53 protein-coding genes and 1 pseudogene (2 of these 54 only partly in view) are annotated in these 57,671 nt (G+C 39.1%); 6 read left to right on the top strand and 48 right to left on the bottom strand.

What is annotated here, in order from left to right; translation table 11 throughout:
* The 14 genes from JFU24_RS25635 to JFU24_RS25570 form a co-directional block, all read right to left on the bottom strand.
* Positions 1-467, bottom strand: the beginning of a protein-coding gene (locus JFU24_RS25635; protein ID WP_201185735.1) for an aromatic acid exporter family protein. 523 nt of this gene lie to the left of the window's left edge; only the first 467 of its 990 coding nucleotides appear in the window; its start codon is at positions 465-467; its stop codon lies beyond the left edge, outside the window.
* A gap of 188 nt (positions 468-655) precedes the next feature.
* On the bottom strand, positions 656-1,378 hold the full coding sequence (locus tag JFU24_RS25630; RefSeq protein ID WP_201185737.1) for an amino acid ABC transporter ATP-binding protein: 723 nt from the start codon (positions 1,376-1,378) through the stop codon (positions 656-658).
* Positions 1,371-2,030, bottom strand: a complete 660-nt coding sequence (locus JFU24_RS25625) for an amino acid ABC transporter permease (RefSeq protein WP_053346889.1) — start codon at positions 2,028-2,030, stop codon at positions 1,371-1,373. Before JFU24_RS25625 ends, JFU24_RS25630 begins: the two co-directional genes overlap by 8 nt.
* A 127-nt stretch (positions 2,031-2,157) precedes the next feature.
* Positions 2,158-2,961, bottom strand: a complete 804-nt coding sequence (locus JFU24_RS25620) for a transporter substrate-binding domain-containing protein (RefSeq protein ID WP_180320477.1) — start codon at positions 2,959-2,961, stop codon at positions 2,158-2,160.
* A 336-nt stretch (positions 2,962-3,297) separates the two neighbouring features.
* Positions 3,298-3,735 (bottom strand): BrxA/BrxB family bacilliredoxin, encoded by a 438-nt coding sequence (locus JFU24_RS25615; RefSeq protein WP_034308239.1) that lies wholly within the window; start codon positions 3,733-3,735, stop codon positions 3,298-3,300.
* Between the two features lie 212 nt (positions 3,736-3,947).
* On the bottom strand, positions 3,948-5,075 hold the full coding sequence (gene meaB, locus JFU24_RS25610) for a methylmalonyl Co-A mutase-associated GTPase MeaB (protein WP_201185739.1): 1,128 nt from the start codon (positions 5,073-5,075) through the stop codon (positions 3,948-3,950).
* Positions 5,075-7,267, bottom strand: coding sequence for a methylmalonyl-CoA mutase (scpA, locus tag JFU24_RS25605; protein ID WP_053346892.1), 2,193 nt, complete (start codon positions 7,265-7,267; stop codon positions 5,075-5,077). Before scpA ends, meaB begins: the two co-directional genes overlap by 1 nt.
* Position 7,268: 1 nt before the next feature.
* A complete protein-coding gene (locus tag JFU24_RS25600; protein WP_201250683.1) occupies positions 7,269-9,146 on the bottom strand; it encodes a methylmalonyl-CoA mutase family protein in 1,878 nt (625 codons plus the stop codon).
* A 371-nt stretch (positions 9,147-9,517) separates the two neighbouring features.
* Complete coding sequence (locus JFU24_RS25595) at positions 9,518-10,798, bottom strand: dihydrolipoamide acetyltransferase family protein (protein ID WP_201223720.1); 1,281 nt, start codon at positions 10,796-10,798, stop codon at positions 9,518-9,520.
* A 26-nt stretch (positions 10,799-10,824) separates the two neighbouring features.
* Positions 10,825-11,808, bottom strand: coding sequence for an alpha-ketoacid dehydrogenase subunit beta (locus JFU24_RS25590; RefSeq protein ID WP_053346895.1), 984 nt, complete (start codon positions 11,806-11,808; stop codon positions 10,825-10,827).
* A 12-nt stretch (positions 11,809-11,820) separates the two neighbouring features.
* On the bottom strand, positions 11,821-12,816 hold the full coding sequence (locus JFU24_RS25585) for a thiamine pyrophosphate-dependent dehydrogenase E1 component subunit alpha (RefSeq protein ID WP_201185745.1): 996 nt from the start codon (positions 12,814-12,816) through the stop codon (positions 11,821-11,823).
* 24 nt (positions 12,817-12,840) lie between these two features.
* Positions 12,841-14,262 carry a dihydrolipoyl dehydrogenase gene (gene lpdA / locus JFU24_RS25580; RefSeq protein ID WP_201185747.1) on the bottom strand — a complete coding sequence of 474 codons (1,422 nt, stop codon included), beginning with the start codon at positions 14,260-14,262 and terminating at the stop codon, positions 12,841-12,843.
* A 130-nt stretch (positions 14,263-14,392) separates the two neighbouring features.
* Positions 14,393-15,490: a Leu/Phe/Val dehydrogenase gene (bcd, locus tag JFU24_RS25575; protein ID WP_201185749.1), complete on the bottom strand. Its 1,098-nt coding sequence runs from the start codon at positions 15,488-15,490 to the stop codon at positions 14,393-14,395.
* A 358-nt stretch (positions 15,491-15,848) separates the two neighbouring features.
* Positions 15,849-17,906 carry a sigma-54 interaction domain-containing protein gene (locus JFU24_RS25570; protein WP_201250682.1) on the bottom strand — a complete coding sequence of 686 codons (2,058 nt, stop codon included), beginning with the start codon at positions 17,904-17,906 and terminating at the stop codon, positions 15,849-15,851.
* Positions 17,907-18,116: 210 nt separating this feature from the next.
* On the opposite strand from JFU24_RS25570, the gene JFU24_RS25565 reads away from it, so the two are divergent.
* Entirely contained in the window at positions 18,117-18,353 is a 237-nt protein-coding gene (locus tag JFU24_RS25565; protein ID WP_053346899.1) for a DUF2627 domain-containing protein, read from the top strand.
* A 51-nt stretch (positions 18,354-18,404) separates the two neighbouring features.
* Here the strand turns inward: JFU24_RS25565 and JFU24_RS25560 are convergent.
* From JFU24_RS25560 to spoIIIAA, 24 genes and pseudogenes are all read right to left on the bottom strand, one after another.
* Positions 18,405-19,134, bottom strand: a pseudogene (locus tag JFU24_RS25560) (glycerophosphodiester phosphodiesterase).
* Positions 19,135-19,225: 91 nt separating this feature from the next.
* Entirely contained in the window at positions 19,226-20,803 is a 1,578-nt protein-coding gene (locus JFU24_RS25555; RefSeq protein WP_201250681.1) for a DUF342 domain-containing protein, read from the bottom strand.
* A gap of 409 nt (positions 20,804-21,212) precedes the next feature.
* Entirely contained in the window at positions 21,213-22,004 is a 792-nt protein-coding gene (spo0A, locus tag JFU24_RS25550) for a sporulation transcription factor Spo0A (protein ID WP_056525307.1), read from the bottom strand.
* A gap of 350 nt (positions 22,005-22,354) precedes the next feature.
* The gene (gene spoIVB, locus JFU24_RS25545; protein WP_201223669.1) at positions 22,355-23,647 is read right to left on the bottom strand and encodes a SpoIVB peptidase; all 1,293 of its coding nucleotides are present in this window, start codon (positions 23,645-23,647) and stop codon (positions 22,355-22,357) included.
* A 162-nt stretch (positions 23,648-23,809) separates the two neighbouring features.
* Complete coding sequence (gene recN / locus JFU24_RS25540) at positions 23,810-25,525, bottom strand: DNA repair protein RecN (RefSeq protein ID WP_201250680.1); 1,716 nt, start codon at positions 25,523-25,525, stop codon at positions 23,810-23,812.
* 22 nt (positions 25,526-25,547) lie between these two features.
* Complete coding sequence (gene ahrC / locus JFU24_RS25535; RefSeq protein WP_053346905.1) at positions 25,548-25,997, bottom strand: transcriptional regulator AhrC/ArgR; 450 nt, start codon at positions 25,995-25,997, stop codon at positions 25,548-25,550.
* Positions 25,998-26,359: 362 nt separating this feature from the next.
* Positions 26,360-27,187 (bottom strand): TlyA family RNA methyltransferase, encoded by an 828-nt coding sequence (locus tag JFU24_RS25530; RefSeq protein ID WP_053346906.1) that lies wholly within the window; start codon positions 27,185-27,187, stop codon positions 26,360-26,362.
* Between the two features lie 4 nt (positions 27,188-27,191).
* Complete coding sequence (gene dxs, locus JFU24_RS25525) at positions 27,192-29,084, bottom strand: 1-deoxy-D-xylulose-5-phosphate synthase (protein ID WP_053346907.1); 1,893 nt, start codon at positions 29,082-29,084, stop codon at positions 27,192-27,194.
* A 251-nt stretch (positions 29,085-29,335) separates the two neighbouring features.
* On the bottom strand, positions 29,336-30,229 hold the full coding sequence (locus tag JFU24_RS25520; protein WP_201185758.1) for a polyprenyl synthetase family protein: 894 nt from the start codon (positions 30,227-30,229) through the stop codon (positions 29,336-29,338).
* Between the two features lies 1 nt (position 30,230).
* Complete coding sequence (locus JFU24_RS25515; RefSeq protein ID WP_053346909.1) at positions 30,231-30,464, bottom strand: exodeoxyribonuclease VII small subunit; 234 nt, start codon at positions 30,462-30,464, stop codon at positions 30,231-30,233.
* On the bottom strand, positions 30,461-31,813 hold the full coding sequence (gene xseA, locus JFU24_RS25510) for an exodeoxyribonuclease VII large subunit (RefSeq protein ID WP_190271226.1): 1,353 nt from the start codon (positions 31,811-31,813) through the stop codon (positions 30,461-30,463). Before xseA ends, JFU24_RS25515 begins: the two co-directional genes overlap by 4 nt.
* Positions 31,814-31,963: 150 nt before the next feature.
* Positions 31,964-32,839, bottom strand: a complete 876-nt coding sequence (folD, locus tag JFU24_RS25505) for a bifunctional methylenetetrahydrofolate dehydrogenase/methenyltetrahydrofolate cyclohydrolase FolD (protein WP_201185760.1) — start codon at positions 32,837-32,839, stop codon at positions 31,964-31,966.
* A gap of 73 nt (positions 32,840-32,912) precedes the next feature.
* Positions 32,913-33,302, bottom strand: coding sequence for a transcription antitermination factor NusB (nusB, locus tag JFU24_RS25500; protein WP_053346912.1), 390 nt, complete (start codon positions 33,300-33,302; stop codon positions 32,913-32,915).
* Between the two features lie 475 nt (positions 33,303-33,777).
* Entirely contained in the window at positions 33,778-34,182 is a 405-nt protein-coding gene (locus tag JFU24_RS25495) for an Asp23/Gls24 family envelope stress response protein (RefSeq protein ID WP_376106072.1), read from the bottom strand.
* A 36-nt stretch (positions 34,183-34,218) separates the two neighbouring features.
* Positions 34,219-35,571, bottom strand: a complete 1,353-nt coding sequence (accC, locus tag JFU24_RS25490; protein ID WP_201185762.1) for an acetyl-CoA carboxylase biotin carboxylase subunit — start codon at positions 35,569-35,571, stop codon at positions 34,219-34,221.
* 14 nt (positions 35,572-35,585) lie between these two features.
* Entirely contained in the window at positions 35,586-36,083 is a 498-nt protein-coding gene (accB, locus tag JFU24_RS25485) for an acetyl-CoA carboxylase biotin carboxyl carrier protein (RefSeq protein WP_201250679.1), read from the bottom strand.
* A gap of 621 nt (positions 36,084-36,704) precedes the next feature.
* Positions 36,705-37,304 carry a SpoIIIAH-like family protein gene (locus JFU24_RS25480; protein ID WP_201185766.1) on the bottom strand — a complete coding sequence of 200 codons (600 nt, stop codon included), beginning with the start codon at positions 37,302-37,304 and terminating at the stop codon, positions 36,705-36,707.
* A 14-nt stretch (positions 37,305-37,318) separates the two neighbouring features.
* Positions 37,319-37,987 (bottom strand): stage III sporulation protein AG, encoded by a 669-nt coding sequence (gene spoIIIAG / locus JFU24_RS25475; RefSeq protein WP_053346917.1) that lies wholly within the window; start codon positions 37,985-37,987, stop codon positions 37,319-37,321.
* Between the two features lie 7 nt (positions 37,988-37,994).
* Positions 37,995-38,603: a stage III sporulation protein AF gene (spoIIIAF, locus tag JFU24_RS25470; RefSeq protein ID WP_201185768.1), complete on the bottom strand. Its 609-nt coding sequence runs from the start codon at positions 38,601-38,603 to the stop codon at positions 37,995-37,997.
* 16 nt (positions 38,604-38,619) lie between these two features.
* Complete coding sequence (gene spoIIIAE / locus JFU24_RS25465; protein ID WP_201250678.1) at positions 38,620-39,828, bottom strand: stage III sporulation protein AE; 1,209 nt, start codon at positions 39,826-39,828, stop codon at positions 38,620-38,622.
* A gap of 33 nt (positions 39,829-39,861) precedes the next feature.
* Complete coding sequence (spoIIIAD, locus tag JFU24_RS25460) at positions 39,862-40,251, bottom strand: stage III sporulation protein AD (protein ID WP_098176754.1); 390 nt, start codon at positions 40,249-40,251, stop codon at positions 39,862-39,864.
* A 13-nt stretch (positions 40,252-40,264) separates the two neighbouring features.
* Positions 40,265-40,468, bottom strand: coding sequence for a stage III sporulation protein AC (gene spoIIIAC, locus JFU24_RS25455; protein WP_034308319.1), 204 nt, complete (start codon positions 40,466-40,468; stop codon positions 40,265-40,267).
* Positions 40,469-40,489: 21 nt separating this feature from the next.
* Positions 40,490-41,005 (bottom strand): stage III sporulation protein SpoIIIAB, encoded by a 516-nt coding sequence (gene spoIIIAB / locus JFU24_RS25450; protein ID WP_201223664.1) that lies wholly within the window; start codon positions 41,003-41,005, stop codon positions 40,490-40,492.
* Positions 40,998-41,930: a stage III sporulation protein AA gene (gene spoIIIAA, locus JFU24_RS25445; protein ID WP_201185774.1), complete on the bottom strand. Its 933-nt coding sequence runs from the start codon at positions 41,928-41,930 to the stop codon at positions 40,998-41,000. Before spoIIIAA ends, spoIIIAB begins: the two co-directional genes overlap by 8 nt.
* Positions 41,931-42,416: 486 nt before the next feature.
* Between spoIIIAA and JFU24_RS25440 the strand changes: the two genes are divergently transcribed.
* Positions 42,417-43,775 carry an IS1182 family transposase gene (locus JFU24_RS25440; protein ID WP_201250677.1) on the top strand — a complete coding sequence of 453 codons (1,359 nt, stop codon included), beginning with the start codon at positions 42,417-42,419 and terminating at the stop codon, positions 43,773-43,775.
* 140 nt (positions 43,776-43,915) lie between these two features.
* On the opposite strand, the gene efp is transcribed toward JFU24_RS25440, so the two are convergent.
* The 4 genes from efp to JFU24_RS25420 all read right to left on the bottom strand — a co-directional run bounded on the left by efp (position 43,916) and on the right by JFU24_RS25420 (position 46,618).
* A complete protein-coding gene (efp, locus tag JFU24_RS25435) occupies positions 43,916-44,473 on the bottom strand; it encodes an elongation factor P (RefSeq protein WP_034308328.1) in 558 nt (185 codons plus the stop codon).
* A 26-nt stretch (positions 44,474-44,499) separates the two neighbouring features.
* Positions 44,500-45,561 (bottom strand): M24 family metallopeptidase, encoded by a 1,062-nt coding sequence (locus JFU24_RS25430; protein WP_098176752.1) that lies wholly within the window; start codon positions 45,559-45,561, stop codon positions 44,500-44,502.
* 1 nt (position 45,562) lies between these two features.
* Positions 45,563-46,009: a type II 3-dehydroquinate dehydratase gene (gene aroQ, locus JFU24_RS25425; RefSeq protein ID WP_056526000.1), complete on the bottom strand. Its 447-nt coding sequence runs from the start codon at positions 46,007-46,009 to the stop codon at positions 45,563-45,565.
* A gap of 93 nt (positions 46,010-46,102) precedes the next feature.
* On the bottom strand, positions 46,103-46,618 hold the full coding sequence (locus JFU24_RS25420; RefSeq protein WP_201223663.1) for a YqhR family membrane protein: 516 nt from the start codon (positions 46,616-46,618) through the stop codon (positions 46,103-46,105).
* 356 nt (positions 46,619-46,974) lie between these two features.
* Here JFU24_RS25420 and JFU24_RS25415 point away from each other — a divergent pair, with 356 nt between their 5' ends.
* Both JFU24_RS25415 and JFU24_RS25410 read left to right on the top strand, forming a co-directional pair.
* Positions 46,975-47,928: a DUF1385 domain-containing protein gene (locus JFU24_RS25415; RefSeq protein WP_056526006.1), complete on the top strand. Its 954-nt coding sequence runs from the start codon at positions 46,975-46,977 to the stop codon at positions 47,926-47,928.
* A 136-nt stretch (positions 47,929-48,064) separates the two neighbouring features.
* Positions 48,065-48,439, top strand: a complete 375-nt coding sequence (locus tag JFU24_RS25410) for an SA1362 family protein (RefSeq protein ID WP_053346927.1) — start codon at positions 48,065-48,067, stop codon at positions 48,437-48,439.
* Positions 48,440-48,457: 18 nt separating this feature from the next.
* On the opposite strand, the gene JFU24_RS25405 is transcribed toward JFU24_RS25410, so the two are convergent.
* Together JFU24_RS25405 and splB are read right to left on the bottom strand one after the other, a co-directional pair.
* Positions 48,458-49,339 (bottom strand): patatin-like phospholipase family protein, encoded by an 882-nt coding sequence (locus tag JFU24_RS25405; RefSeq protein ID WP_201223662.1) that lies wholly within the window; start codon positions 49,337-49,339, stop codon positions 48,458-48,460.
* An 84-nt stretch (positions 49,340-49,423) separates the two neighbouring features.
* Positions 49,424-50,449 carry a spore photoproduct lyase gene (gene splB / locus JFU24_RS25400; protein ID WP_201187945.1) on the bottom strand — a complete coding sequence of 342 codons (1,026 nt, stop codon included), beginning with the start codon at positions 50,447-50,449 and terminating at the stop codon, positions 49,424-49,426.
* Positions 50,450-50,586: 137 nt separating this feature from the next.
* On the opposite strand from splB, the gene JFU24_RS25395 reads away from it, so the two are divergent.
* Complete coding sequence (locus tag JFU24_RS25395; protein ID WP_201185783.1) at positions 50,587-50,772, top strand: hypothetical protein; 186 nt, start codon at positions 50,587-50,589, stop codon at positions 50,770-50,772.
* 29 nt (positions 50,773-50,801) lie between these two features.
* Here JFU24_RS25395 and JFU24_RS25390 read toward each other — a convergent pair whose 3' ends face one another.
* From JFU24_RS25390 to JFU24_RS25380, 3 genes are all read right to left on the bottom strand, one after another.
* Complete coding sequence (locus JFU24_RS25390; RefSeq protein WP_201185785.1) at positions 50,802-52,052, bottom strand: MFS transporter; 1,251 nt, start codon at positions 52,050-52,052, stop codon at positions 50,802-50,804.
* Between the two features lie 205 nt (positions 52,053-52,257).
* Positions 52,258-54,828 carry a vitamin B12-dependent ribonucleotide reductase gene (locus tag JFU24_RS25385; RefSeq protein WP_201223660.1) on the bottom strand — a complete coding sequence of 857 codons (2,571 nt, stop codon included), beginning with the start codon at positions 54,826-54,828 and terminating at the stop codon, positions 52,258-52,260.
* Between the two features lie 389 nt (positions 54,829-55,217).
* On the bottom strand, positions 55,218-56,054 hold the full coding sequence (locus JFU24_RS25380) for a lipoate--protein ligase family protein (protein ID WP_201250676.1): 837 nt from the start codon (positions 56,052-56,054) through the stop codon (positions 55,218-55,220).
* Between the two features lie 216 nt (positions 56,055-56,270).
* Between JFU24_RS25380 and JFU24_RS25375 the strand changes: the two genes are divergently transcribed.
* The gene (locus JFU24_RS25375; protein ID WP_053346934.1) at positions 56,271-56,654 is read left to right on the top strand and encodes a rhodanese-like domain-containing protein; all 384 of its coding nucleotides are present in this window, start codon (positions 56,271-56,273) and stop codon (positions 56,652-56,654) included.
* 177 nt (positions 56,655-56,831) lie between these two features.
* Here the strand turns inward: JFU24_RS25375 and gcvPB are convergent, their stop codons facing one another.
* Positions 56,832-57,671, bottom strand: the 3' portion of a protein-coding gene (gene gcvPB, locus JFU24_RS25370; RefSeq protein ID WP_201223658.1) for an aminomethyl-transferring glycine dehydrogenase subunit GcvPB. Its footprint extends 618 nt past the window's final position; the window shows 840 of its 1,458 coding nt (coding positions 619-1,458); the start codon falls outside the window, past its right edge; it ends in the stop codon at positions 56,832-56,834.

Genomic DNA, 57,671 nt, shown 5'->3' with positions numbered 1-57,671 from the left:
ATTTTTTCCTGATAGGCAAGCAGTTTCTCATCAAGACTAGGCATGTACAGATTCATGACAAGCGCTACCCCTACTCCTACGGCGATTAATATCGTTTCATTAATCAGAAGAGCAAAAGAAATGTCACCCGACCCATATAGATGCATGATAATGACGCTGCTCGTTACAATCCCTTCATTAATCTTCAAAGCAACTGTAGTTGGAATGAAAATCAAAAGAATCAATCCTATTATCAATGGATGGAAGGCAATAAACTGAAACAATAGGGTGGAATAAACCATTGCGATTATACAAGCCAAAAATCGATGCCAGGAGGCATACACCGATTTCTTTTTTGTAACTTGTATGCATAAAATCGTAATGATTCCCGCTGCCGAAAAATGATCCAGGTTAAGCATTTGTGCAATAATAATTGCCAAGGTTGCCCCCAAAGCAGTTTTAATCGTTCTGTATCCGATTTTAAACATTGTTATGTATCACCTGGCTCTTTCACTATCTATTATAATACTATCAGCAATTCAGATAATTTTACAGTCCTTAGAACGAAAATTTTCAATTTTTAAAAATACATTTTCTCAAAAATACATTATATGGATAAAATAAAAAAGGTAACCAAAAGTTACCTTTTTTTATAATTATATACGAATACTTTGGCTTATAAAACTTTTTCTAAAAAGTCTTTTGCACGCTGACTTTTCGGATTGGAAAAGAACTCTTCAGGAGCACTTTCTTCAACAAGCAGGCCTTCGTCTAAGAAAAGTACACGATCGGCCACTTCTTTAGCAAACCCCATTTCATGCGTTACAATCAGCATAGTCATCCCTGTATGAGCAAGCGACTTCATAACGTCGAGTACTTCTTTTACCATCTCAGGATCAAGTGCTGAAGTAGGCTCATCAAAAAGCATTACTTCCGGGTTCATCGCCAATGCGCGAGCAATAGCGACCCTTTGTTTTTGTCCACCGGATAGACGGTTAGGATAAGACGATTCTTTATCAGCCAACCCGACTTTTTTCAAAAGCTCACGAGCTTGATTTACCGCTTCTGCCTTCGATAATTTTTTCACCTTCATAGGCGCGTATGTCAAATTCTCTAGCACGGTTTTATGAGGGAATAAATGAAAATGCTGAAATACCATCCCTACATTTTCACGGACTTTCATTATGTTGGTCTTTTTTTCAGTAATACTTTGATCCTTAAACCAAATTTGGCCATCAGTTGGTGTCTCAAGCATATTGATACATCGTAAGAAAGTTGATTTTCCTGAACCAGAAGGACCGATAATCGCTAACACTTCACCCTGTCCTATCTCGGTGCTAATCCCCTTTAATACTTCGAGCTTACCATAATTTTTTTTTAGTTTATCAATTTTAATCACTGCGTCTCATTCTCCTTTCAATTACTTTGCCTAAGATGGTAAGAACCATTACCATCACATAATAAATGAGACCGGCAAATAAAATCGGCTCGAAGAATTTATATGTCTCACCGCCGACAATATAAGAACGGCGCATAATATCTCCTAATCCAATAATTGTAACAACTGCAGATTCCTTTGTTAAAGAAATCAATTCGTTCACAAGAGATGGCAAGATATTCTTGATCGCCTGCGGCAGAATAATGTTAAGCATCATGCTAGAATAGGGCACCCCAAGTGCAAGCGCAGCCTCACGCTGACCTTTATCAACCGCTAATATACCTCCCCTGATTATCTCTGAGATATATGCGGCAGAGTTTAAGCCGAAAGCTAAGAATGCTGCTTGAAATGCTTCGATTTGAATTCCTAATATTTGTGGTGAACCAAAATAAATAAGCATCAATTGCAGGACTAATGGTGTACCGCGGAAAATCGATGTATAAAAGTCAGCAATCCAATTTAATGGCTTAATTCTACTGATTTTCAGTATTGATAATAATATCCCCAATATAAAACCGATGACAGCCGCAACCGCTACAACCTTTAAAGTAGTCGGTATTCCCTCCATAATATATGGAAGGGACGGCCTAATCGTCTCAAAATCCAGATTCACTCCATTCATCCTCTCTTATGAAGGCCAGTACCTAGGCCCTTCTTGCTTCATTTTCAAAAACAATAAAGCGCGGAAAAACGTTCAGAAGGCATACTAAATGCTTCTGAACGCTTTTCATCTCTCTGTATTATTCAGTTTCGCTGCCGCCAAACCATTTTAGTATTAATTTTTCCATTTCACCATTTTCTAGCATTTTTTTCAATTCAGTATTAAATTCTTCTGTTAACTTGCTCCCTTTTTGGAAAGCAATTGCTGAACCAGCATCCTCTTCACCAGACTCGATCACATAGCCTACTAAATCTTTATTGTCCTTTAAATAGCCCTTAGCCACAGTATCTTCCATTATTACTGCATCAAAACGTCCTGAAGACATTTCTTGAACAACTTCTGGAATCCTATTTCGTTTTTCAACTTTCATCCCGATATCTTTATTTTTATTCAAGTCAGTTGCCAATGTCTCTTGGATGGACGCAAGCTGTACGCCTACCGTTTTCCCTTTTAAATCTTCAACGGTTTTAATCTTACTGTCTTTTGTCGTAACAATCATGTTTTTAGCTGTATAGTAAATGTCACTAAAATCGACTGATTGCTCACGTTTAGCTGTCGGAGTCATTCCAGAGATAACAAAATCGATTGATTTATTTTCAAGTGCCGGTACAAGGCTATTAAAGTCAATATCCTTCACTTCAACCTCATAACCTAATTTTTTACCGATGGCCTTAGCGATATCAATGTCAAATCCTTTTATTTCATCGCTTTTCGAAGTTTCAACATATTCAAAAGGCGGATAATCCGCAGAGGTTCCCATTACTAGAACTTTTTTGTCTTTATTATCAGCTGTGTTAGTATCTTTTTTCTCTGATGTTCCGCATGCTGCTAAAATACCTACTAATAAAACAGAAGTAAGCAACAATGCTAACTGCTTTTTCAACTTCATTATTATTCCTCCAAAATGATATTTTCAATTCTCTTGGTATTAAATTTAGTTTTTGTTAAATTATTAATTAATTTGATTAACTAATATTCATACACTAATATGTATTTTAACACACTCTAGTAATTATTCAATAACGTTAAAAATAGATTTATTTTTTAGAATATTCTCATAACTAATTTTATTTTTCATACATTTACTTCATTTAAAGCATATCTGTTTGCCTTATCTATCTTTTATCCTAAAAGTTCCTTAATTATGCAGAATAATGAATAAAAAAACCCGCCAAATTGGCGGATTTCATCCTTGTAAGTTAGCTTACAAAAAAGTAACTTACACTTCTTCGCAATATTGATCGAAGTAATCTTGCAATTTTTCGACAACAGACATTGGATGATGCCCTTCGATTTCATGACGTTCTATCATCGTAATGATTTTTCCATCCTTCAGTAGAGCAAATGATGGTGAAGACGGTGGATAACCTTCGAAATAATCACGGGCCTTCTCCGTTGCTTCTTTATCTTGACCAGCAAAAACAGTTACAAGCTGATCAGGGCGCTTATCATTATGAATGGCATGAGCTGCAGCCGGTCTAGCAATCCCTCCTGCACATCCACAAACAGAGTTGACCATAACAAGAGTCGTTCCTTTTTGTGCAAAAACTTCTTCTACTTCCTCAGGGGTAGTCAGTTCTGTATATCCAGCAGTCTTAATCTCATCGCGAGCTTGTTTGACCACGTCGTTCATTAAAAAATTGAAATCCATATTCATAGTATGTGCTCCTTCCAAGTTTTCTCTTCAATCCTATCATAACAATTGCCTCATCTTGATTCAATATATTTACCTTGTAAAACAACAGAAAGCACAGAACTAACATGTTTAAACGAAAAAGAAGCGGGAATCATATAGTTTACAACAAGATAATTTCATCTACAAAAGGATGGGGCATTATGCGTAGCATTTATGCCCCATCCTTTTCTTTTTTAATTTGACTTAAAAGTATCCGTGAAAGATTGAAATGCTTGCTGAACAGCAGTAGTAACGGTTTTATTCCCGGACATTACCTGGTTTTCGAGCACAGGAAGCAGACCTTTAACGGTTTCATTTTTATAGAACATCGTTTTGAGTTGGTGATCAATTAATGAATATAACCATTCTTTAGATTGCATCCTTCTCCGCTCTTGAAAAACACCTGACTCATTCGTTGTATCAGAGAACTCCTGTAGCACATCCCAAAGCTCGGGAATCCCTTTACCAGTTACTGAAGAACAAGTGTATGCTTTTCCTGCCCATCCTTTGGTTGCAGGCTGAAGGAAATGCAAAATTCTACTGTATTCTGACTTTGTTCTAATCGCAAGCGGAATGTTCTCACCATCTGCTTTATTGACCACAATTCCATCTACAAGTTCCATAATCCCTTTTTTCATGCCCTGTAATTCATCCCCTGCACCTGTAAGGACAAGCAACATGAAAAAGTCGACCATGCTCCGGACAATTGCTTCACTCTGACCAACACCTACTGTTTCTATCAATATGACATCAAATCCTGCCGCCTCACAGAGCAACATCGTTTCCCTCGTTTTACGGTGAACCCCGCCCAAGGTTCCTTCCGATGGGGATGGCCTGATGAAGGCACGAGGATTTCGTGCAAGCTCCTCCATCCTCGTCTTGTCCCCAAGTATACTTCCTCCATTGATTGAGGAACTCGGATCGACAGCCAGGACTGCCACCATATAACCCCTATCACATAAATAGTTACCAAACGTCTCGATAAATGTACTCTTTCCGGCACCCGGTACGCCAGATATCCCGATGCGAAGCGAGTTCCCTGTATGAGGCAAAATAGAATGCAATAATTCTTGTGCCAAATCAAAGTGGTGGGGAGCATTACTTTCTACCAGTGTAATCCCTTTAGCAAGCTTTGCTCTTTCGCCTTTTATGATACCTTCTTTAAGTTCAGGGATCGAAATCTTTACATTGTGCTTTTTGACGAATTTGTTTTTCGAAGCTTTATTATGGCTGGCTGCTAATTCCACACCTGGCTTTAATGAAGAAGCAAAACCTTCCTGATTGTTGAGATCGACCCATTCCGGCTTCTTGTCTTCACTCATTACTGCGCCACTTCCTCATATCCGAGGCGATTGTATATTTCCTGAAGCACTTTTTTCGCTGCCTGAGGAATGACTGTACCAGGACCAAAAATGGCAGAAGCACCATTTTGCATTAAATAATCATAATCCTGCGCAGGAATAACACCGCCGACGATGACAATAATATCTTCACGACCTAATTTTTTTAATTCTGACATCAGCTGTGGCAACAATGTTTTATGGCCGGCAGCAAGCGAACTCATACCGACAACATGAACATCATTTTCAACGGCTTGAAGCGCAGTTTCTTCTGGCGTTTGAAATAGCGGTCCTATATCAACATCATAGCCTAAATCAGCAAAACCTGTTCCGACTACTTTCGCTCCACGGTCATGTCCGTCCTGACCCATTTTAGCCATCAGTAACCGTGGTCTTCTTCCTTCATTTTCAAGGAATTCTTCTGTCATTTGGACGACTTCCTCAATCTCTGCTTCTTTTGAATAAGCAGAGCTATATACACCACTGATAGAACGGATTGTTGCTTTGTGACGTCCAGCCACGTCTTCGATAGCATCAGAAATTTCACCAAGCGAAGCCCGTACGCGGGTAGCCTGCACAGCTAATTCAAGCATGTTGCCTTCACCTGTTCTAGCAGCCAGAGTTAGCGCTTGAAGAGCTTCATCGACCATAGCCTGATCACGGTTCGCTTTTAATTCGCTCAAACGCTTTAGCTGACTTTCGCGAACTGCCGTATTATCAATTTCCAGTATTTCAATCGGATCTTCTTTTTTCAGACGATATTTATTGACGCCAACGATTGTTTCATCTTGAGAGTCAATTTTAGCCTGACGTTTCGCTGCCGCTTCTTCGATTCTCATTTTTGGAAGACCAGTTTCAATTGCCTTAGCCATCCCGCCAAGCCCTTCGATTTCTTCGATATGAGCCCAAGCCCGTTCAATTAATTCATTAGTGAGCGACTCAACGTAATATGAACCCGCCCATGGATCAATAACCTTTGTAATTCCTGTTTCCTCCTGCAGATAAAGCTGTGTATTACGAGCAATACGAGCCGAGAAATCAGTTGGCAAGGCAATCGCCTCATCTAATGCGTTCGTATGCAGGGATTGTGTATGACCAAGTGCAGCCGCATGTGCTTCAATCAAAGTCCGTGCGACATTGTTAAACGGATCCTGCTCAGAAAGGCTCCATCCTGAGGTTTGAGAATGGGTTCTCAATGCCATTGCTTTTTTATTTTTCGGTTCAAATTGTTTCATTAGTTTTGACCAAATAAAACGGCCCGCCCTCATTTTCGCTACTTCCATGAAGTAGTTCATTCCTACAGCCCAGAAGAATGAAAGACGTGGTGCAAATTTATCGATATCGATTCCGGCTTTCATTCCTGTACGTGCATACTCAAGTCCATCAGCCAACGTATAGGCGAGCTCGATGTCCGCCGGAGCACCTGCTTCTTGCAAATGATAACCGGAAATGGAGATCGAATTAAATTTAGGCATATATTTGGATGTATACTCAAAAATATCAGCTATAATTTTCATCGACATCTCAGGTGGATAGATATACGTATTCCGAACCATATATTCCTTTAAAATGTCATTTTGAATCGTACCTGAAAGTTTATCCTGTGTAACCCCTTGCTCTTCAGCTGTCACAATATAAAAAGCCAGAATAGGTAATACCGCACCATTCATCGTCATCGATACTGACATTTGATCAAGCGGAATTCCGTCGAACAAGATTTTCATATCAAGAATGGAGTCAATTGCAACTCCCGCTTTTCCAACATCACCGACAACACGCGGATGGTCTGAGTCATAGCCACGGTGAGTAGCTAAATCGAAGGCAACTGAGAGACCCTTTTGCCCCATCGCTAGATTACGTCGGTAAAACGCATTGGATTCCTCAGCTGTCGAAAAGCCTGCATACTGCCGGACGGTCCAAGGGCGATTAACGTACATGGAAGGATATGGCCCTCTTGTAAACGGAGCAATACCTGGCACACTTTCCATATGCTCCAACTTGTGATTATCTTCTTTGACATAAAGCGGTTTAACCCTTATTTGTTCATTCGTTTCAAACAAAAGGTCGTCAATATTTTGTTCAACTGCTATCTCGGCTTCTTTTCTCCATGCTTCAACCGTTCCTTTTATCTCAGCCTTAGCAGGATTTATGGTAGAAAAATTCGGTTTTTTCATCTTAGTTCACCCCTAGCGCTTGTAGTAATTCTATCAAAATTGCTACAGCATTCGTTTTAACATGGATAAATTCTTTAACTCCGGCTTCACTTAGTGAGATTTCCAATTCTTCTGTCTGCTTACCGGCTATATAAAGATTAATTTCAGGGAACTGCTTTTTAATTTCTTTGATTGTCGTTTTTGCTAATTCCGAGTATTCATTATCACTGCCACAAACACAATAGATGGGAAGATTTGTTGATGCTACGTAATCGACTGCATCCTGGATTGATTGACAGCCTGCACTTTCTACTGTTTCAATGCCCCCTGCTGCAACTAGCCCCTTAACAAAATCAGCACGAGGTTTGTAGGATTTAAGTTCTTTTAAATTAATTAATCCGATTTTCGGGGCTTCTCCACTACGTTGTTTAAAAGTTTCACTCCGTAATCTTAACTGTTCGAATTGGACTGAAATGCGCTCCAACGTAATTGGTGTAATCTCCACTGGCTTCTCTACAACCATATATGACACCTGTTTTTCTTGTGTTGGAGTTTTGATCTTATCTGCGGGATTCGGATATACATTCGTTCCGATAATACTTTCTTTTCTTAACGCAGCATTTTGAATTCTTCCTTGGTAAACTTCAACTAAATCTGCCTGTAAGGAGCCGTGCTTAATTGCTTCAAAAATTCCACCAGCTGTATCGATTTCAAGGAACTTCATCCACGCTTTTTCAGCCAGTTCATCCGTCAATTGCTCTACATACCAAGAACCGCCTGCAGGATCGACCACTGTCGTAATATTCGTTTCTTCTTTTAATATCAAGTGTGTATTTCGTGCGATTCTTTCTGAAAAATCATCAGATTCCCCGAATGCATGATTAAATGGATGAATTTGCAAATATTGAATTCCTCCAATCGCAGCAGCAAAAGCTTGATTGGTGGTACGAAGAATGTTGACGTGCTGATCATATAGGGTTTCTGTCAATTCGGACGTTACAGCGTGTATTGCCATTTTAAAATGATGTGGAGCTGTATCAAAGGCTTCAGCAAGACCAGCCCAAAGTCGCCTAGCCGCTCTCAGCTTCGCAATTGACATAAAGTAATTGGAGTCAACTGCAAAAGAAAATACGATTTTTTCTGTAATCTCAGATATAGAAAGCCCTTGTTTTTGACCTTCCAATACATATTGGACAGCTACAGCCAATCCGTAAGCAATCTCTTGAACAGCATTGGCCCCGCCATTATGGAATACAGCAGTATTAACCAGAACTGTCTTTAAATTTGGTCCAACTTTTTGATAATCTTGAACTGTTTTTATCCATTCAGCAAAATATTGGTCTGTATCTTCTGGGAGCTGACCACCAATAAGCCATTCTGCAATTGGATCCTCTGCCAGCACACCTTTCAACTGGGCTTTTTGCAGATCCGCAACAGCTTTGATTTGTGGGAAAAATTCTTTTTGTTTCCCCTTAAGGTCAATGAACACTGGGAGTTCCTTTAACGGGATATTATTAAACAATTTTTCAATTCTTGCCCCCTCAGCAAGTAAACGAGCCGGGTATGCAACGACATTTTGACCGCGCTTAAATGCCGCTTGCATCTTTTCATTTGCCTCATCTGCTGTGATACCGCTTACAGGCTGAACGACAAGCCAAGGTTGTTCATAATAACCTGTCGGAGTAATTCCGCGAGTAAATGGAAAAAATCCCGGTAATTCTGCTGTTTTTGCTGCTGAATCCTCCTTTTCTGTATAGAGTGGATTTAAAGTAATACCCTCATATGTATATGTTTTTAATTTTTCAACACTTTTACCTTTTAAACTGACTTCTGTAGCTTCTTTCCACTCTTCTAACGAAGGTTTAGGAAAGGTTATGTTTTTTACATCTTTCAGTTCCATCTGTAATCGCTTTCTTATCGTTTACTACCCGAATCGCTCTATCCCTTAATAACGGAGACCGAACGCTCAGTCAGTTAATAAGAAAACCGCCCTCCCATCTAATAATCTGAATTATAATAACATTCTACCATATTTTTCTTGAAATTTAAGCTAATAGAAATTAGTACAGTCTGTTGTATAGAAAGTCTATACCATTTCTATTGAAGTACAGTTAGCTGTGTATTAGAACAGCTCTCTATAAAATAATAAGCAAAAATAAAAATTTTGTCGATGTTTTTCTATTTTCCAATAAAAATTTATTAATAAACAAGTAATGAAGCACAGAAAAAAAGGAAGAAACCTTCTAGGCTCTTCCTCCTTCTTCCCTTATTCTAGTAAATAGATGTATTGTCTTCGGTAATCTTTTCGATGATTTCTTTAACTCTTGCAAGGAATCGGCCGCATACCAGTCCGTCCAATACACGATGGTCTAGTGACAAACAAAGGTTTACCATGTCACGGACCGCAATCATGTCGTTAATAATCACCGGCCGTTTTACTATTGTTTCGACTTGTAGAATAGCTGCCTGTGGATAATTAATAATTCCCATGGATTGGACGGAACCGAATGAACCAGTGTTATTTACAGTGAACGTACCTCCTTGCATGTCCTCCGATTTTAATTTACCTGCCTTCACTTTAGATGCAAGTTCTTTTATCTCCCTAGCAATACCTTTAATTGATTTTTCATCTGCATTTTTTATGACAGGTACAAATAAGGCATCTTCTGTGGCAACGGCTATTGAAATATTGATTTCTTTCTTTTGAATGATTTTATCTCCTGCCCACATCGAGTTGATTTCCGGAAATTCCGTAAGAGCTTGAGCAACTGCTTTTACAAAGAATGCAAAGTAAGTTAAGTTGTAGCCTTCTTTTTGTTTAAAATCGGTTTTTAGTGAATCACGTAACTTTACCATGTTGCTTGCGTCAACTTCTACCATCGTCCAAGCATGAGGAATTTCATGCTTACTTTTTAACATATTGGAAGCAATCGCTTTCCTCACCCCGGTAACGGGTATTTCCCTGTCCCCAGTCGCAGTCGGAATTATGATTTCTGTACTAGCTCGCTGAGTGACTGGTGAGATAGTCTCTTCGCGAACGGATTCGGGAATAGCGGAAGGAGCATCAGCTTTAGGAAGAGTACCGGATTCAAGAAGTTTCAGTAAATCTTTACGGGTAATCCGTCCCTCACTTCCTGTACCTTTTACTTTGGAAAGGTCAATTCCATGTTCCTGAGAGAGTTTTAATACAGCTGGTGAAAAGCGGGTTTTCCCTGGTGCTTCACTAGATGTGTGAACATCCCTTGTTTCATTTGAATCATTTTTCTCACTATATGACTCTGCTTGACCTTCCGTTTTTTCTGCTTTTACCGTTTCAACTTCAATCGAGCAAATAACTTCTCCTACTGCCAACGTTTGATTTTCGTCTGCTTTCAATTCCTTAATGATACCGGTAAAGGAAGAAGGAACCTCAGCATTTACTTTGTCTGTCATCACTTCAGCAAGCGGGTCATATTTAGTGACACGATCCCCTGGCTTAACAAGCCATTTACTGATAGTTCCCTCTGTGACACTTTCACCTAGTTGAGGCATTTTCATTAGTTCCGTAGCCATGATTTGTTCCTCCTACTTATCAGTCATTAAAACTCAGCCAGTTCTCTCATCGCTTTTTCCACTTTATCTGGATTCACCATAAAATGTTTTTCCATCGTAGGAGCATATGGCATGGCAGGAATATCAGGACCGGCTAACCGTTTAATCGGAGCATCCAAATCAAATAGGCAATGTTCGGCAATGATGGCTGCGACCTCACTCATAATGCTTCCTTCTTTATTATCCTCTGTAACCAGTAAGACTTTCCCCGTTCTAGAAGCCGCTTCAATGATAGCTTCCTTATCTAATGGGTACACGGTTCGCAAGTCCAGAATATGAGCAGATATACCATCTGCAGCTAATTTTTCTGCTGCCTGGAGTGCAAAATGCACACAAAGACCATAGGATATGACCGTGATGTCTTCCCCTTCTCTTTTCACATCGGCTTTGCCAATGGGAAGTACATAATCTTCAGTTGGTACCTCACCTTTAATCAAGCGGTAAGCGCGTTTATGTTCAAAGAAAAGCACTGGATCTTCATCTCGAATGGCTGCTTTAAGCAACCCTTTTACATCATAGGGAGTGGAGGGCATGACAATTTTCAAGCCCGGTTGATTTGCAAAGAGAGCTTCAACAGATTGCGAATGATATAGGGCTCCATGAATCCCTCCCCCATAAGGTGCACGTATGACGATAGGACAGCTCCAATCATTATTAGAACGGTATCTAATTTTGGCCGCTTCTGAGACAATTTGGTTTACAGCCGGCATGATAAAATCAGCAAATTGCATTTCAGCTATCGGCCGAAGACCATACATAGCGGCTCCAATTCCAACTCCTGCAATTGCTGATTCAGCTAGGGGAGTATCAATAACTCTGGCTTCACCAAATTGGTCGTATAATCCATTAGTAGCTTTGAAGACCCCACCTTTTTTCCCTACATCTTCTCCCAGTACAAACACACGAGAATCTCTTTCCATCTCTTCCCTCATTGCCATTGTAACGGCATCTATATAAGAAATCACTGGCATTCTATTACCCCCTTACTTTTGTGCATACACATGATTCATAGCACTTTCAGCCTTCGGATATGGAGCATTTTCGGCATAGTCAGTTGCTTCGTTGACTATTACCATCACTTCATCATTCATTTGTTTTTCAAGCGCATCATCCATAATTCCTGTTTCCTTTAAATACGCTCCAAAGGTCTTGATGGAATCCTTTGTCTTCGCTTCTGCCACTTCGTCCGCAGTTCGGTAGCTTCTGTCATCATCATCACTTGAATGAGGGGTGAGCCTATACGAAACCGTTTCAATCAAAGTGGGTCCCTCGCCCCTGCGAGCACGGTCTGCCGCTTCTTTAACCGCTTCGTATACTTCTAATGGGTCATTGCCATCCACAGTTATTCCAGGCATACCATAGCCAATCGCCCGATCCGAAACATTTTCACAGGAAAGTTGTTTCGAAATAGGAACAGAAATCGCATATTTATTATTTTCACACATAAAGATGACCGGAAGCTTATGCACACCTGCAAAATTTGCTCCTTCATGAAAATCTCCCTGGTTGGATGAACCCTCTCCAAATGTGACGAATGTAACTAGATCCTTCCCTTCCATCTTCCCGGCAAGGGCAATTCCCACTGCATGGGGAACCTGAGTCGTTACAGGGGAAGACCCAGTGACAATTCGGTTTTTCTTCTGGCCAAAATGACCTGGCATTTGCCGTCCACCAGAATTGGGATCTTCCTCTTTTGCAAATCCTGAAAGCATCAAGTCCTTTGCGGTCATTCCAAATGTCAGAACCACTCCAACATCTCGGTAATAGGGTAATACATAGTCCTTTTGACGATCCAATGCAAACGCAGCCCCAACCTGAGCTGCCTCCTGTCCCTGACAAGAAATTACAAAGGGGATTTTCCCGGAACGGTTCAACAGCCACATCCGCTCATCAATCCTACGGGACAAAAGCATTGTCCGGTACATATCTAAAACTGTTTCCTCATTTAAGCCTAATTGTTCATGACGTTTTTCTACCATCATAAAACCTCCTGACCTTATTCTTTATGAATGAATGGCAAGTCCATCGACTGCTAACGCTGCCTCGCCGATTGCTTCAGAAAGACTTGGATGTGGATGAATCGTTTTTGCTACTTCCCAAGGTGTCGCATCTAGTACTTTTGCAAGACCTGCTTCAGAAATCATATCGGTTACATGTGGTCCAATCATGTGAACGCCTAAGATATCATTCGTTTTTTTGTCTGCAATGATTTTGACAAAACCATCTGCTTCCCCGAAAACGAGGGCCTTACCTACTGCCCTGAACGGAAACTTTCCTGTTTTAAGGTCATAGCCTTCCTTTTTTGCCTGTTCTTCTGTCAAACCAACACTTGCAGCTTCGGGACTTGAATATACACATTTTGAAATAAGCGAATAATCTATACGCTCAGGTTTATTGCCTGTCATATGTTCAACAGCTGTAATACCTTCATGGGAGGCAACGTGTGCCAACTGCAAACCACCGATACAATCACCGATTGCATAGATATGTGTTTCTTTAGTTTGGAAGAACTCATTGGTTTCGATAAAACCTTTTTCTTTCACTATTTCTGTATTTTCAAGGCCGATTCCTTCAACATTTGCCGATCTGCCTACGGAAACCAGCATTTTTTCAGCTGTGAATTCCTCGGTGGTTCCTTTTATTTCAGCAGAAATAGATACCGAATCTTCTATTTTCAGCGTTTCCGATAATACCTTAGCCCCTGTAACAAACTTGACGCCTTTTTTCGTTAGAAGACGAAGCATTTCATTTGAAATCTCATGGTCCTCAGTCGGGATGATTCTATCTGCATATTCCAGAACCGTTACTTCCACACCAAAATCATTCAGCATCGAGGCCCATTCAATACCAATCACACCCCCGCCTACAATAATAATTGATTTTGGCAAGCTCTCTAGCTTTAGTGCTTCATCAGACGTAAGTACATATTCTCCATCAATAGGTAAACCGGGTAATGTCTTCGGGCGTGAACCGGTAGCAATAATGATATTCTGAGGGATAAGCATTTCATTTTCACTGCCATTATTCATTTCTACGGAAATCGTTCCGGGCATCGGTGAAAATATAGATGGACCAAGTATACGCCCTAAGCCTTCATAAACCGTTATCTTCCCTTGTTTCATTAAGTGTTGAACCCCTCTATAAAGTTGATCAACAATTTTATTTTTTCTGTCCTGCACCTTAAGGAAATCTACATTAACATCCCCGGTGACAATACCGAATTCCTCACTTTTCACTGCAGTCTGATACACTTCTGCACTTCTTAAAAGCGCTTTTGAAGGGATACAGCCTTTATGTAGACACGTCCCGCCGAGTTTGCCTTTCTCCACGACAGCCGTTTTCAAACCTAATTGAGCAGCCCTAATTGCTGCCACATACCCGCCTGTTCCTCCGCCTAGGATAACAAGGTCAAATTCTTCAGCCAAAACCACTCCTCCTCACTATTAAACAGTTGTTACCGTTTTTACTTGCCCTATGTTTATTACGTTATCAATGTTGAAAATTCCTGTGTTTATCAAAAAAAAACACAGGAATCTATATCTTTTACAACTTAAATCATCTTCGTCCATTTAAGATATGCTTTTCATTTTGTAGAAATTGACTCCGTGAATTCCGCATACGTTCAATGCGCTCCTCTGCCATCCTATCAGCTGCTTTATAGGTTGGGATATTATCACGTTTTGCAATCTCAATGACTCGTTCAATGGTATCATAAACCGTTTCCACTTTCTTAAGAGCTCTTTCCCGGTTATAACCTAAAAGCTCATCAGCCACATTTATGACTCCACCTGCATTAATTACATAATCAGGAGCATACACAATTCCTTTTTCATGTATTTGGTCACCATGAACAGGTTCTTTTAACTGATTATTAGCTGCACCTGCAATGACCTTAGCTTTGATTTGATTAATCGTTTGATCGTTTATTACAGCACCTAATGCACAAGGTGCATAAATATCACATTGAACACCATAAATTTCATCAGGATTTACGGCAGTTGCACCAAAGGATTCGACTGCTCTGGCTACACTCTCTTTATTAATATCCGTAACAATCAGCTTAGCGCCCTCCTCATGAAGGTGACGGCATAAGTTATAAGCTACATTCCCGACACCTTGGACTGCAATCACCTTGCCTTCTAGAGAATCAGTGCCGAATGCTTCTTTTGCTGCAGCTTTCATACCCCGATATACCCCGTAAGCAGTAACAGGTGAAGGGTTACCTGAAGAACCGAATGCAGGGGAGATACCTGTCACGAAGTCTGTTTCTTCGTGAATGAGATCCATATCTTCAACCGTTGTTCCAACATCTTCAGCTGTTATATAACGACCATTCAATCCTTGGATATATCTGCCGAATGCACGGAACATTTCTTCATTTTTATCCTTGCGTGGATCGCCGATGATGACCGTTTTTCCTCCTCCTAAATTTAAGCCAGCGGCTGCGTTCTTATAAGTCATTCCTTTTGAAAGCCTTAAAGCATCTTCTATGGCTTCTTCTTCTGTAGCATACGTCCACATCCGCGTGCCTCCAAGAGCAGGCCCTAAAGTCGTATCATGAATAGCAATAATCGCTTTTAATCCAGATTGTTTATCCTGACAGAAAAGAAGTTGTTCGTAATCATATTTTTCAAGATATTTAAAAATTTCCATAAAAGAATCCTCCCTAGATGTTTTTATTAAGTGACAGATAAGAGAGGCTGACAATTACTCCTCATTCTTACTGGGTTACTTCGTTCATGCAAATAATATCCGCTAATTTCATGATATTTTTCCCTTTGGAGAATGGTTCCCGGAAGAAACCCATGTACTATTCAATATGCAAATTACATGCCAATAAAAGGTATCTTTTTACTAAAAACGAATATTCCGGTTAATAAGCGGCCAATAATAACCTTTACATATTTTTTAAATATTTCATGTTAGAAGTTGAACCAATTTACATTAGAATATTTTCTAAAATCATACGCAAATTATTTCACATAATGCAATATTTTGCACGCAAATAACTTCACAGTTCTAACTTTTCCATCTTGTAATATAAATTTCTTACTGAAATTCCAAGGGCCCTAGCTGTAAGTGTTTTATTTCCCTTGTGAGTATATATCGCTTGCTGAATAATTTCGGCTTCATACTGATCTATTATTTCCGAGAGCGGTTTCCCCAATACGTAGGTAGAAGGTTTTGTCACGACTTTATCCTGTTTTAATGGAATCGCCTCGATAAAATCCGGAATATGCTGTATATCTATAATTGTCTCATTTAATTTCATGAAGATAATCGCTCGCCCTAAAATATTTTCCAGCTCTCTTACGTTTCCTGGCCAATTATAGATTTGCATTTTATGGATGGCTGCTTCGGTAATCCCTTCAATACTCCGTCCGTATTCTTGATTGATTTTATTAATTAAATGCTCCGCTAATTCTCGCATATCTTCTTTTCGTTTTCGTAACGGGGTAATGAGAATGGGCATGCGATTTAACCGGAAATATAGGTCTTCCCGGAATAATCCATTACCAATGGCTTGTTCAAGATTAATATTAGTAGCAGCTATTACCCGGACATTGATTGGAATAGGCTTTGTTCCACCAACTCTGATGATTTCTTGTTCCTGCAATACTCGAAGTAATTTTGCCTGAATGTTAGCTGGTAATTCACCAATTTCATCCAAAAATATACTTCCTTGATTTGCCTCTTCAAAATAACCGATTTTCCCGCCTCTTATCGCACCGGTAAAGGCCCCTTCCTCATAACCAAACAGTTCACTTTCAAGTAATGATTCAGAAATTGCCGCACAGTTTACACGTACAAACTTATTAAATTTCCTATCGCTCGCATTATGGATAGCATGGGCAAACAACTCCTTGCCTGTCCCTGATTCCCCTCTCAACAAAACAGTGGCCGGGGTTCTTGCAGATAATTTCGCCTGTTCAACCGGAAGCTTCATTTCTTCAGAAGCTCCAATTATATCATCAAAGGAGTATTTGGCCTGCAAAGTCCTAATAATTTGACGTGCTCGATTCAATTCGTGAGTTAAAGCTTGAATTTCTGAAACATCATGTATGACCCCAACACTTCCTTTTAGACGTCCGTCTACAATAATCGGAGCAACATTAACAATTACTTCCTTATGCTTTGGACCGACACGCATATTGACACCACGAACCGGCTTTTTTGTTTGAAGCACCTTCATATGCATACTTTCACCTTCATAAATATCTATAGAAGCCGGCTTTCCAATCACCTGATTCTTTGTTAAACCAGTAAGTCTTGTATATGCTGGATTGATCAAAAGCCCCCTTCCTTGATCATCAACGACAGATATAGCTTCGTCACTTGAGTGAATAATCGCTTCAAGCATCGTCTGAATCTCTTTTAAATCAGTAATCTGTTCAGCTAATTGTACCGCTTCCGTTTTACCCTTAAACATAGAAAATGCCCCTATAATTTCTTCCTCTGCATTCATTAAAGGGATTCTTGTCGTGATGAAATCCATCCCATTCTCGAGGGTGATCCGTCGATTTTCTTCCCTCTGTTTAGTTTCCATTACTCTCAGTAATCCACTTGAAGGGATGATATCTTTAATATGCTTACCAATCACTGATTCACGCTTTGTATTCGATACTCGTTCCGCACTATCGTTAAACATTATGACATATCCATTGTGATCGATGACTATCATTCCGTCACTGGTTGTATTAAGTATTAAGTCCATTTTTGCTGAAGCATTCTCCAATTTATTTATAAGACGATTTTTCTCTTCAAATAGGTTGGTAAGAATATGAGCGACGATTCCTGGAATGAGTATTGTTTGATCATCCATATCTTTTTTTATCTTATTAAAGACAGACGGATTTCCTGTTGTATCAATAATAATGTCTAAGCCTTTATCTAGCGCACTGCTCCAATTTGATACAGTAGAAATCCCTCGTTCTTTTGCAGCAAGTATACCTTCAGCAGCTTCGTTCGTATCTGCCATACAAACAATTGAGAATTCTTCGATTTCCGAAAGGAGCTTCAACACCGTTGTCCCCCCTACTCCTCCTCCTACTATCATGACTTTTTGCATTTTCATTCCCCCTTTTATTTTGCTATTTTTTTCTCAATTTTTATTATCTCTGCAATTTTTTTCATACTATATACCCTCATTTTACCATATTAGTATCGACTATAAATAGTCACCATCTTCCAGGCTTTTTCTAAGTTCCCGAAACTTGACAAATTTCTTATATCCTTTATCATTTTTTAAAGACGGAATTTTTGGAAGGGATTTGACTGCATGAAACGTTTAATCGCTTTTTTAGTTCTTTTTATTCCTGGTGCCTTCGCTGCCTATGGTATAAAAATAATGCGGGACATGGTCTTTGGTATTTTACAGCCCCCCTACCCAGTCCTTTGGCTACAATTTTTAATTGGGCTGCTTATCACAATTGGCGGGATAGCCTTTATAGCAGGATTCGTTCTTCATCGGGATCGGAAACAAAATAAGGTACAAAGCAGGTTTAATAAATTTTAAAACGCAAAAGAAGGTGCCATGAATGAATCATGGACACCTTCTTTCTTACCTCTATTCAAATTCTTCTCTGACTCGCTTCGCTATCTCTGGAAAATCGGTGATGATGGCGCTGCATCTCAAGCTGTATAATCGTTTCATATCTGATTCTTTATTAATGGTATATGGTCGTACAGGAACACCCGCACACATCGACGATTGAATGATGATATCAGGGGCAGCTCTGATATTTGGATGAATAGCGCTTCCTCCTATTGCCTTGGCATAAATCCACGGCATAAACAGACCATCTCGGTAAAGCGGTGCCGTTTCTATTTCAGGTGCCAGTTGATGACAATTAACTAAACTATAATGATTAAAAGAAGAAATGATTATCCTCTCTTCCATTTCGTAGCTACGAATGAGCCTAATGACTTTCTCTTCTAACCCTGGATATAGAAAGAGGGTATTTTTCAATTCAATAATGCATAAAAGCTGATTATTCTTTAGCCATATCAATAATTCTTCAAGCGTAGGAATTCTCTCATTACCCAATTTCCCTTTATAACTATTGGACGCATTAAAAGTTTTTAACTCCATTAAAGTCCGGTCCTTCACAAACCCAGAGGCATTCGTTGTTCGATTAAGCTTTTCATCGTGAATAATGACTACTTCACCATCTTTCGAGAGCTGAACATCCGTTTCAATACCGTCCGCCCCAACTCGGGCAGACTTCTTTGAAAGCCGACATCGTATTTTCCGGATGGGTTCCTGCTGATCCTCGATGAGCAAAGATTAAGGTCATAATGAAATCTGCCCCTCTCCCTAAAATCGCTATTTCCCCAATTTTATGAAAAGAAACAGAAAATTATTTCACTACGGTTATTTAATAGAAACTAATCGAAATGCAGGTAATTATTTTCTGCATAAAAAGTTCCTTTTGTAAGTTCATTTAATTTTTTTTCCAAACTTTTAATTTGTAATCGGGTATCAGGAAAGGCCATTTGAGCAATGGTAATTTCCCCGTCTCCTTTTGAATCGAGTGTATCCATTAATGACTTTCGTTTTTCATCTAATTGAAAAATTTCAGCCGTCAAGCTTTCAAGTTGGCTCCTTGTTTGTTCATATTGATAATTTTGTGCTAAATTCAATTGACCTACAAACATATCATATACTTCCAGCTTTTCCTTTACTAATTCGAGGTTTTGAATTTTGGATTTGTATAGAAGTAATGTTTTATTCAATTCCTCTTTTAAGATTTCGCGGTTAAATCCTTGTACATTAATTATCGTTTTACGTTCCATTCGATTACCAATGACCGCCGCTCTCACTTTTCCATGTGCTTCAATTACCCCGCCGATTAACTTTCCTTTTTTTTCATCTGTGAAGATATTTTTTGCTTTCAGAAAACTTCCCAATGAATAAGAACCAATATGTATATTTTCACCCGCGATTATATGACATTCATTGGCATGCTTTACAAAGATGTTTCTTCCAGCAGAAATTTTCGACACACCCTTACCAAAAATGCCTCCTTTAATGAATACATCACCCACTTTTGACTTGATTTCTTTAACATTACTTACCCCAAGCTCACTTAAAATAGAAATATCCTTGGTTGCTATTACTGAAAAATTATCAATAATCGTTCCTTTTACGGTCACACTTCCATCAAATTCGATATTCCCTGTTTCAATACCTACATCTCCCTCAATGACTAGGTGATCACCAACAGCAATCTTTCCCCCTCTAAATTCCACAACTCCATTAATTAATGCTCTCAGAATAATCTTTCCATTTTCTTCATTAGCAGCAACTGTTGTTCGATCATAAAGTAGTTTCTTATTCTTCCCTTTATTAGCCAATGCAAATTCTCCTGTTATGCTCCTTCCCATCTTTCCAGTTGTTGGCGGGACTTTTTCTCCTAACCAATCACCGCTTTTTACTTCATCGAGAAAACTCATGTCATAATAATCGGCTTTTCCATCTTCTCGAACCGCTGGTTTTCTTTCCGATTGTTTGAAATAGGTAACCACCGCATCCTTTCCGTGGACCGGTTCTATTCCCTTAGCGATAACTATTGAATCTTTGATTCTAAGTCCATTTTGTAATATATGCATTAAAATCCCTTCTGAAATATTCTCCCTTTGAAGCTCCTTTAAAATATTGTTCATAATTACTGAATAATTCTCTTTCAGATACTCTTTTGAACAATTAAGTTTGACACTAGTTGACATTTTATCTTCAGCTATATCCAACTCTATGGTCGGTTTTTGTTTTCCAATTTGAATTTTCGCTCCACTTGCTTGTGCAAGGGCATCCTTTAAGTCATTAAAATTCTCCAGTAGGATTTGTGGAAATTTTATTAAAATAGGATTTAAATGCAGAATGGAAAAACCCTTTTGAAAAACAGTAATATAAATTATTTCATTTTCCAATTCTAATACAAAATACTCATTTTTCTCATATATCATATATTTCCCCTTTGTGAATATAATTATATATACCTAATTATAATCTAAAAATTGAGAGAAAAAATAAAAACATACATATTTGACTAACTAATAATTCAGATAGTAAATGAAGTAGCAAGATGTTACTGTCTCTGATTACTTCCTAAGAGACTATAACGAACCCCAAACAAAAACGCCTTTTATTTATTGGATTCTTCCTGTAAAATCCAATAAATAAAAGGCGCTTAATTTTTGTAATCGGCAGCGTTAAAAATAATGAAGTTGCTGATTAGAAAAAATCACAAAGCAACTTCTTCATGTCTGCTTATCATCTAGACGGAGAATTACTATATATATTTAGCGGCTCTAGCCTTTATATGGTCAATTGTTAAATATTAAATCTCAACAATCGGTTCTCCCCCTACCCCTGTCAAGAAGCTTTATGCTCAAGACGAAGCTTATCAGCAACCATTGCAATGAACTCGGAATTCGTAGGTTTTGCCTTAGTCATGCTAACGGTATAACCAAATAAAGATGAAATTGATTCAATATTCCCCCGGCTCCAAGCCACTTCAATCGCATGTCGGATGGCACGTTCAACACGGCTGGCGGTTGTATTGTATTTTTTTGCAATGTCCGGATATAGAACCTTTGTAATCGATCCTAATAGTTCAATATCGTTATACACCATTGAAATGGCTTCCCTTAAATATAAATAGCCTTTAATATGCGCAGGCACTCCAATTTCGTGAATTATGCTTGTGATGCTAGCATCCAGGTTTTTCGGCTTTGATTCATTTTGAGGACGATAACTAAACTGACTATGATTTTTCAATACAGCCTGTCCTTTGCCGCTCACCTGACGAATATGATTGGCCAGATTCTCCATATCAAATGGCTTTAGAATAAAGTAAGACGCACCCAAATCAACAGCTTTTTTCGTAACATCTTCTTGACCAAATGCAGTAAGCATAATTACATTAGGCATTGCACCCCGTTTTACTTCACGAAGTTTTTCAAGGACACCTAACCCATCTAAATGAGGCATGATAATATCGAGAATCAAAATATCCGGGTCTACGTTTTCTAACATACCCAGGCAATCTTGACCGTTATGTGCAACCCCAATTACTTCCATGTCTTCCTGTGCTGAAATGTATTCTTCCAGAAGGCCAACAAGTTCTCTATTATCGTCTACAACGCACACCTTAATTTTTTTCACGCTTGATTTCCTCCTCAACTACAATTGGTCTTTTTTTCTATATGACTAAATTCTATTGTAATTGAACTTTTCGACAATGGAAACTAAATTCCTTTTATTTTTGAAAAAATATAAGGAATTCAATATTATTCTCCGGATATCTCTTGTTTTCGACTTCGTTTGCTATTCGAATAAACAGATTGTCGAAAAATCTTCATTTTGTTATCATTTTATCACATCAATTCAAAAAAACCTCAATTTTTGAAGAAATCATTTTTAAACCTGATTATTTTCCTTATAAAATGAAGATAGAATGGTCCGACATTGCCCATTAAATTAAAAAGGGGCATCCAAATGGATACCCTGACTCTTTAGCTTGCCTTTTCATAATTATCTTTGTCGTATATATTGATACCGGCTTCGTTTAACATCCATTCGATATGGACACCATACCCACTTGTAGGATCATTAACAAATACATGGGTAACTGCACCGATTAATTTCCCATTTTGTATGATAGGACTACCGCTCATACCCTGAACGATCCCACCCGTTTTTTGAAGCAATTCTTTATCTGTCACTTTTAAAACCATTCCTTTAATTGCAGGGAACTTTTGTGGAATGGAACTGACTATTTCCACATCAAATTCCTCTACTTTAGAACCATCCACTACAGTAAGGATTTTTGCTGGTCCTTCCTTTACTTCGTGAGAAAGAGTTATTGGAAGGGCATTGTCCCTAATTCCATTTTTGAAATCTTGATTTAACTTCCCGAAAATCCCAAAGGGACTATTACGATTAATATTTCCTATTTTTTCTTTGTTAGAAGAAAAACGTGCTAATTTTTCTCCTGGGTCACCATTGCTTCCCTTTTCGATGGACGTAACAGTCGATTGAACAATCTGCCCATCCTTTACAACAATTGGCTTTTTTGTATCCATATCCGAGATGACATGCCCCAGTGCTCCATATTTTTTCGAATCGGGGTGATAAAACGTCATCGTCCCAATTCCAGCCGCTGAATCGCGGATATACAAGCCCAATTTGTAAGTTCCTTCATTCTTATCCTTTAGAGGCAAGAGTATACTGTGAAGCACTTTATTATCACGGTTGATAACAATATTTAACGCTTCTCCCTTTTCACCTGCCTGCTGAACAAAAGGGGTTACATCCCCCATCTTCTTTATCGTCTGACCATTGATTTCTGTTATAATATCACCGATTTCAATTTTCGCTTTTTCTCCTGGTGATTTTTTTCCCTTATCAGTATCAATTAGATGATGACCTACAACGAGAACCCCGAGAGTATTAAGCTTTACTCCAATAGATTGGCCTCCAGGCATAACTTTAAAGTCTTTTAACACCCTAATATCGACCTTTTTAGCAGGCAAGCCTGCTACATCAAGTAATACCTCATTTGTACCTGGTTTCTCAGCACCAAGCGTGATTGAAGCTTGCTCATCATGAAGCGAAATCCCATCACTGGATTCCGAAACTTTTGCAGAAACGGGTAATGATTTGGAAATACTATATTGACTTCCTTCAAATAGTACAAGATGATTTGGAATTAAAAAATATTCACGAGATGGCTGGTATAACCCTAATGTTAATAGCGAAACAAGGAGAATTCCACCGATGATTCTGTTAATCCATACAAATTTCAATCCATTCACTCTCCTCGCTCTCTGACACTTTATGGCTACACCTTTAATTTAGCCTTCATGACAGTCATTTATAACAGAAGCACAAAATAAAAGCTATCCGTTTTTGGATAGCTTTACAATGAATGCTTATGATTAGTTGTAAGTACTCTTATAAAGACCGTATCAAGACGTAATTTTCAACCTTTTGGCTAGCTGAATTAATTCATTGGCATGTTGCTTCGTTAAATCCGTAATCTCGACACCGGAGATCATCCTGCCAATTTCTTTTATTTTTTCACTTTCTATAAGAGGCTTCACCGAAGTATTGGTTCGTCCTGCTCTAACATTTTTTGCAATAAATAAATGGGTATCTGCCATTGCCGCAACCTGTGGTAAATGTGAAATACAAAGTACCTGGGAACCCGTTGCCACTTTATAGATTTTTTCGGCAATAGATTGTGCAACCCTGCCGCTTACACCTGTGTCCACCTCATCGAATATAATGGAAGTAATGCCTTGATGTTTGGAGAAAATACTTTTCAAAGCCAACATAATCCTAGATAACTCTCCGCCAGAAGCAATTTTCGAAAGAGGTTTTAACGGCTCTCCTGGATTGGTGGATATATAAAACTCCATGGAATCCAGACCCGACTGATTAATTCCCCTGTCTGATAACTCATCGAAAGTATAAGCTGTTTGAAGAAAATGCGGTTCGAAAATTGTTTTTTCCATGTATAAATCTTTTAATTCCTGATGTATTTTCTTTGTTAACTGCTGTGCGAATGTTTGCCGAAGTTCAGACAGGTTTTTTGCTTCAACAATTAAATCAGCTTTAATAGATTTTATTTCTTTTTCAAGCTTCGCTATATGGGTTTCCCGATTTTGAAGCTTTTCGACTTCTTCTTCAATCCCAGCACCATACTCCAATATTTCCTCGATGGTCCGTCCGTATTTACGTTTTAATTGATTTATTTCATTAAGGCGACTTTCAATAAATTCGACTCGTTCTGTATCATAATCCAAAGAATCTAACTGATCTCGGATGATCGAGACCGCTTCTTCGAGAAGGAAGTAGCTATTTGAAACAGTTTCCGAGCTATTTTTTAAACCCTCATCGAGACCCGCTGCTTCTTCTAGGTTATTCATGGCCACGGATAGCCAATCAATTGCATGTTGTTCTCCATTTAAAGCATTATAGCTGGTTTGCAACGCTTCATGAATTTTTTCGAAATTATTAATTTTTTTCCGTTCTTCCATCAATTCTTCATCTTCGCGTAGTTTCAAATCCGCTTTCTGAATTTCATCGAATTGAAACTGGATTAAATCGAGACGATGAACCATTTGCTGTTCATTTTGACTTAAACTATTCAGTTGTTTAGAAGCTGTCTCATACCGTTTAAATAACTTTTGATATTCGGCAAGAGCTGAAGCAACTTTTTCGCCGCCGAACTGGTCAAGCAAAGGAAGGTGGAGTCGTTCATCCATTAATTCCTGATGTTCATGCTGACCATGTATATCTATCAAAGTCCGTCCTATCTCACGTAAAATTGCAATCGTTACGAGCTTTCCATTTACCCGGCAGACGCTCTTGCCGCTGAGTGAGATATCTCTTCGGAGGATAGCCATCCCATCATTCATATCCAAGCCAAATTCTTCAGCCTTGGCAAAGACCGGATGTTTGTCATCATCAATTTGAAAGAGCCCTTCTATTTCGGCCTTCGACTCACCATGTCGAATGAACTCTGCCGAACCACGGCCACCAACCAATAAATGAACGGCATCTATGATAATGGATTTCCCTGCCCCTGTTTCGCCGGTCAATACAGTCAGGCCTTTTTCAAATGAAACAGACAAGCTGTCAATGATCGCAAAATTCCTAATCGAAAGTTCTGTTAACAAACTAGGTCACCTCACAAAATTATTAGAGCATGTCCAAGAATTTGCCGGAAATGATCTTCGCATCTTCCTCAGAACGGCAGATAATTAAACATGTGTCATCGCCGCCGATTGTTCCGAGTATTTCTTGCCAATTTAAATTATCAATTAATGCACAGATTGCCTGGGCATTTCCCGGGAGCATTTTCATAACAAGCAAATTATTTGCCGCATCAATGCGAACAAAAGCATCAATCAGCATTCTCTTTAATTTTTGAAGTGGATTGAAGCGTTGGTCGGCTGGTAAGCTGTATTTATACCTTCCGTCTGTTAACGGGACCTTAACAAGGTGGAGCTCTTTAATATCCCTTGATACAGTAGCCTGAGTAACATTGTATCCAGCAATTTTCAGTTCTTCAACTAGCTCATCTTGAGTTTCAATATCGTTATTCGTAATAATTTCCCTGATTTTTATATGTCGTTGTCCCTTATTCATAAGTAGAAGCACCTCTTCTCGACTGTGGCTAATTTAATTTAGTAAATAACCGTTATATAAGCGTTTAAGCAAGCTGCCAAGCAGGCGTTGCTTCCGCATTATAAACAACATCTATCTTGCCTTTAACAACGTCCCTTGCGTACAGATTTGACGCTATAGGATGCTCGCTAATATTAATGTTATCGGATTTTTATGCAATTGTACAACTTTTTCTCAAAAATACATAACATGTCTATATTTTGTTCTTAAATTTCTTAATGTAAACTCCCCCTATAATTCGAGGGCCTTTTGCCTTTCACTTCCTAAAGTGAAAAAGCTCCTTCAGCCAACCATTCAGCTAAAGGAGCCATACATAGTTCTATTTATTCTTTTTTAAACTGGGCATGTGCTTCTCCAACTATGTCATCAACCGTTTTTGAGAGCATTAGGTCTCCATCTACTTTCGACCCTTCCCAATATAAATGAAGCAAAAATTCAATATTTCCATCGCCACCTGTAATCGGAGAAAAGGAGGCATCCTTAATATCGTAGCCTTCTTTTTTTGCAAAAGAAATTATTTTATTTAACACTTCTTTATGGATCTTGGGTTCACGAACAATACCCTTTTTGCCGACTTGATCCTTCCCAGCTTCAAATTGCGGTTTAACTAGGGCTACAACGTCGCTTTTGGGTACAAGCAAGGTCTTTAGAACCGGTAAAATTAACGTGAGCGAGATAAAAGAAACATCAATGCTTGCAAAGTCTGGCATCTTCCCATCGAGATCGGCTGGAGTGACGTACCGGAAATTGGTCCGTTCCATTACTTTAACCCTTTCATCCTGTCTAAGCTTCCAAGCTAGTTGATTATACCCTACATCAAGCGCATAAGACATGACGGCACCATTTTGTAAAGCACAATCAGTAAAGCCTCCAGTAGATGAACCGATATCAAGGAGAACTTTTCCATTCACATGTAAATCGAATTCTTTTAATGCCTTCTCTAGTTTGAGGCCACCTCTTGAAACGTAAGGCATTACTTTCCCTTTAATCGTTAATTCAAGATCAACCGGTACTTTTTCTCCCGGCTTTTCGTATCTCTCTTCATTTGCATAGACAAGACCTGCCATAACCATACGCTTAGCTTTTTCACGCGTTTCAGCTAAGCCTTGTTCTACTAGTAATACATCTAATCTTTCTTTCATTACTTTCATATTGTCAGGCCCTTTTTTCTTTTTTGGGTGTAATCATTTTAATCTTTTTCATAGCTGTCTTAGTCGTTAAACCTATTTCTTCAAGTAGCTCGTCAACACTTCCATGTTCAATGAAATAGTCAGGGATTCCCATTCGGTCAATAATCGCACCATAAAATCCTTGATCATGAGCATATTCAAGAACAGAACTACCAAAGCCACCTTGAAGGACAGCTTCTTCTATTGTTAAGATAGGCATTTTCTCACCCAGAAGGCGACTTAGCATTTTTACATCCAGTGGCTTTATGAACCGAGCATTAATCACTTTTACAGAATAATCCTCTTTCTCCAGAAGTGCTGCAGCTTCAAGTGCCATAGGAATCGTTGTCCCGAACGTTAAAATGGCGGCATCTGTTCCTTCTTTCAGGACTTCCCATGAACCGATAGGAATCTGCTGTAATTCTGTATCCATTACAACTCCCCAACCATTTCCACGCGGGAAGCGCATCGCAATCGGACCATCATTATAGTTTAAAGCTGTATTTACCATATGCTGACCTTCATTTTCGTCTTTTGGCATCATCAAAACCATATTCGGAATATGGCGTAAGAACGCAATATCGAAAACGCCTTGATGTGTTTCACCATCAGAACCGACAAGGCCGGCCCTATCAATTCCAATAAAGACATTCAAATTCTGGCGGCAGATATCATGTACTACCTGGTCATATGCTCTTTGTAAGAAGGTTGAGTAAATCGCCAAAAATGGTTTCATTTTCTGCGTTGCCAATCCAGCAGCAAAAGTTGCTGCATGCTGCTCGGCAATCCCCACATCATAAAAACGTTCCGGAAATTCCTCAGAAAACCCTACCAATTTCGAACCTACAGGCATCGCAGGTGTAATCGCGACAATTCGTTCATCTTCGCGTGCAAGTCTGCTTACAGTATCACTTACAAGTGCACTCCAAGCAGGACCTTTACTAGGGGATTTAACGAAATCACCTGTTTCAATCTTGTATGGACCTGTCCCATGCCAATTCCCTGTTGTATCCAACTCAGCGGGAGAATACCCCTTACCTTTTTTCGTAATGACATGTAACAGGACTGGTCCTTTTGTTTTCTTGGCATACCTTAAATTCTCTAACAGTTCTTCATAATTATGACCATCCACTGGTCCAAGATATGTGAAACCTAGTTCTTCAAAAAAGATCCCTGAGACCAATAAATACTTCATACTGTCCTTCAAGCGTTCAGCAGTAGCTGCAAGTTTCCCGCCAACTGCAGGGATTTTTTTCAAAAGCAGTTCCAACTCGTCTTTTGCCCAATTATATTTACCTGCTGTCCGTAATCTTCCCAATATCGTGTGTAAAGCACCGACATTAGGTGCAATTGACATTTCGTTATCATTTAAGATTACAATCATGTCCTTTTTTTCATCACCGATGTGATTCAAGGCTTCAAGTGCCATTCCCCCTGTAAGCGCTCCATCACCAATTACAGGTAAAATAAAACTTTTCTCTCCCTTAATATCACGAGCAGCTGCCATTCCCATAGCAGCTGAAAGGGAAGTAGAACTGTGTCCGGTTTCCCATACATCATGAGGGCTTTCAATCATTTTAGGAAACCCGCAAAGACCTTTATACTTCTTTAAAGTATCAAACTCTCCAGCTCTTCCAGTCAGGATTTTATGAACATATGATTGATGTCCTACATCCCATAATATTTTATCCTTCGGGCTATCGAATTCTTTATGCAACGCTATTGTCAATTCGACTACGCCTAAATTGGGCCCAATATGCCCACCGGTTACCGATAATTTTTCTACAAGAAACTTACGAATTTCTACACTTAATTCGACAAGCTCTTCATTATTCATATTCTTCAAAAAAGAAGGGTCTTTTATAGATAGAAGATCCAAACTGGACCACTCACTTTCTGTCATTTTCGGTTGTAAGCATAAACAAAGCCTCAAAAAAGAGTGCTATTTAGAAGACTTGACCGAAAAATTCGTTATAAGGTAAAAATGGCCGCCAACACCCAGGTGATTTCGGCGGCTTATTTTTACCTATTTTATCACGTATCTTATCTAAAAAATTCATCTTTATCTTTACATATTTTTGCACAATGAGTATACCATAAAACCTCATTTGATAACAAATTTAGCCACACTCAATGGTCACGGGTCGCAATTAAATTGGTTAGTTCGTTTAATAAACTTGTTTGTAAATTTGTTTTTCCTAAAGCGTTATGGGCAAGTTTAATATGATAATCCAACTTCTCCTTTGCCCCATCAAGCGTAAGTAAAGAAGGATATGTGCTTTTATGATTGCCTTCATCACTGCCAACTGGCTTGCCAATTAACTCTACTGATCCTTCAATATCCAGAATATCATCCCGAATTTGAAAAGCAAGTCCCAGATGGTATGCAAAATCACGTAAATGCTGGTGCTGTTCGTTATTTGCTCCAGCTAATATGGCACCTGAAATGATACTTGCAGTCAATAGCTTCCCCGTTTTATGTTCATGAATATATTCCAATTCTTTAAGGGTCAACTGTTTACTTTCACCTTCCATATCGGCGACTTGACCTCCAACCATCCCTTCAGCGCCAGCAGATTTAGCAATTTCACTTACTAAGTTCAACTTCATTTCCGCAGTCACCTCAGGATCAATCATATCCGTCACCAATTGAAAACTGTATGTTAGCAAGGCATCCCCTGCCAGGACAGCTACCGCTTCACCAAAGACTTTATGATTCGTAGGTTTTCCACGTCGTAGATCATCGTCATCCATCGCTGGAAGGTCATCATGAATCAAGGAATATGTATGAATCATTTCAATGGCCGCCGCTGCTGGGATTCCTGTCTTTAAATTTTTTCCGAAGGCCTCTAAAACCGCAAAAACCAATAAAGGACGAATCCGTTTACCTCCTGCTTCCAATGAATAAGTCATCGCTTCCTTGACAACAGCTGGAGCTTCAAGCTTATTTACATATTCAACGATTTCTCTCTCTATTACAGCTTTATATTCTTTTGAAAACGTTTCAAAGGACGCCGTACTCATATTATTCTTCCTCCTGTACAGCGAAGGTTTCAAGTTCCCCATCTTCGCGTAAAATTTGAGTCAATTGTTCTTCAACAGTCTTCAACTTCGAATGACAAAGTCGGGATAAATCCATCCCTTGTTTATATATGGAAATCGCTTTTTCGAGAGGCACGTCCCCTTCTTCCAACTGCTCTACAATTTTTTCGAGATTCTCCATTGCTTCTTCAAATGTAACTTCTTGTTTCTTTGTCATGGTTCAATTCGCTCCTTTATTTCTTTAATTTCACATTCTAGGGTTCCATCTTTTATTGAAACAGCTATCTTATCCCCTTTGGATACTTGCTGTGTACTTTTTATTAATGTTTCATCCTCAGCAAAAACCAGCCCATAGCCCCGTTCCATAATCTTTAATGGACTGAGGGCAGACAAAGTTGCAGTGATATGAACAAACTGCTGTGACTTTTGACGATAAATGGCTTCCATGGCCCGACGTAATGCTTTTTCTTGCTGATGCAAATCATCTTTTGAATTTTTCACAGCTTGTTCAGGATGTTGCTTTTTCAGAATATCGGTCACCTGATTTAGCTCATCCCTTTTTTTCATGAAATACCGGGTACTTGTCTTCCCTAACCTGTCCAAAGTCTTGTCAAGCTGTTCGAGTTTCTGCTCATACATTTTGTGTGGATAGCGAAAGGCATAAGATCTTTCCATCCTAGTCAAGCGGGTACGTTCGAAATTCACCGTTTCCTGGATGGAACGCGTCAAACGATTCTTACGGTTCATCAGCCGTTCAAGTATTTCATTCAGATGAGGAACCGCAAGCTCCGCTGCCCCTGTAGGAGTCGGTGCCCGCATATCTGCTACAAAATCCGCAATTGTAAAATCTGTTTCGTGTCCAACAGCTGAAATAATTGGAATATCCGAATCATAAATGGATTCAGCTACTATCTCCTCATTAAAGGCCCAGAGCTCCTCAATGGAACCGCCGCCCCTTCCGACAATCAATACATCGCTTTCAGCCCTCGAGTTAGCCATCGTGATCGCCTGGGCAATCGATTTAGCGGCATTATTCCCTTGAACAAGAGCTGGATAAACGATAATTTTAGCAATTGGATAACGGCGCTTAATGGTTGTTAAAATATCCCTCAGTGCAGCACCTGTTGGAGATGTTATGACCCCTACAGATTTAGGGTATAGTGGAATCGTCTTCTTATGTTCTGCTAAAAACAAGCCTGCTGCTTCTAGCTTTTTCTTTAACTGTTCATATGCAAGATACAGGTCTCCAACACCATCAGGAGCCATGCTTTTCACATATAGCTGATACTGTCCACTCGCTTCATATAATGAAATATCGCCCTTCACAAGTACCTTCATCCCATTTTCGGGAAGGAATTTCATCCCTTTGTTATTTGCAGCAAACATAACGGAAAGCAAGCGAGCCTTCTCGTCTTTCAAAGTAAAGTACATATGGCCACTTGTATGTTGTTTGAAATTGGAAATTTCACCTTTTATGTATACATTTTGCAAATGAGGATCGGCATCAAACTTCCTTTTAATGTACTTCGTTAAAGCCGATACACTCAAATATTGTTGGTTGCTCATATAATGTCTCCTTCCGACAAGAATCGGATATAAGAAAGCTCACCTATAGGTTACACTTAAAACTTTCGTAAATCTATAAATAGAAAAAAAGCGGTCTCTCGTTATTATAAAACAAGAGGTCCGCTTCTTTAAAATAATTTAGCGATTTTTTTAACTTTTTAGTGCTTGTTTGTTCAAGTTAAGTGTTTTTTGAGCAGATTTGACTGTATTCTTCATTAGCATTGTGATCGTCATGGGACCAACCCCTTTAGGAACAGGAGTAATGTATGAAGCTTTATTTTTCACTTCTTCAAACGCCACATCGCCGCAAAGCTTCCCTTCATCATTCCTGTTCATTCCGACATCAATGACGACTGCACCTTCTTTAATATGGTCACTAGTAATTGTGTCTCTTTTTCCGACAGCTGCAACAACCACATCAGCCTGCTTCGTATAATAAGCAAGATCCTTTGTTTTTGAATGACAGTAGGTAACTGTTGCATCCGCATTTAAAAACAGTTGTCCGGCCGGTTTGCCAACGATATTACTTCTCCCTACTATGACCACATGCTTACCTTCAAGTTCATAGCCAATATGCTCAAGCATTACCATTACCCCGTAAGGAGTACATGGTAAAAATGCATCCTGCCCTGTCATCATTCGCCCAATATTAATCGGGTGGAATCCATCAACATCCTTTTCAGGGGAAATCGCTTCAATGATCGCTTTTTCCTGAATATGTCCAGGCAATGGTAGCTGCACCAAAATACCATGAATGCTATCATCCTGGTTTAATTCATCAATGTTCTGAATTAATTCCTCCTGAGTTAAATCTGCAGGCTTTTTAATCAATACAGAATGCATTCCTAAGTCCTCACAGGCTTTTTGCTTATTGCGCACATAGGTTTGTGAAGCTTGATTGTCACCGACTAAAATAACTGCCAAACCTGGTACGATATTTTTTTCACTTAATTGTTGAACTTCCTTACTGATTTCCTGTCTAACTGCCTCTGCAATTTCTTTACCATTAATGATTTGAGCTGACATGTGTAATATTTCCTCCCAAGTTAATTTTGCTAAAGAAATTGCTGAGATTACCCTTTTTTAAAGGGCAGCTGCTTTAACCGATTTTCACCTTAACCTTGGATAAAACAGCATTCACAAAGCTGCTCGATTGATCATCACCGAATTTCTTAGCAATTTCAATAGCTTCATTCATAGCAACACTTACAGGAACATCTTCACTGTGAACCATTTCATAAACCGCGATACGCAGTAAATTCCGATCAATGTTCGCTAATCTTTCCAACGTCCAGTTCTCTAAATTGTCCCTGATCATTCCATCAAGTTGTTCACGATTTTCCGTAATCCCAGTAACTAATTTTTTGAAATATTCATCAGTAGGAGCGCCATTCAGAACGCTTTCCATTGCTTCTTCTGCATCTGACTTGGCGATATCTATCTGATATAGTGCTTGAAGGGATTTTTCACGGGCTACTCTTCTTTTCATAATCTTACTCCTTTAACATCTACTATTATATATGAAAATGCTAGAACAAACGAACATTAAATAACTTTTTTCGAAAATATTAAGATTTTTGCTGTATTTTTTCAAGGTTTAGCTAAATTTCACTAATATTAAGGTCGAAATACCCTCACTCACCTATTATTCATAACATTTTTTCCAAGGTGCTTTTAAGTTAAATTGAAAACCTTATATATGTTTAATTCACAACAGAGATGTATACATTTCGAAAGTGTCAAAAAGCTCTTGCCTAGCTTTCATGCTCATATTTCATCTTTTACACTCTAACAGAAATCACCCTTGAATTAAAGGGAAACTTCCAGACACCGCCTTATTATGTTCATTTAACGTAATATTATAAGCAGGCTTTTTATACGAAAGTAATCGATGGGGTAAAAATAAAAAAACAAAAACCCGGCCTATTGCCGGGTTTTTGCAGGTGTAAGTTGAATGATGCTAATTACACTTCTTGTTCGTAATCCGCTTCCTGTTTTGCGTTCTCAAATGCTATACCGACAACATGAATGTTCACTTCGCCCGCGTCGATAGCGGTCATATTTAATAAAGCTTCACGAATGTTGTCTTGTACTTCCTGCGCAACTTTCGGAATAGAAACACCAAATTTCATGACACAATAAAGCTCGACTTTAATTGTTTCTCCAGTTAAGTCTACTTTAACACCTTTACCGTGGTTCTTTTTGCCAAGCTTTTCAACTACGCCAGTAGCAAAATTCCCGCGCATATGTGCGACACCTTCAACTTCCGATGCAGCTATGCCCGCGATTACCTCTATCACCTCAGGCGCAATCTCCACTCTGCCTAGTCCACTATTGTAATCATTCATTTCGAGTAATTGGCCTTCCATTTCACTCATTCAAAGCACCTCCTGTCTTCCTTTACATTATGAGTTCATTACGTCATATATTTCAAGGAATTTGGTATTAAATTCTCCAGAAACAAATTGGTCATGCTGAAGTAACTTAATATGGAAAGGAATTGTAGTATTGATTCCCTCAATGACAAACTCACCTAGAGCACGTTTCATTTTCTCAATTGCCTCTTCCCTTGTCGGTGCATGGACAATTAATTTAGCAATCATAGAATCGTAATATGGCGGTATCGTATACCCAGGATATGCTGCAGAATCAACACGTACTCCGTAGCCACCTGGCGGTAAATACATTTGAATTTTACCGGCAGAAGGCATAAAGTTTTTCTCTGGATTTTCGGCATTGATCCGGCATTCGATTGACCAACCGTTAAATGTAACATCTTCTTGCGAAAGAGAAAGTTTGTCACCTGAAGCAACTTTGATTTGTTCTTTAATCAAATCTACACCTGTGACCATTTCTGTAACTGGATGCTCAACCTGGATACGTGTATTCATTTCCATAAAATAGTATCTTCTATTCACATAGTCATAAATAAATTCAACTGTACCAGCACCAGAGTAGTTAACAGCAAGGGCAGCCGTTACTGCAGCCTGCCCCATTTCCGCACGCATTTCACCGTCAAGTGCAGGAGAAGGAGTTTCTTCAACCAGTTTTTGCAAACGTCGTTGTACCGAACAATCACGCTCTCCTAAATGGATTGCATTCCCATGATTATCAGCCATGACTTGGATTTCAACGTGACGGAAGTCTTCGATGAATTTTTCAATATACACGCCTGGATTTCCAAAAGCTGTAGCAGCTTCTTGTTGCGTAATGCTAATGCCTTTAATAAGATCTTCTTCCGTTCTAGCGACCCGGATACCTTTACCTCCGCCACCGGCTGTAGCTTTAATGATGACAGGGTAGCCCATTTCATTAGCAAGGGCTACACCCTCATCTGTATCTTTAATAATTCCTTTAGAACCAGGAACAATCGGTACACCAGCTTTGCGCATGGTTTCCCTTGCTACGTCCTTTGTCCCCATTTTATTTATTGCTTCGGGACTAGGACCGATGAATATGATATTACATTCACGGCAAAGCTCTGCAAAGTCAGCATTTTCGGCAAGGAATCCATAACCAGGGTGAATAGCATCCGATCCTGTTTTCTTGGCTGTACTGATAATGTTCGTTGTATTTAAATAACTGTCTTTTGATAATTTAGGACCGATGCAATAAGCTTCGTCGGCAATTTGAACATGTAATGCTTCTTTGTCGGCTTCTGAATAGACCGCTACAGTTTCAATACCTAATTCCTTGCATGCCCGGATAATTCGGACTGCAATTTCCCCACGATTGGCAATTAATACCTTTTTGATCATTTAGAAACAGCTCCTCATTCCGGCTTTACTAAAAATAATGGTTGACCATATTCTACAAGTTGGCCTTCTTTTACAAGAACCTCTACAATTTCACCGTCTACTTCGGCCTCAATTTCATTGAAAAGTTTCATAGCTTCTACGATACAAACAATAGAATCTGCTGTAACTTTATCCCCTGCTTTCACGTATGCAGCAGCATCCGGAGATGGAGATTGGTAGAAAGTTCCAACCATTGGAGAAGTGATTTTATGTAAATTTTCTTGCTCAGTGACAGCAACAGTTGGCTTAGCTGGTTCAACAGCTTTTGGCGCTGCAGGGGCAGGCGCTGCTACAGGCTTAACTTCAACAGCTGCATTAGCTTGAACAACTTCTGGAGCAGCCGCTGGGTGTCCTACTAATTCTGTTTCAGGTTTCTTTAGTTTAATTTTTGTTCCTTCATTTTCATAAACGAATTCACTGATGTTAGATTGATCGACTAGCTTAATAATTTCACGAATTTCTTGCACTTTCATTTGTGGCACCCCTTGTCTAATTTGATATTAATTTTTTGAGGCAATATTTTATGTACCTTTTAACTTAGCTTGTCCATACCTTGTCCAATTCTTCACAATGAAGTCGCTTTCTAAACCAGAAAGCGATTGACTGAATAAATACCTCGTCTGTATTATAACAGAAATTTCACTTTCTTAAAATATTGTTATCTTTAGAGGACTGAAAAGTTTATGACCAGCTTCTAACATCATACAATATTAGCTTATAAAAATTCAATGATAGATTAGTTGCAACTCGATATCTATACTCCTATATTACACCTTTATTATAAGATTGTGAATATTTTTTGATTTAAAAATTGTAAGCGTTTTCTAGCTTGTTTTACCAAATTACCTAGGAAAATCAGCTAAAAATTTACATTAATTACTTTTCTAGAATATTACGAAAGGTTCAATATCACTATTTCTATTCGAATTACTGGAATCAATTTACACCAAAAAACCTTTTCCCCCAAAGTTTCCCAGATGTTTTATACTGATAAAAAACCAAAAAAAAAGTCCTTTTTTTCTAAAAAAGAGGACCCTTCTAATTTTTTTTATTTATAAACTGTTGTGTATCAGCTCTTTTTATAGAATATATGATTACTTTTCTGGTTGGAAATCCACAACTACATTTTGAGCATCATCCACTTCTTTACGTACGAGGCGAATAATGTTATTAGCCTCTGTTTTTGTTTGTTTATCAGCTTTGACACTCACTTTTACATCCGTTCCATCGACTCGTACGAGTGCGGCATTATAATCCATGGCCACAATTAGGTTTTCGATGATATTTTCCTTTACTTTTGTCTCGCTTAATTGTTCGATTTTCGCATATGCATCTTCTCTTTCCTCAGCTGATAGTTCTGTATTGCCCATCTTCACAGTCAATTCTTCATTCAACTTTGCCCGTTCATCTTCAATCTGCATCCTTAATGATTCGAACTCGTCGCCTGATGCTATGGTTACAGAAGAACCAGCAGCATTCTTAGAAGAGGTCTCTTTACCACTCTTAGTTTCTCCCTTACTTTCTGTTTTACTTTCTGTTTTGCTTTCCGTTTTACTCTCTGTTTTACTTTCTGTCTGTTCAGTGGCTGTCATATCAGCAGCATTTTCTTCAGGAGCGGTTAAATAATAGACAGACAGTACCACTACCAGACTTAGCATAGTCAATAACCAAACGGTTTGTTTTTTTAATAACATGTAGATTTTCCCCCTTATTTTTTAGGCATAACAGATACCCGGTGACTTGGTACATCAAGTGAGCGAGTGACAGCTTCGATAATCCACTTCTTTATTTGAATATTTTCGGCCCCTTTAGCGACCACTAGGACCCCTCGTACACTAGGTTTTTTTGTTTCTGAAATGATTGGTCCTTCTTTTTCACCGCTTTTGATCAAGACTAGCTGCTCATCAACAGATGTGTCTTCAACCGTTCTTTTACCGCCTTCCTGATCAGTTTCTTCAGTTACTTGTTTTTGAGTGACTTTATTTCTTTCATAAACTTTTTTCTCGGATGCATCCACGTAGATTACGACTTTTACATCATCGACACCCGCGATGGATTCAAGCGCTTCCTTCATTTCATTCTGAAGATATATTTCATAATCTTTTGTCGTCTTGAATTCGGATTTATTCTTCTGGCCGAATGTTTCTACATCTCCATCATCATCCTGTTTATTATTGAATACCGTCTTTACTTCGGATGTTTGTCCAGTCTGGTTGGTGGTTAACAAATTCCCGGCCATCATAATTCCTGCTCCCAAAAGGACAACTATTAGAGCATAGACATACAGGGAAGGTTTTTTTTCTTTAGGCTCTTTTTGGTCAGGGTCTTTATTTACAAGTTTTTGCAGCCAGGATAATGGACCTTTGTCTTTGTTCAATACTCAGTCACTTCCTTTCCCCGGCGATTTCAATGATCTCTTTATCGACAGACCAACTTGTTGCCAGAAACCTTTTGACAGCATCCAGATTGGCATCATTGGATGAAGACGGTCTCTCTGCATTAATATCAACCTTCGCTACTGCCTCTATCTCCGAGTCTTCTTTCCCTTCTGCCTTTTCCAATGATATGGTTATGTTTTGCAAGTCATTAATGCTTGGTTCTTCCTCATTCTTGACTCCTACATCAATTGAACTAATCTTCATGTTATAATCCACCATCAGCTCCTCTTCTACTTCTGCCTGTAACTCAACAGCCATTTGTTTTAAAATATATGCACCCTGGGTAGCTTGTATTTCTTTTTTCTTCATTTCTGTCAAATTTCCTAAATCTTTTTTTTTCTGATCTTCAAATTCACTTGTAGCCGCTGACAGAATTTCGTCGAAATCCTTATTGAATAATCCCAATATAGGAGTGATGATAATCGCAATCAGTAAAAGTCCGATTACCATTTTGGCATATTTCTGTAAAGCTGAATTGGGAAGGAGCATATCGATTACAGTAGCCAGCAATACAAATACGATAATATTGGATACCCAGCCAGCTAAAAAACTCACCAAGCCCTCCTCCTTTCTAACGAACCATCAGTGTAATGTTTCCAGAGGCTATAATTACTGTGATACTTAAAAAGAACATGAGTGAGACAATGGCCAATGCTGCAAAAATATAAATCATGCTTTTACTTATAATGTCGAGACATTTTATTACAGGCCCTCCACCAAGCGGCTGCAAAAGACTCGCCGCTAGTTTATAGACAAAGGAGATCATTAAGATTTTTATAGCTGGGAATGTAGTTATAAGCAGGAGGATAATGACACCTGACAAACCCACTGTATTTTTCAGAAGAACGGAGGCACTAATGACCGTATCGGTTGCATCAGTAAACATGCGCCCTATTACCGGTATAAAGTTGCCTGTCACAAATTTCGCCGTCCTGATTGTCACTCCATCTGCAACAGCAGAGGATGCTCCTTGAACGGATATAACACCAAGAAAAATGGTCATAAAAGCACCCAGAATCCCGATAGCAAAGTTGCGGAGCAATTGGGCCAGCTGAGTCACTTTATAATGTTCGGTCAGCGTGCTGACTATGCTTAAAATCGCTGCGAAGAATAATAATGGTAGGACGATATATTGTATCAAGATGCCACTGGTATTCATTAAAAACATTAAGACAGGATGAAAGAACGCTGCAGATACAAGTCCTCCAGAAGCTGCTATTAAAGCTAATAGCAAAGGGATGAGCGCCATTAAAAAAGAAATCATCAAATCTATCGTATCTTTTGTATATTCAATCGCCACATGAAAGCTGTTCAACGCTAAAATGATTAATACCATATAAACGATTGCATAAGCGACCTTACTCACCGAGCTTTGCTCGAACGCATTCTGCAGAGTTTGCAGGAACATGCTGAACACGGTCAATAAAATGAGTGATCCTAGGAGCTTCCCGTTCACGAGCAGTTCATGAAAAACGAACTTTATAATCCCTTTTATCCATTGATCAAATGAAAATTTCTTATCTCCGCTTACAAAATCCATGAAACTTCCTTTCTGACTTTCAGGTAAAAACCCTCCATACTCCGTGACAATGTCATCCCAATATTTCTTGAGCTCATCAACACCGAGTCTCTCTATTTGAGCTTGTACCAATTCAGACTGCATAATTGGCTCTTGATCAGCTTCTCCACTTTCACCATTTTCGGCAGCTTGTCCAACAGATGTATGCAAAAAAAAGAGTAAAACGAATAGAATGGATAAGTAAGGCATCCGCTGCTTCATACTTTCACCTCATTGACTAGTAGGAATAGCCCATTAACTTGGAAGCATCTGTATAATCGTTTCAATAATGACGGTTAAAATCGGAATTGCCATCGCCAGAATCAAGATTTTCCCGCTCAATTCTATTTTGGAAGCCAGTGATCCCTGCCCTGCATCTTTTGTAATTTGGGAGGCAAATTCAGCGATATAGGCGATTCCGATTATTTTCAAGATAGTCTCCAAATAAACGGTATTTACATTTGCATTTACCGCAATTTTTTCTAACATTAAAATGATTTCGTATATTTTATCTGCTAAAAAAAGAAAAATGGAGCAACCTACAAAAACGACAAGCAGGAAAGCGAAATTAGGTTTTTGCTCCTTGACGATTAGGGCCAAAAAAGTGGCAACTAGGGCAATGCCCACGATTTTTATGATTTCAATCGCGAATCCCCCCTTACTGAAATAGGAATACTGATTTAATTTTTTGGAATAAATCCTCTACAACAGAAGCTACCATGAATAAAATATAAATAAATCCAAAAAGCGTTACCCACTGGGCATATTCTTTCTTTCCAACCTGATCGAGTATCGTGTGAAGAAATGCCACTACCAGCCCAACACCAGCTATTTTAAATATGATGTCCACATCAATGCCCATTTTCATTCCCCCCACTTATTCCTACATCAGCAAAATGATTAGTAATAATCCCGATAAAAAACCAAGGCTTTTCATCATCTTTTCATATTTCCCCTGCCGGTCTAGTGCATCGCTCTCTTCCCGTTCCAAGTGTGCCATCGTTAGCATAATTTGTTTTTGCTGATGATATTTATCACTTTTTCCTAGGGTCTCACCAAACTGTGAAAGAATTTCGAACTCTCCCTGCTTTAAGGCAAGGGACTGCCATATTTTCTTCAAACTTTCATCCCATGCATCTTTTACAGTGGTTTCACCTGATTCAAGTCGATTCGCAAATGTATCAAAAAATAAGGATAAAGGTTTGGGCATCTGCTTGGAAAGTTTCTGGGCCGCTTCTTTCAACGGTGTATGACCATACATTATTTCAGCCTCCAGAGATTGCATGGCGACTTTTAGCTGCCTCAGTTGGCGAGGACGCATACTTAATTTTTTTGCAGCTTCAAAGCCTGCCCATGTTGTGGCTAAGATTATAATTGCCGCTCCTATTAACTTAAACATGTGGATTCACACTTTCACCCAAATATAAAGGGAGGCCCGCTGAGTCGAGAACATTGTAGCTCCGCTTACCAGATTTACTTCTTTGCAATTCTATAAACCGTTCAAAAATGTTTTGCCTTAAGATTTCGGCGAAAAAGGGTCGTTTTTTAATTTCATCCAAAGTATGACCATGTGTAGTTATCACGAGTTTAATACCGGCGTTTACGGCCTCTAGTACTGCTTGTGTATCCTCTGCGCGACCAATTTCATCTACGACTAACACATCCGGAGACATAGAACGGATCATCATCATCATTCCTTCCGCTTTAGGACATCCATCGAGCACATCCACCCTTGTTCCAAATTCGAGCTGTGGTACTCCATGAACACTTCCCGCAATTTCTGATCGCTCGTCCACAATTCCCACCTTTTGAGGGGCAATACCTCTTTTTTCATTTCCACTAGATATCATCCTTGCAATATCACGTAATATCGTCGTTTTTCCTGTTTGTGGAGCACCGATTAACAAAGTATGCTGCCATTCGCCATTATATAAATAAGAAGTGAGCGGTTCCGCTGCACCTATTTTTTCGCGTGCTATCCGAATATTGAAGGAAGAAATATCCCTTATCGCTTTGACCGCCCCATTTTCAAGAATTACCTTTCCTGCAAGACCAACCCGATGTCCACCTGCTATAGTTATATATCCTCGCTTTAATTCTTCCTCAAGCGTATATAACGAAAATTGACCTATTTGATTCAGTAATTGTTCGGCATCCGAATGGGTCACTTTATATGAAAAGAAGAAAGGGTCCCCCCCTACAATGACCTCTAGAGGCCTTCCAATCCGAATTCTCAACTCTTCCATTTTTTCAATCATCATCGGTGTCATACCCCGGAGCTGCTCGTATAATTTTTTCGGTAAAAAAGAAAGAATCGTTTCCATTTTGACAATCCTCCTGTATACACCACTTTCAATAAAATATATGCCGATCATCCTGTAATAATGACAAGCTAATAAAGAAACTGACCTTTTAGTAATCCTTTTGAGAACTTCTTAGCTACTTCAATCCCTAGCTATAGAAAAAGTCATACATAAAAAGGAATGAAAAAAGACAAAAAAAAAGCCCGAGATATAATCTCGGACTCAGACTGTAGACAAACTCGATGAAAATCGAGTTTGTCTACAGTTTTTTTGAGGGGTTGTAAAAATTCGACGTTGATTTCCACTCCAGGCACTCGCTTTCCGCGGGCGGTCAGGGAGCCTCCTCGGCGCCTTTGCGCCTGTGGGGTCTCCCTTGGACACGCATTTCCCGCAGGAGTCTTGCACCTTCCGTTCCAATCAACTTTGTTTTAACAATTAGATATAACCACTTTTGCCTACAGTCCTTTTTGTTTTAATATAGAAGTATTAAAACTTGAGGTGATGACGATGCTTTCGAAACATAATTCTATTCAGCGAGATCAACTTGAAATGATTACTTTGGATCAACTGGTGCCAGCGAACCATTTGGTTCGTAAAATTGAGGGAGCCATTGACTTCACTTTCATTTATGACTTGGTGAAAGATATTTATTCAGAGATAGGGCGCCCAAGTATTGATCCAGTTATTTTAGTTAAATTGACATTCATTCAATATACCTTCGGTATTCGTTCGATGCGTAAAACGATTGAAGAAGTTGAAACGAATATGGCTTACCGTTGGTTTTTAGGTTACGGTTTCCAAGATAAAGTACCTCACTTCTCAACGTTCGGGAAAAATTATGAGCGTCGCTTTAAAGATACAGACCTGTTTGAACGGATTTTTTATCGTATCTTAATGACAGCTTCAGAAAGAAAGTTAATAAGTGCAGAGCACGTATTCGTTGATTCAACACATGTGAAAGCCAGTGCGAATAAGCGAAAATTCGAAAAGAAAATCGTTCGTAAGGAAACACGAGCATATCAAGGACGCCTTCAAGAAGAAATAAATCAAGATCGTGAAAACAATGGAAAGAAGCCTTTTCCACCGGATAAATTTGATAAAGAAGAAACCAAAGAAATTAAAGAAAGTACAACTGACCCTGAGAGTGGCTACTATGTAAAAGATGAACGAACAAAACAGTTTGCCTATTCATTTCATGCGGCTGCGGACCGCAACGGTTTTGTGCTGGGGACGATTGTAACACCGGGAAATACGCATGATAGTCATATCTTAGAGCCTCTTGTTGAACAAGTGATTGAGAAAGTTGGAAAACCTGAAGCTGTTGCCGCAGATGCAGCTTACAAAACACCAGCCATTACAAGCTACCTTTTTGGGAAAGAAATCACACCAGCTTTACCCTATACACGTCCACGAACAAAAGAAGGGTTCTTTCGCAAGCATGACTATGTTTACGATGAACATTTTGATTGTTATCTCTGCCCATCGGGCGAGATTTTAAAGTACTCAACAACAAATAAAGAGGGCTATCGCGAGTACAAATCACCCAAACACACTTGTGCGACATGCTCATTTTTATCAAAGTGTACAGTAAGCAAAGACCATCAAAAAGTGGTGACACGCCATATCTGGCAAAATTATATGGAAGAAGCAGATCATCTGCGTCATCACAAGGATGTAAAACCTATATATGCGAAACGTAAAGAAACAATAGAGCGTGTATTCGCAGATGCAAAAGAAAAGCATGGTATGCGTTGGACTACTTTAAGGGGACTTAAAAAATTGTCGATGCAGGCGATGCTTACTTTCGCTGCCATGAATTTAAAGAAGATAGCCAATTGGACATGGCAAGGTCCAAGAATGGCTTAATAAAGTGGGCTCGTAGAGGCCCAATCTCTTAATCTTGAGCAAAATTCAAAGGGAATTTCAAAAGGGGTCCGGAATTAAAACATTCCGAACCCCTTTTGTCTACAAACTGAGCCCGAGATATAATCTCGGACTTCTTCTAATTATGCGCGTGATACGTATGAACCTTCGTTTGTATTGATCAATAATTTGTCACCTTGATTGATGAAGAATGGCACTTGAACTGAAAGGCCTGTTTCAAGTACAGCTGATTTTGTTCCACCTGAAGATGTATCGCCTTTAATACCAGGCTCTGTTTCTGCAACTTCAAGTTCAACTGTGTTAGGAAGCTCGACACCAAGTGTTTCGGCTTGGAAAGTCATAATATGCACTTCCATATTTTCTTTTAGGAATTTTAATTCGCGTTCAATACTTGAAGCTGGTAGCTCGATTTGGTCGTAAGTTTCGTTATCCATAAAGACATGGCTGTCTCCACTTGCATAAAGGTACTGCATTTTGCGGTTTTCAATATGTGCTTTCGCCACTTTTTCACCCGCACGGAATGTTTTCTCTTGGATGGATCCTGTACGAAGATTACGAAGCTTAGAACGTACAAAGGCAGCGCCTTTACCTGGTTTAACATGTTGGAACTCGATAACCTGCCAAATTCCATTATCTACTTCAATTGTAACACCTGTGCGAAAATCGTTTACAGAAATCATAAAATTGTCCTCCTACATGTACATGTTTACAGAATGATTAACTCTTTTGATGAATGTGTAAGTGCTTCGTTACCTTCTATTGTAACGATTGTATCATCTTCAATCCGTACTCCGCCAACTCCCGGTAAATAAATACCCGGCTCAACGGTAACAGCCATACCTGGTTCTAGAATGATATCAGACCTCAAGGATAATGCTGGACCTTCATGAACTTCAAGACCAATTCCATGTCCTGTTGAATGTCCAAAATACTGTCCAAATCCTTTTTCTTCAATTAAATTACGAGTTAGTGCATCCGCTTCCCTGCCTGTCATCCCAGGTTTTATCCCGGCCATGCCACGCAGTTGCGCTTCTAAAACAATGTCATAAATATTAATAAGTTCTTCACTTGGCTGGCCAACTGCTAATGTCCGAGTTATATCAGACACATACCCGTTATAGTACGCCCCATAATCTAATGTGACAAAATCGCCTTTTTCAATGATTTTATTCGTAGCCACTCCGTGCGGAAGAGCAGATCTTTTCCCAGAAGCAACAATAATATCAAAGGAAGAAGAGGTGGCCCCTTGTTTCCTCATAAAGAATTCAAGCTCATTGGACACATCCAGCTCTGAAATTCCTGGGCGCATAAAATCCAGAATATGTGTAAAGGCAGCATCAGCAATAGCAGCCGCTTCCTTTAATATCTTAATCTCTGATGAGGTCTTTATCAAGCGTAAATTCTCAATTACTCCCGACACCGGCAAAAGTTGTCCTTCAATGACCTTTTCGTATGCTTTATATGTCGCAAAAGTCAGATGATCTTGCTCAAAGCCGAGTATGCTTATATTCATCTCTTTAGCCTGTTTACCGACTTCTTCAATAATTGTCCCCTTGTGTTGAACAATTTCAAAGTCTGCTGCCTGCTTGCCCGCTTGTTCTACGTATCTGAAATCAGTAATGAATTTAGCTTCTTTTTGGGAAATTAAAACAACACCGGCACTTCCAGTAAAATTGGTCATGAATCGGCGGTTATATGTACTGGTAATCAAAAAACCATCAATGCCCACCTTTTCCATTGAGGCTCTTAAACGTTTCAGATTATTCATTTTATTTCTCCCCCTTTGCAATCTTTGTAATCGCCTGCAAAGCCAATTCATATCCGTGTATCCCCAAGCCGACAATCTGTCCCGCCGACACCGGTGCGGTAACTGATTCATGCCGAAAGCTTTCACGGGCATGGATGTTCGAAATATGTACTTCCACAACTGGAACATCAATTCCGGCAATTGCATCGCGAATCGCATAGCTATAATGAGTAAATGCTCCTGGATTAATAATAATCCCGTCTATCCCATGATCTTCTGACCAATGGAGCTTATCGATAATCGCTCCTTCATGGTTAGATTGAAAACAAGTGATTTCCACATTTAACCCTTGAGCCTGCTGTTGTAATAGAGTTTCCACATCCAAAAGCGTCGAAGACCCATAATGCGCAGGCTCACGTTTCCCTAAGCGATTTAAATTCGGACCGTTAATTAATAAGATTTTTGTCATTATCAAACACCTGCTCATAATTAAAAGAATGCTTTCCATGAACATTCTATCATAATTACAAATTGTCTTACTACTTTTTTACAACCCAGGCGTTCAGCTTCTCGACTGATTTTCAGCACCTTTATTATTATGACGAATATATTCCTGATGGTCGTAAGAAATAGAATATCCGACAAAAAGACCGTATAAAATAAAAATACAGATACTGGTTATAATGGACTTTGACGACATTTCCGAAAAGGATGGCAAATCAGAGAACATCGGTTTTAAGACAAATATCAGCAAAGCCCAGCAAACCGCACCAAAAAAAACACCTGAAAGAATACTTTTCATTTTTCTAAAAAGTCCATAGTATATTAAAGCAATCCCCACGGACAGAATTCCGAAGACGAGCATGGTCATCACCGTACCAAGCCAGCGATCGATCCATGTCATATTCGACCAAGAAGTAAGTATAAATTTGGGGCTAAACTCCATAAAATTAAAATAATGTGCTATTATTCCGGCAAAACTGGCAAGGAGCCCTCCAACAAAACCGATAGCTAATACATTGTTGATTAACATGATTCTATTTTCCTGTTGATTTTGTCCTTTTTCATTAGAAGACATATCAAACACCTCCGCTACGTAGTATGCCCTTTGTTAAATAGAACTATTTTATTTTATCCGTAGTGAGGAGATTTACTAGAGGTTTTTGGATTTATTCTGTATGATAAAAACATAAATAATGTGCTTTTTTCAGAGGATTATGTCCATCCTCTGTTGAATTTTATATGTACACAGGATACTTCTTTCCTGCGATTCATCATTCATAAAGTATTTGCAAGGATTAGTCCTCCATTTATTCGTCCCTTGATCTTTGAGAGGGGCGGTTCTATAGGGCCTTATACCTTGTGAATACTTGATAATAAACATGATAGCACCCATGAGAGAGCTACGTGAATAACTATTAGGTTGGTGTAGAAATGTCTGAGGTTCAAAAACCTGTTTATGGAGGGCAGGCTGTAGTGGAAGGCGTCATGTTTGGCGGCAAACACCATACAGTCACTGCTGTCCGCCGCAAAGATTCAACGATTGTGTATTACCATATACCGCGTGAATCCAAGCCTGCTGTCAATCGCTTAAAAAAAATACCGTTTTTACGGGGAATTGTCTCACTGATTCAGTCGAGCGCTACCGGCTCAAAACATCTAAACTTTTCCACAGAGCAGTATGAAGAAGAAGGCGGGGAAAAGATAGAAGAAAAGAAAACAGAAACAAAGGAATCTTCAAAACTAAGTGTATGGCTTGGAGTTGCCGTAATCGGGGTACTTTCCTTCTTATTTGGTAAATTGCTGTTTACACTGATTCCAGTCTTTCTTGCAGCATTAACAAGACCTATTTTTCCTGGTCATATGGCTCAGGTTTTAATGGAAAGCTTGTTTAAGTTGATATTACTGCTCATTTACATTTACCTAGTATCCATGACACCATTAATCAAGCGAGTCTTTCAATATCACGGTGCAGAGCATAAAGTGATTAATTGTTTTGAAAGCGGGAAAGAATTGACTGTCGCCAATGTGCAGGCAAGTTCACGGCTTCATTATCGTTGCGGTAGCAGCTTTATTTTATTTACTGTCATTGTTGGTATGTTTGTCTATATGCTCGTCCCAATCGACCCTTTATGGCTACGTGTCGTGGATCGAGTGTTACTTATTCCCGTCGTGCTTGGCATTTCCTTCGAGGTATTGCAGTTGACAAACAAAGTGAGAGATATTCCAGTTCTGCGTTACCTTGGTTATCCTGGACTTTGGCTTCAATTATTGACTACAAAAGCTCCTTCCGACGATCAGGTCGAAGTCGCATTGGCTTCCTTTCATGAACTGTTAAGGTTGGAAAAAAGGACGGAAAAAGGTTTAGAAACGGATGTTATTGTGTAAAACATCTATCACAATATGATTATGAAAAATCATATACTAAACAAAGAGAATAATCTTCATTTTTTCAAATATTTTACATGAATAATGTTTAAAATAAGCTAAAAATGCTTATGATGCTCTTAAGGAGGTGTCTTTGTTGAAACGTTTCATATCATTCATGATATACGGAATCATCGCCCTCGGAGTCCTCGGACTAATGAGCCGACTGTTTAATGACCCGATTGGCTTTTTTAGAAACATTCTTATAATTGCCATTGTCGCAGGGATTATTTATATGATTTATACCGGATTAACAAAGGGAAAACCAGTAAAAAAAGAGCAACAGGCATTTCGAAAGGCTGCACGCCAATCGAAAAAAAGGCTAAAGAACCGAACTTCGAAAAAGGATAATGTGGCTAGCTTCTCTGCAGCAAAATCGTCTAAAAAAATAAAAGTGCGAAAGAAATCAGATAGTCACTTAACCGTCATCGAAGGGAAAAAGAATAAAAAGAAAAATCGGGCTTCTTTTTAAGAGCCCGATTTTTCTTTTTTAATATGTCCAATGCTTTAAGAATTCTTTAGTAAACTGACGACCACGATTCATTAACTCTCCTTTTTTTTCATCATTCAAGTTGAAATCCATAGCGGAGATCCCCTTCATCGGGATAAATACAATATTCTGAACATGTTTCTTGGAAATATAACGTGCATCATGGGCATCTTTCATCGTCTTGAATAGTGCTGAGAACAATTCAACCGCATTATCCACTTCATGCGGCTTCCATATCTCATCTGCACTAAGACGTAAGCCTATGACTGGTCGTTCCTTTCTTACATGGTCTGAATTAAATAACCACATTGGAAAATTGCTTAACACGCCTCCATCAACAAATAGAAACGTACTTTTCCCAACATTCAGCTTTACTGGTTCAAAGAAATATGGAATGCTACAACTCATTCTTACCGCCTTGGCCACTGGAAAAGTGCTTGGATCGATTCCATAGTTCGGTAACTCATCAGGAAGCACTACCAATTTCCCATGTGTAATATCAGAGGTAATAATACGGAGAGAATTTGGTGGAACATCATTAAAGGTGACTACATTCCTTTCTGCTAGTTTACCCGCAACCCAATTTTCCAAGGCCTCCCCTTTATATAAACCTAATTTCCAATAAACAAGTAGCCACTTGGCAAGTGGGATAGGCAAAAGGCCCCGCCTCTTATCCAACAGGCTACTTAATTCTATATCAAGAAAAACCTCTTCCATTTCTTTTCCTGTATAACCTGCAGCTAAAAAAGCTGCTATAATTGAGCCTGCACTCGTTCCAGCTGTCCTTTTAAATACAAATCCACGTTCCTCCAATTCCTGCAGGGCTCCTACTAAACCATATGCCTTAATCCCGCCTCCGGAAAAAACGCCGTCAATAATCATTGCTGCCCTCCTCTATTCCGGTCTTTACATTTTTAAGCAGGATTAGAGCGATTTATGACTGATTTATATAGAAACAACCTTTCATCAGGTAAAATACTGAATTTCCGATTTTGGGAAAAACTTCGCTATATACCCTCGGATAGTTGATTCAAGTTCTGCTGCTTCTTCAGTTTGATACACATATTTCCCAATGCCATAGCGACCCCATTTATATTTCCGTTTCGTTTCATCAAGTTCCAATTTTGTTTTAGGGTAATTTTTTTGAATCACTTTTTTTGCAGGACCAGTAAACCTATGCTGGATTAACTCAAAAGTTAAATCAGGAATATCCACCCCTTCTAATGCCTCACTTAACCGCTCGAATAGTTCAAAGTAGCCTTCCTTCCATGCTTCATGACGATATATCGGTGCAACGATAAAACCTAATGGGTATCCTGCACCTGCTACCTTGCGTGCCGCTTCCATTCTTTCCTCAAAGCTCGAAGTTCCAGGCTCAAAATTCTTGATCACGTAACGTGAATTAATACTAAACCGAAATCTTGTTTTCCCATTATGTTCGGCATCCAATAGATGATCGACATGATGAAATTTAGTTACAAATCGGAGAACACCGTTTTCACTTTTACCAAAATATTCAATGGCCCTTTTTAATGAATGTGTCAAATGGTCAATGCCGACAATATCAGAAGTACATGCCGCCTCGAAGCGGGTAATTTCAGGTTTTCTTTCGTTTATATATTTTTCAGCTGCTTCGAAAATCTCATCAAGATTCACGTATGTCCTAATGTATGGTTTTGTACCTAGCGTCGTCTGTAAATAACAATAGTGACAGTGACCCATACACCCAGTAGCAAGCGGGATAGCATATTCTGCAGATGGCTTAGACGAGTCGAACTTCAACGTTTTCCTGATTCCCACAACCAGCGTCGACTTGGCGACACGATATTTTTGCAAATCATTATCCCCAGGTAAATCTCTAATTTGATTATGTGAAGTGGTTTCACGGATCTCAATATTCATATCCTCAAATTTCTTTTTTAATTCTCGGCCAAGCGGGTATTCCAGTGCTCTTGGCTCAATATATACTAGCTGTGGGATAAATGGTTTCATATACTTCTCCATTCTTTTTCGGATTTGTTCATACTTTTATTCAAACTAGACAATCTAACTTATAAGGATAGTTTTTCTTAATTTAATTATCCTCATGATTGATTCTAATTGGTAAATTCAAGTATGGGAGATGTGATATGACTAAAAAGCAAGACTTCTTGACAAATGGAATGGGTAAACAAGTAATTACCGTACAAACAGATAATAAATTTCCCAATCCCCGGAATGTCCCTGGAGACTCTGTCGATGAATACTCGGTGTTAAAGGATGGAAACCAATACTTGGCCGAAAAGGAAATTGCCCAACAAAATGAAAATGGCTGACAAATGAATGCAGAAGAGAAGACCGAATCCTAAGACTCGGTCTTCTCTTCTGCATTCATTTTCATTGTATTTTCTTTAAGGAGTTTAAACGCAAGGAAAAGCAAGATTATACCAAATACTCCAGCAATAATATAACTTATATTTAAATAGTTTTTCATTAACACTGACATGAGTGGTGGTCCTGCTGCAACACCAATAAATCGTGCAGAACTATAGAAAGAGGAAATTGTTCCCCGCTGTGTCTTTTCAATATTTTCAGTAATGAGCGCATCCAAAGTTGGAAGCATGGCACCAATCGCGATTCCTAATACACTTGTTATTATAAGTAGCAACACAATTTTTTCCTTCGTATAGCCAACAAAAACTATACTTCCTGACATTAATATTAAGCTAATCAATATAATCCTTCTCATCAACGGTATGCTTCCTTTTATCTTCCTTCCCGCCACATAAGAGGAGATACATAAGAAGAACAAAGGGATCGCCAAGACAAAGCCTTTTTTAATGCCTTTTAAATCATGTAATTTTTCTAGACTTTCCGATAAAAAAAATAGCACTGCAAAAAGAACAAGCATGACAAAAACGCCCAATAGGAATACAACGGAAAGCCACTTTCCTCCCTCCTCAAAGGTTACTTTCGTTTTATTTAAAAATTCTTTGAACTTTATTGGTGCATGATTATTCTTCGGTACTTTTATAAAGAAAAAAACGAGAACAATCGAAATTAAACTAAAAAAGGAAATAGAAAAGAACGGTAAAAACCAAATAAGTGAAGCGAATAAGGATCCTAAAATCGGACTTAACACTTTCCCGAAGGTATTCGATGTTTCAATTATGCCTAAACAGGAACTTGTTTTCTCATCATCAGCTTTATAAAGGTCGCCTACTAACGGCAAGACGATTGGAGTTGCCCCAGCCGCACCAATCCCTTGTAGAACGCGGCCCAAGATAATCCAGGTATACGGATTGTCCATCTTCCAGGAAACAAAACCAGCAATCAAACCACCTATCAAAGCTAAAATCAGGCTGGGTAGGATAACTTTTTTCCTTCCAATGCGATCAGACAAGTAACCTGCTACTGGAATTAGAAAAATGGAAGCGATTGAATAACTGGTGATTATCATACTCGACTGAAAGGATGTTATGTTCACTTTTTCTTCAAAAACCGGCAACACCGGAATAAGCATAGAATTTCCTAGTGTCATGACGAGCGGAATCGAAGCCATGCTTACAATACACCAAGCACTTACCTTCGTATTATCGCATTTCTGATTTTCCATTCATACACCCCATCATAGTTAATACATTGTAGTTTAACCATATATAAAGAAAAGCTTTCACGAAAATGAATAACAATTAATAGTTTACAGACCAATAAAAGGTAACCTTTAAAATTTCAAAATATTGAATATACTCTTAGATTTGCAAAAAAAGCCGTTAAGATCAGCTTTTCAGCTATACCTTAACGACTTTCTTAAATCAAGCTTATAGGCCGCATTTTAATTGTGCGCCACAATTCGTGCATGTATTACATCCGCCCATTTCCTGAACTTCACCTTTACGGCAAACAGGACAGGTGTTACCTACTTCCGACCCAATCGTAACATTCGTCGAACGCAGTTCATTTATCGTATCAACCAATACGACTTTTTTCTTTTCTTCCACATCTGTTAATTCATCCATTTCAAGTTGCTCATCCATTTGATTTTCTTCCGCTTTAAGCGTAAGAACCTGACTGTCACGGCTTCCATCTACATATACCGTACCGCCTTTTGCTCCGCCTTTGTATAGACGTTCATATACTTTTTCTACTTGTTCAACGGTATATCCTTTAGGAGCGTTAACCGTTTTACTAATCGAACTGTCAATCCAGCGTTGAATAATGCATTGAACGTCAGCATGTGCTTCAGGAGCCAATTCCATTGCAGAAATGAACCATTTCGGAAGCTTTTCTGGATCCGCTTTTGGATGACGATCCAAGTATTCCTGTACGATGTCAGCCTTAACCTCAATGAATTTACCAAGACGACCGCTACGGAAATAGGTGAAAGAGAAATATGGTTCAAGACCAGTTGATACCCCAACCATCGTACCTGTACTGCCTGTAGGAGCAACTGTCAATAAATGAGAATTACGGATGCCATGTGCAGCAACACTTTCTCTGATATCTTCTGGCATTTTTTCCATAAACCCGGTTTGAGTGAAACGCGTTCTAAGCTCATTCGTTTCTTCATCAGTTGACCCGATTAGGAACGGGAAACTGCCCTTTTCTTTAGCAAGGTCTACTGAAGTCCTGTAAGCTGTAGTTGCAATCGTTTCAAACACCTTGTCTACCAGGATATTCCCTTCTTCAGATCCGTACTCCGTTTCACAATAGATTAACAAATCATGCAGACCCATAACACCAAGACCAACCCGTCTCTCGCCGAGTGCTTGTTTCTTGTTTTCATCTAAGAAGTAAGGGGTCGCGTCAATGACGTTATCCTGCATACGCACACCCACTTCTACGGTCTGCTTAAGTTTCTCAAAGTTAACTGTTTTGTTATCTTTATCAGCCATTTCTGCTAAATTTACAGCTGCTAGGTTACACACAGAGTATGGAGCCAGTGGCTGTTCACCACATGGGTTCGTTGCTACAACTTGTTGTCCGTATGCTTTTGCATTTGTCATCTCGTTAGCATTATCAATAAAGAAAATACCCGGCTCTGCAGAATAAGTAGCACAAATATTAATTAAGTTCCAAAGCTCTTTAGCTCGGATTTTACGGTAAACACGGACTTTTCGGCCCATTTTTTCCCACTCACGTACATCACCGACATTGTGCCATTCTTCATTATAAATCGCCATTTCTTCAGCATTATAGCTTTCAACATCCGGGAAACGCAATTCATATTCGCCATCTTGTTCGGCAGCTTCCATAAATTCCTTAGTCAAGCAAATCGAGATATTGGCGCCTGTTAGAAAATCGGCATTATGGACACTGTACGTTCCGCCTGTACGAACCTTTTCCTCGGCCTCTCTAATGATTTTCTCGTTAAATCCGCCTAAACCCGGAATCTCTTTATAGTTGATGATACCTTGGTACATAGCCGTTTCCTGTTCGGTATGCGGAGTGAATTTTAATTTATCTGTAGCGTACTTTTTGATGGTTTCATCTTTTGTGTTTTCCACTAAGTAGCGAAGAATCCGTGGATTTTGCATTTTCGAAATAATGAACTCAGCAATATCTGGATGCCAATCCGCAAGCATAATCATTTGTGCACCGCGTCTGCTTCCGCCCTGTTCAACAAGATGGGTCAATTTCGCAATATCATCAAGCCATGAAACTGAACCGGAGGATTTTCCATTTACCCCTTTTGCCAATGTATTTCTTGGACGAAGTGTCGATCCGTTCGTACCTACACCGCCTCCGCGGCTCATGATTTCCATGACTTGCTTTCTATGTTCGGAAATTCCTTCGCGTGAATCCGGAACAAATGGCATTACATAGCAATTAAAATAAGTAACATCCGTGTTAGAACCGGCTCCATATAATACACGTCCTGCTGGGACAAAATTAAGGTTCTTTAATTCTTCATAGAACTTATTGAACCATTCCGTTCTTTTTTCCTCAGTCTTTTCCACTGAAGCCAATCCCGTTGCATTACGTTTTGCAATTTGTTCATAGTATATTTCAAGCGGCTTTTCAATGATATCAAGCGGTCGATTTACAATCCCCGTTGCCACTTCTTCCGGGTTATCTAATGCTCCGCGAAATTCATCATCCACTAATACCTTAGCTTTTTTCGTTTCCCAATCTATTTCAACGATGTAACCAAGACCCCGTGCAGGGAATTTCGGATCTTCCTTAATCGTCAATACTACAAAATCGCCAGTCGAGAGCGTAATTTTTTCAGTATCCTTAAAAGAATAGCGGTCAAGCATAACTAGACGGGACACGCCTTTATGCGTCATTTTCATATCAGCTGTTACAGGATGGACCTGGGGAAATAAAGAAATATCCTTATTCAACCTTTCTAGATCAACCTTTAAAGCTTCTTTTATTACAACCGACATAATTCCCTCTCCTTTATATGTTTCAAGATCCGTTCTTGCTGCAAAAATTTATATGTAGTCTTACATGTCCGTTTCGCTTAACAAGTTACCCTAAATTTATCATAGCGAAACTCAAAAATCAATATATAGTGTCGTAATAAATATTTCGACTACTATATATTGTGTTTGTGTTGATTAACTTTTAATTTTGTCAAACGATAAATCAATTAATATAGTTAGTAAAAGGGAGGAAAATGTCGATTTATAATAATTTTTCATCAGATTTCAATTAATTTGAACCTTGCTTTTTCCCTGTCCTTGTTAGTGCTTATCGTTGCAAGGAAAAGCTTATTTGTTTGCAAAAATCTGAAAAAACATTTTTATTATCTGTTCTAATTATCCTGCTTCTTCTATCTCAAAAAATTCCATTCATCGCTTTCATATTTGCTTTCTGCAATGGCTTTCACTTCCACCAATTGCTGTTCAGTGAGGACGTATGGCTCTAATTCGATCGAAAGTCCATCGGCAAAACCTTTTTCAAAAGCATCTTTTGCTTCTGGGATGGTAATCTTTCTTCCGGCAATGTCATTTATGGCCACGGCTTTGTTTTTTAAGTTTTTTTGCATTCTCTCTTTAACCCTGTCATTTGAGAATTTAAACACGCTAAAGAGCTTTTCATCATCAAGTTCAAGTAAAATGGCCCCGTGTTGAAGGATGACGCCCTTTTGCCTTGTTTGTGCACTGCCAGCTACCTTACGGCCCTCAACGACCAATTCATACCAGCTTGGCGCATCAAAACAGACGGAAGACTTGGGTGCTTTTAAAGCCGCTTTCTCCTGATCGGTTCGAGGTACAGCAAAATAAGCATCCAATCCAAGATTCCTGAACCCCATTAATATTCCTTCAGAAATAACTCGATATGCCTCAGTAACAGTAGTAGGCATTCCCGGATAGGATTCTGGGACAATTACGCTATAAGTCAATTCATGTTCGTGCAGTACAGCACGTCCTCCTGTTGGTCTGCGAACAAAACCGAGGCCCTGCCTTTTAACTTCTTCTATATCAATTTCAGATTCTGCCTTTTGAAAATAACCAATCGACAATGTAGCTGGGTCCCAACCGTAAAAGCGGATAATCGGTGGTATTTCCCCTTTACTCTGCCAGTTTAAAAGAGCTTCGTCCATCGCCATATTAAAAGCCGGTGAACAATATCCAGAATCTATAAATCCCCATTTTTCTTTTGTCATCCTTACCCCTCATTTCATGTAGACTGTTTAAAAGTAAGTCAGTAATTCCGTCATAAAAAAACTCACATTTAGTAGTTTAACAGACTTTAACACTCTAAAAAAGAAAGTACCATTAAGTCGATAAAGAATTTTACGAAAATATTTTTTGATTATTAGTTAAAGCAATTATATAATAAAGATTGTCTGTATTCGTTAGGTAGAAGGGAGTTTTTATGTTTGGAATTATTATATACACTGCTCATCATCATAGGAGTGGTTATTGCGTATTCACTTTTTAATTGGTACCGCCAGCGTAAAATCGTTAAAACGTTAACACAGGATGAATTTATTGCTAACTACAGAAAAGTACAACTAATCGATGTGCGGGAACCAAATGAATTTGATAATGGTCATATCTTAGGCGCAAGAAACATCCCTATGACTCAAATGAAAACACGCCTGGTCGAAATTAGGCCGGACAAGCCTGTATACTTGTACGCTCAAAGCGAAATCATCAGCGGAAGAGCTGCAGCCATGCTATACAAAAAAGGCTACAAAGAACTGTTTCACCTAAAAGGCGGTTTCAAAATGTGGACCGGTAAAATTAAAGCAAAGAAATAAGAACCCATCTCCGCATGGGCTCTTTTTAATTAAAAAGCTATCATACTAAAAATTGAAATGAAATGCCGTCTTAAAGCTTATTATGTCTTATTGTATATTCATTTCCAGCTGGTCATTCTCTATACATATAATGAATAAAAATCCCCGCTCAGATGGCGGGGATTTTTATTTAGGCTATTAAGCTTGATAACGGAGGACTGGTTTTCTTGCAGCAAGCGTTTCATCCAGCCTTTTAATAACTGTTGTATGTGGCGCTTCCTGTACGATCTCCGGAGTTTCTTCCGCTTCCTTAGCTATCTGAATCATCGCATCAATGAACGCGTCGAGAGTTTCCTTTGACTCCGTTTCAGTCGGTTCTATCATCATTCCTTCTTCCACGTTCAACGGGAAGTAAATAGTAGGTGGATGATAGCCGAAGTCTAGTAATCTTTTGGCAATATCGAGTGTTCGGACGCCCAACTTCTTTTGCCGGCGGCCACTAAGCACAAACTCATGCTTACAATGGCGATTATATGGTAAATCAAAATATGGTTCCAACCTACGCATCATATAATTCGCATTGATGACCGCATTCTCCGTGACAGCCCTAAGACCATCAGGACCCATAGAACGAATGTACGTATAAGCCCTCACATTTATTCCGAAGTTTCCGTAATAAGGTTTAACTCTTCCGATGGATTGCGGGCGATCATAATCCAGCATAAATTGCTCATCTCGTTTGACCACGAGTGGTTTAGGCAAGTAGGGAATCAAATCCGATTTTACTCCGACAGGACCAGATCCCGGGCCACCGCCACCATGTGGACCTGTAAATGTTTTATGGAGATTTAAATGGACCACATCAAAGCCCATATCACCTGGACGGGCTTTAGATAGGACTGCATTAAGATTGGCTCCGTCATAATAAAGCTTCCCACCAGCATCGTGGACAAGTTTTGCCATTTCCAAAATATTCTCTTCAAACAATCCTAATGTATTGGGATTCGTCAGCATTAAAGCCGCTGTATCCGAACCTAC

The sequence above is a fragment of the Peribacillus sp. TH27 genome, assembly GCF_016650915.1.
In the GTDB taxonomy this organism is placed as follows: Bacteria; Bacillota; Bacilli; order Bacillales; family DSM-1321; genus Peribacillus; species Peribacillus butanolivorans.
Note: the sequence above shows the minus strand (reverse complement) of the source record. Positions and strands in the feature narration are given on the sequence as shown.

Coding starts and splice junctions, on each gene's coding strand:
- JFU24_RS25440 (WP_201250677.1), top strand. CDS start 42,417: ATGCTTTCGAAACATAATTCTATTCAGCGAGATCAACTTGAAATGATT.
- JFU24_RS25420 (WP_201223663.1), bottom strand. CDS start 46,618: ATGTCTTCTAATGAAAAAGGACAAAATCAACAGGAAAATAGAATCATG.
- JFU24_RS25530 (WP_053346906.1), bottom strand. CDS start 27,187: ATGAAAGTAATGAAAGAAAGATTAGATGTATTACTAGTAGAACAAGGC.
- spoIIIAB (WP_201223664.1), bottom strand. CDS start 41,005: ATGTTTAAGTTAATAGGAGCGGCAATTATAATCTTAGCCACAACATGG.
- meaB (WP_201185739.1), bottom strand. CDS start 5,075: ATGAGTGAAGACAAGAAGCCGGAATGGGTCGATCTCAACAATCAGGAA.
- JFU24_RS25585 (WP_201185745.1), bottom strand. CDS start 12,816: ATGGTAGAAAAACGTCATGAACAATTAGGCTTAAATGAGGAAACAGTT.
- JFU24_RS25385 (WP_201223660.1), bottom strand. CDS start 54,828: ATGTCGGTTGTAATAAAAGAAGCTTTAAAGGTTGATCTAGAAAGGTTG.
- accC (WP_201185762.1), bottom strand. CDS start 35,571: ATGATCAAAAAGGTATTAATTGCCAATCGTGGGGAAATTGCAGTCCGA.
- JFU24_RS25495 (WP_376106072.1), bottom strand. CDS start 34,182: ATGGAAGGCCAATTACTCGAAATGAATGATTACAATAGTGGACTAGGC.
- spoIIIAE (WP_201250678.1), bottom strand. CDS start 39,828: ATGAAGCAGCGGATGCCTTACTTATCCATTCTATTCGTTTTACTCTTT.
- JFU24_RS25565 (WP_053346899.1), top strand. CDS start 18,117: ATGAAACGTTTAATCGCTTTTTTAGTTCTTTTTATTCCTGGTGCCTTC.
- folD (WP_201185760.1), bottom strand. CDS start 32,839: ATGTCAGCTCAAATCATTAATGGTAAAGAAATTGCAGAGGCAGTTAGA.
- JFU24_RS25395 (WP_201185783.1), top strand. CDS start 50,587: ATGACTAAAAAGCAAGACTTCTTGACAAATGGAATGGGTAAACAAGTA.
- ahrC (WP_053346905.1), bottom strand. CDS start 25,997: ATGAATAAGGGACAACGACATATAAAAATCAGGGAAATTATTACGAAT.
- JFU24_RS25520 (WP_201185758.1), bottom strand. CDS start 30,229: ATGAGTACGGCGTCCTTTGAAACGTTTTCAAAAGAATATAAAGCTGTA.
- JFU24_RS25590 (WP_053346895.1), bottom strand. CDS start 11,808: ATGCCAGTGATTTCTTATATAGATGCCGTTACAATGGCAATGAGGGAA.
- JFU24_RS25380 (WP_201250676.1), bottom strand. CDS start 56,054: ATGACAAAAGAAAAATGGGGATTTATAGATTCTGGATATTGTTCACCG.
- JFU24_RS25415 (WP_056526006.1), top strand. CDS start 46,975: ATGTCTGAGGTTCAAAAACCTGTTTATGGAGGGCAGGCTGTAGTGGAA.
- JFU24_RS25600 (WP_201250683.1), bottom strand. CDS start 9,146: ATGGAACTGAAAGATGTAAAAAACATAACCTTTCCTAAACCTTCGTTA.
- spoIIIAC (WP_034308319.1), bottom strand. CDS start 40,468: ATGGGCATTGATGTGGACATCATATTTAAAATAGCTGGTGTTGGGCTG.
- JFU24_RS25555 (WP_201250681.1), bottom strand. CDS start 20,803: ATGATATATGAGAAAAATGAGTATTTTGTATTAGAATTGGAAAATGAA.
- accB (WP_201250679.1), bottom strand. CDS start 36,083: ATGAAAGTGCAAGAAATTCGTGAAATTATTAAGCTAGTCGATCAATCT.
- splB (WP_201187945.1), bottom strand. CDS start 50,449: ATGAAACCATTTATCCCACAGCTAGTATATATTGAGCCAAGAGCACTG.
- JFU24_RS25615 (WP_034308239.1), bottom strand. CDS start 3,735: ATGAATATGGATTTCAATTTTTTAATGAACGACGTGGTCAAACAAGCT.
- bcd (WP_201185749.1), bottom strand. CDS start 15,490: ATGGAAATTTTTAAATATCTTGAAAAATATGATTACGAACAACTTCTT.
- JFU24_RS25430 (WP_098176752.1), bottom strand. CDS start 45,561: ATGAATAATCTGAAACGTTTAAGAGCCTCAATGGAAAAGGTGGGCATT.
- nusB (WP_053346912.1), bottom strand. CDS start 33,302: ATGAAAAGAAGAGTAGCCCGTGAAAAATCCCTTCAAGCACTATATCAG.
- JFU24_RS25595 (WP_201223720.1), bottom strand. CDS start 10,798: ATGGCTACGGAACTAATGAAAATGCCTCAACTAGGTGAAAGTGTCACA.
- JFU24_RS25390 (WP_201185785.1), bottom strand. CDS start 52,052: ATGGAAAATCAGAAATGCGATAATACGAAGGTAAGTGCTTGGTGTATT.
- xseA (WP_190271226.1), bottom strand. CDS start 31,813: ATGAGCAACCAACAATATTTGAGTGTATCGGCTTTAACGAAGTACATT.
- aroQ (WP_056526000.1), bottom strand. CDS start 46,009: ATGACAAAAATCTTATTAATTAACGGTCCGAATTTAAATCGCTTAGGG.
- JFU24_RS25570 (WP_201250682.1), bottom strand. CDS start 17,906: ATGCAAAAAGTCATGATAGTAGGAGGAGGAGTAGGGGGGACAACGGTG.
- scpA (WP_053346892.1), bottom strand. CDS start 7,267: ATGAAAAAACCGAATTTTTCTACCATAAATCCTGCTAAGGCTGAGATA.
- spoIIIAA (WP_201185774.1), bottom strand. CDS start 41,930: ATGGAAACGATTCTTTCTTTTTTACCGAAAAAATTATACGAGCAGCTC.
- JFU24_RS25515 (WP_053346909.1), bottom strand. CDS start 30,464: ATGACAAAGAAACAAGAAGTTACATTTGAAGAAGCAATGGAGAATCTC.
- efp (WP_034308328.1), bottom strand. CDS start 44,473: ATGATTTCTGTAAACGATTTTCGCACAGGTGTTACAATTGAAGTAGAT.
- JFU24_RS25480 (WP_201185766.1), bottom strand. CDS start 37,304: ATGTTATTAAAAAAACAAACCGTTTGGTTATTGACTATGCTAAGTCTG.
- JFU24_RS25405 (WP_201223662.1), bottom strand. CDS start 49,339: ATGATTATTGACGGCGTTTTTTCCGGAGGCGGGATTAAGGCATATGGT.